The sequence below is a fragment of the Sphingobacterium sp. 2149 genome (assembly GCF_031455655.1).
Classification (GTDB): domain Bacteria; phylum Bacteroidota; class Bacteroidia; order Sphingobacteriales; family Sphingobacteriaceae; genus Sphingobacterium.
The window spans coordinates 1-57,671 of the sequence record NZ_JAVDTD010000010.1 but is presented as its reverse complement, the minus strand read 5'-3'; the positions used below and the strand labels follow the sequence as shown (position 1 = coordinate 57,671).

The 57,671-nt window shown below is 40.7% G+C and carries 46 protein-coding genes (1 of these 46 running past the window's edge); 26 read left to right on the top strand and 20 right to left on the bottom strand.

The annotated features are described in order from the left end of the window. Positions 1-2,253, bottom strand: the 5' portion of a protein-coding gene (locus J2X77_RS15365; protein ID WP_310081446.1) for an outer membrane beta-barrel family protein. The gene continues 117 nt to the left of window position 1, outside the view; 2,253 of the gene's 2,370 nt are visible here — the first part of the coding sequence; the start codon lies at positions 2,251-2,253; the stop codon falls past the left edge of the window. 230 nt (positions 2,254-2,483) lie between these two features. Here J2X77_RS15365 and J2X77_RS15360 point away from each other — a divergent pair, with 230 nt between their 5' ends. Then, positions 2,484-3,818, top strand: a complete 1,335-nt coding sequence (locus tag J2X77_RS15360) for a HAMP domain-containing sensor histidine kinase (RefSeq protein WP_310081444.1) — start codon at positions 2,484-2,486, stop codon at positions 3,816-3,818. Positions 3,819-3,923: 105 nt separating this feature from the next. Then, on the top strand, positions 3,924-4,598 hold the full coding sequence (locus tag J2X77_RS15355) for a response regulator transcription factor (protein WP_310081442.1): 675 nt from the start codon (positions 3,924-3,926) through the stop codon (positions 4,596-4,598). A gap of 3 nt (positions 4,599-4,601) precedes the next feature. Here the strand turns inward: J2X77_RS15355 and J2X77_RS15350 are convergent, their stop codons facing one another. Next, positions 4,602-5,657, bottom strand: coding sequence for a DUF2157 domain-containing protein (locus J2X77_RS15350; RefSeq protein WP_310081440.1), 1,056 nt, complete (start codon positions 5,655-5,657; stop codon positions 4,602-4,604). 157 nt (positions 5,658-5,814) lie between these two features. Between J2X77_RS15350 and uvrA the strand changes: the two genes are divergently transcribed. The 5 genes from uvrA to J2X77_RS15325 all read left to right on the top strand — a co-directional run bounded on the left by uvrA (position 5,815) and on the right by J2X77_RS15325 (position 13,540). Continuing rightward, positions 5,815-8,655: an excinuclease ABC subunit UvrA gene (gene uvrA / locus J2X77_RS15345; RefSeq protein WP_310081437.1), complete on the top strand. Its 2,841-nt coding sequence runs from the start codon at positions 5,815-5,817 to the stop codon at positions 8,653-8,655. A gap of 301 nt (positions 8,656-8,956) precedes the next feature. Continuing rightward, entirely contained in the window at positions 8,957-10,843 is a 1,887-nt protein-coding gene (gene mutL, locus J2X77_RS15340) for a DNA mismatch repair endonuclease MutL (RefSeq protein WP_307184712.1), read from the top strand. A gap of 12 nt (positions 10,844-10,855) precedes the next feature. Continuing rightward, positions 10,856-11,542 carry a rhomboid family intramembrane serine protease gene (locus J2X77_RS15335; RefSeq protein WP_294185316.1) on the top strand — a complete coding sequence of 229 codons (687 nt, stop codon included), beginning with the start codon at positions 10,856-10,858 and terminating at the stop codon, positions 11,540-11,542. Between the two features lie 11 nt (positions 11,543-11,553). After that, positions 11,554-12,432, top strand: a complete 879-nt coding sequence (locus tag J2X77_RS15330) for a rhomboid family intramembrane serine protease (RefSeq protein ID WP_310081434.1) — start codon at positions 11,554-11,556, stop codon at positions 12,430-12,432. 43 nt (positions 12,433-12,475) lie between these two features. Then, the gene (locus J2X77_RS15325; protein ID WP_293884017.1) at positions 12,476-13,540 is read left to right on the top strand and encodes an endonuclease/exonuclease/phosphatase family protein; all 1,065 of its coding nucleotides are present in this window, start codon (positions 12,476-12,478) and stop codon (positions 13,538-13,540) included. On the opposite strand, the gene J2X77_RS15320 is transcribed toward J2X77_RS15325, so the two are convergent. Continuing rightward, a complete protein-coding gene (locus J2X77_RS15320) occupies positions 13,530-15,140 on the bottom strand; it encodes a S41 family peptidase (RefSeq protein ID WP_293884019.1) in 1,611 nt (536 codons plus the stop codon). The genes J2X77_RS15325 and J2X77_RS15320 overlap by 11 nt on opposite strands. A gap of 318 nt (positions 15,141-15,458) precedes the next feature. On the opposite strand from J2X77_RS15320, the gene J2X77_RS15315 reads away from it, so the two are divergent. From J2X77_RS15315 to J2X77_RS15295, 5 genes are all read left to right on the top strand, one after another. Continuing rightward, positions 15,459-16,028, top strand: coding sequence for a hypothetical protein (locus tag J2X77_RS15315; RefSeq protein ID WP_294348249.1), 570 nt, complete (start codon positions 15,459-15,461; stop codon positions 16,026-16,028). Positions 16,029-16,157: 129 nt separating this feature from the next. Further along, positions 16,158-17,555 carry a class II fumarate hydratase gene (gene fumC / locus J2X77_RS15310; RefSeq protein WP_307184710.1) on the top strand — a complete coding sequence of 466 codons (1,398 nt, stop codon included), beginning with the start codon at positions 16,158-16,160 and terminating at the stop codon, positions 17,553-17,555. A 3-nt stretch (positions 17,556-17,558) separates the two neighbouring features. After that, on the top strand, positions 17,559-18,092 hold the full coding sequence (locus tag J2X77_RS15305; protein WP_310081427.1) for a fumarate hydratase: 534 nt from the start codon (positions 17,559-17,561) through the stop codon (positions 18,090-18,092). Between the two features lie 63 nt (positions 18,093-18,155). Further along, the gene (locus J2X77_RS15300; protein ID WP_310081425.1) at positions 18,156-19,307 is read left to right on the top strand and encodes an MFS transporter; all 1,152 of its coding nucleotides are present in this window, start codon (positions 18,156-18,158) and stop codon (positions 19,305-19,307) included. A gap of 9 nt (positions 19,308-19,316) precedes the next feature. After that, entirely contained in the window at positions 19,317-20,318 is a 1,002-nt protein-coding gene (locus tag J2X77_RS15295; RefSeq protein ID WP_310081423.1) for an acyltransferase family protein, read from the top strand. Between the two features lie 21 nt (positions 20,319-20,339). Here the strand turns inward: J2X77_RS15295 and J2X77_RS15290 are convergent, their stop codons facing one another. Both J2X77_RS15290 and J2X77_RS15285 read right to left on the bottom strand, forming a co-directional pair. Then, positions 20,340-20,804 (bottom strand): copper resistance protein NlpE, encoded by a 465-nt coding sequence (locus tag J2X77_RS15290; protein ID WP_310081421.1) that lies wholly within the window; start codon positions 20,802-20,804, stop codon positions 20,340-20,342. A 197-nt stretch (positions 20,805-21,001) separates the two neighbouring features. Then, the gene (locus tag J2X77_RS15285) at positions 21,002-21,376 is read right to left on the bottom strand and encodes a DUF3127 domain-containing protein (protein ID WP_070570272.1); all 375 of its coding nucleotides are present in this window, start codon (positions 21,374-21,376) and stop codon (positions 21,002-21,004) included. A gap of 77 nt (positions 21,377-21,453) precedes the next feature. Here J2X77_RS15285 and J2X77_RS15280 point away from each other — a divergent pair, with 77 nt between their 5' ends. From J2X77_RS15280 to J2X77_RS15250, 7 genes are all read left to right on the top strand, one after another. Continuing rightward, positions 21,454-22,635 carry a class I SAM-dependent RNA methyltransferase gene (locus tag J2X77_RS15280; protein ID WP_310081587.1) on the top strand — a complete coding sequence of 394 codons (1,182 nt, stop codon included), beginning with the start codon at positions 21,454-21,456 and terminating at the stop codon, positions 22,633-22,635. Continuing rightward, positions 22,628-23,275 (top strand): HD domain-containing protein, encoded by a 648-nt coding sequence (locus tag J2X77_RS15275; protein WP_293957070.1) that lies wholly within the window; start codon positions 22,628-22,630, stop codon positions 23,273-23,275. The genes J2X77_RS15280 and J2X77_RS15275 overlap by 8 nt, the downstream gene beginning before the upstream one ends. Positions 23,276-23,526: 251 nt before the next feature. Continuing rightward, positions 23,527-24,294 (top strand): glycerophosphodiester phosphodiesterase family protein, encoded by a 768-nt coding sequence (locus tag J2X77_RS15270; protein WP_310081415.1) that lies wholly within the window; start codon positions 23,527-23,529, stop codon positions 24,292-24,294. Between the two features lie 100 nt (positions 24,295-24,394). Then, positions 24,395-25,231, top strand: coding sequence for an endonuclease/exonuclease/phosphatase family protein (locus J2X77_RS15265; RefSeq protein ID WP_209578113.1), 837 nt, complete (start codon positions 24,395-24,397; stop codon positions 25,229-25,231). A 234-nt stretch (positions 25,232-25,465) separates the two neighbouring features. Further along, complete coding sequence (locus J2X77_RS15260) at positions 25,466-26,290, top strand: DUF4197 domain-containing protein (protein WP_209578112.1); 825 nt, start codon at positions 25,466-25,468, stop codon at positions 26,288-26,290. Positions 26,291-26,404: 114 nt separating this feature from the next. Next, positions 26,405-27,667, top strand: coding sequence for a peptidase T (gene pepT, locus J2X77_RS15255; protein WP_209578111.1), 1,263 nt, complete (start codon positions 26,405-26,407; stop codon positions 27,665-27,667). Between the two features lie 122 nt (positions 27,668-27,789). Next, positions 27,790-28,353 (top strand): nitroreductase, encoded by a 564-nt coding sequence (locus tag J2X77_RS15250; protein ID WP_209578110.1) that lies wholly within the window; start codon positions 27,790-27,792, stop codon positions 28,351-28,353. Between the two features lie 70 nt (positions 28,354-28,423). Here the strand turns inward: J2X77_RS15250 and J2X77_RS15245 are convergent, their stop codons facing one another. The 8 genes from J2X77_RS15245 to J2X77_RS15210 form a co-directional block, all read right to left on the bottom strand. Then, positions 28,424-29,131: a hypothetical protein gene (locus J2X77_RS15245; protein ID WP_209578109.1), complete on the bottom strand. Its 708-nt coding sequence runs from the start codon at positions 29,129-29,131 to the stop codon at positions 28,424-28,426. Further along, positions 29,121-29,669, bottom strand: a complete 549-nt coding sequence (locus tag J2X77_RS15240) for an RNA polymerase sigma factor (RefSeq protein WP_209578108.1) — start codon at positions 29,667-29,669, stop codon at positions 29,121-29,123. The genes J2X77_RS15245 and J2X77_RS15240 overlap by 11 nt, the downstream gene beginning before the upstream one ends. 144 nt (positions 29,670-29,813) lie before the next feature. Beyond that, a complete protein-coding gene (locus tag J2X77_RS15235; protein WP_209578107.1) occupies positions 29,814-32,411 on the bottom strand; it encodes a TonB-dependent receptor domain-containing protein in 2,598 nt (865 codons plus the stop codon). A gap of 773 nt (positions 32,412-33,184) precedes the next feature. Then, positions 33,185-34,441 (bottom strand): YeiH family protein, encoded by a 1,257-nt coding sequence (locus J2X77_RS15230; RefSeq protein WP_209578106.1) that lies wholly within the window; start codon positions 34,439-34,441, stop codon positions 33,185-33,187. A 121-nt stretch (positions 34,442-34,562) separates the two neighbouring features. Further along, positions 34,563-36,344 carry an acyl-CoA dehydrogenase family protein gene (locus J2X77_RS15225; protein WP_209578105.1) on the bottom strand — a complete coding sequence of 594 codons (1,782 nt, stop codon included), beginning with the start codon at positions 36,342-36,344 and terminating at the stop codon, positions 34,563-34,565. A gap of 137 nt (positions 36,345-36,481) precedes the next feature. After that, positions 36,482-37,657 (bottom strand): acetyl-CoA C-acyltransferase, encoded by a 1,176-nt coding sequence (locus tag J2X77_RS15220; RefSeq protein WP_209578104.1) that lies wholly within the window; start codon positions 37,655-37,657, stop codon positions 36,482-36,484. A gap of 30 nt (positions 37,658-37,687) precedes the next feature. After that, positions 37,688-40,117, bottom strand: a complete 2,430-nt coding sequence (locus J2X77_RS15215) for a 3-hydroxyacyl-CoA dehydrogenase/enoyl-CoA hydratase family protein (protein ID WP_209578103.1) — start codon at positions 40,115-40,117, stop codon at positions 37,688-37,690. A gap of 40 nt (positions 40,118-40,157) precedes the next feature. After that, the gene (locus J2X77_RS15210; RefSeq protein ID WP_209578102.1) at positions 40,158-40,598 is read right to left on the bottom strand and encodes a MarR family winged helix-turn-helix transcriptional regulator; all 441 of its coding nucleotides are present in this window, start codon (positions 40,596-40,598) and stop codon (positions 40,158-40,160) included. A gap of 275 nt (positions 40,599-40,873) precedes the next feature. Between J2X77_RS15210 and J2X77_RS15205 the strand changes: the two genes are divergently transcribed. Next, the gene (locus J2X77_RS15205; RefSeq protein ID WP_209578101.1) at positions 40,874-41,836 is read left to right on the top strand and encodes an isopenicillin N synthase family oxygenase; all 963 of its coding nucleotides are present in this window, start codon (positions 40,874-40,876) and stop codon (positions 41,834-41,836) included. Positions 41,837-41,944: 108 nt separating this feature from the next. Here the strand turns inward: J2X77_RS15205 and J2X77_RS15200 are convergent, their stop codons facing one another. The 4 genes from J2X77_RS15200 to J2X77_RS15185 form a co-directional block, all read right to left on the bottom strand. Then, positions 41,945-42,718 carry a porin family protein gene (locus tag J2X77_RS15200; RefSeq protein WP_209578100.1) on the bottom strand — a complete coding sequence of 258 codons (774 nt, stop codon included), beginning with the start codon at positions 42,716-42,718 and terminating at the stop codon, positions 41,945-41,947. Positions 42,719-42,819: 101 nt separating this feature from the next. After that, positions 42,820-43,962 carry a PCMD domain-containing protein gene (locus J2X77_RS15195; RefSeq protein WP_209578099.1) on the bottom strand — a complete coding sequence of 381 codons (1,143 nt, stop codon included), beginning with the start codon at positions 43,960-43,962 and terminating at the stop codon, positions 42,820-42,822. A 136-nt stretch (positions 43,963-44,098) separates the two neighbouring features. Beyond that, a complete protein-coding gene (locus tag J2X77_RS15190) occupies positions 44,099-44,461 on the bottom strand; it encodes an MmcQ/YjbR family DNA-binding protein (protein WP_209578098.1) in 363 nt (120 codons plus the stop codon). Between the two features lie 70 nt (positions 44,462-44,531). After that, on the bottom strand, positions 44,532-45,086 hold the full coding sequence (locus J2X77_RS15185; RefSeq protein ID WP_209578097.1) for a thioredoxin family protein: 555 nt from the start codon (positions 45,084-45,086) through the stop codon (positions 44,532-44,534). A 227-nt stretch (positions 45,087-45,313) separates the two neighbouring features. Between J2X77_RS15185 and J2X77_RS15180 the strand changes: the two genes are divergently transcribed. The 3 genes from J2X77_RS15180 (at position 45,314) to dnaK (ending at position 50,911) form a co-directional block, all read left to right on the top strand. Continuing rightward, on the top strand, positions 45,314-48,001 hold the full coding sequence (locus J2X77_RS15180) for a TonB-dependent receptor (protein ID WP_310081402.1): 2,688 nt from the start codon (positions 45,314-45,316) through the stop codon (positions 47,999-48,001). After that, positions 47,994-48,875, top strand: coding sequence for a GLPGLI family protein (locus J2X77_RS15175; protein WP_209578095.1), 882 nt, complete (start codon positions 47,994-47,996; stop codon positions 48,873-48,875). Before J2X77_RS15180 ends, J2X77_RS15175 begins: the two co-directional genes overlap by 8 nt. Before the next feature lie 131 nt (positions 48,876-49,006). Next, a complete protein-coding gene (dnaK, locus tag J2X77_RS15170) occupies positions 49,007-50,911 on the top strand; it encodes a molecular chaperone DnaK (RefSeq protein ID WP_209578094.1) in 1,905 nt (634 codons plus the stop codon). A gap of 118 nt (positions 50,912-51,029) precedes the next feature. On the opposite strand, the gene J2X77_RS15165 is transcribed toward dnaK, so the two are convergent. From J2X77_RS15165 to J2X77_RS15155, 3 genes are all read right to left on the bottom strand, one after another. Continuing rightward, the gene (locus J2X77_RS15165) at positions 51,030-51,713 is read right to left on the bottom strand and encodes a TIGR02117 family protein (protein WP_209578093.1); all 684 of its coding nucleotides are present in this window, start codon (positions 51,711-51,713) and stop codon (positions 51,030-51,032) included. 96 nt (positions 51,714-51,809) lie between these two features. Then, entirely contained in the window at positions 51,810-52,721 is a 912-nt protein-coding gene (locus tag J2X77_RS15160; RefSeq protein ID WP_209578092.1) for a sugar phosphate nucleotidyltransferase, read from the bottom strand. A gap of 134 nt (positions 52,722-52,855) precedes the next feature. Then, positions 52,856-54,397 carry a helicase HerA-like domain-containing protein gene (locus tag J2X77_RS15155; protein WP_209578091.1) on the bottom strand — a complete coding sequence of 514 codons (1,542 nt, stop codon included), beginning with the start codon at positions 54,395-54,397 and terminating at the stop codon, positions 52,856-52,858. Between the two features lie 234 nt (positions 54,398-54,631). Between J2X77_RS15155 and J2X77_RS15150 the strand changes: the two genes are divergently transcribed. The 3 genes from J2X77_RS15150 (at position 54,632) to J2X77_RS15140 (ending at position 57,537) form a co-directional block, all read left to right on the top strand. Further along, positions 54,632-54,904, top strand: coding sequence for a hypothetical protein (locus tag J2X77_RS15150; protein WP_209578090.1), 273 nt, complete (start codon positions 54,632-54,634; stop codon positions 54,902-54,904). Positions 54,905-55,138: 234 nt separating this feature from the next. After that, complete coding sequence (locus tag J2X77_RS15145) at positions 55,139-56,680, top strand: SulP family inorganic anion transporter (protein WP_209578089.1); 1,542 nt, start codon at positions 55,139-55,141, stop codon at positions 56,678-56,680. 209 nt (positions 56,681-56,889) lie between these two features. Next, a complete protein-coding gene (locus J2X77_RS15140) occupies positions 56,890-57,537 on the top strand; it encodes a carbonic anhydrase (RefSeq protein ID WP_209578088.1) in 648 nt (215 codons plus the stop codon). Positions 57,538-57,671 lie beyond the last annotated feature (134 nt).

Sequence of the window (57,671 nt, the reverse complement as noted above, 5' to 3'; positions counted from 1 at the left end):
AAAGTTATTTTGATCGGCATATTTGGAGGATATGGTCATTTTTTCCGTTTTAAAGATGTCCATAAACGATAGATTTACCTCAAACTTGTTTTTAAAGAATTTTCGATTTGTCATCACATAGGTACTGGAATAGCCAGTTATTTTAAATGGCCCCTGGATGGTGGGCGATGTAAAGGTATTGCCGAGCTCAAGATTCCAGCCTGCTTCTTTGCTCAAGACATAGCTGCTACTTATATTTCCGTTGCCAATATATACATCGTTCTTGTGCAGCACATCATCAGTCCCCATAAAGTAATTCTCATTGTACATCCCCTCTAGCTGCAGGTTCATTCCCCAACGTTCAGTAAACTGAAAACTCTTACCTAGGTCTATCCCTGCTCCCTGCCCCTTTTTAATGTTGGTATAATGATAAATCAGCTGGTGGTTGACATTATCCTGCAAGGCTATTTCCATATTGGGCCACTTTTCAAATCGGTAGAATAGATCAATATTCCAGTTGTTTTTGGTCCACGTCAGATTCAGGTTATGCACGATCGTAGCCCTTAAACGGGGATCTCCCTGAAAGTATGAAAAACGATTGTAGTAGGATTTTGCGGGATTGAGCCAAGAATAGGAAGGACGACTGATCCGCTTTCCATAGGAAAAACCTAACTGCTGATTTTCCGTCAAGTCATATTGCATATAAAATGTCGGGAAGAGCACAAAATAATCCTGTTTATTGATATCTTCTGGTTCTGATACAATGCCCTTTAAGTTGGTATATTCTCCTCTTAATCCTGCTTTCCAGCTCCATTTTTTCCAGGTATAGTCCAATGAACCATAAAGAGCTACATTCCGTTCTTTGTAATCAAACTCACTGCTCTTATCCGGCCTACGCTCCAACTTGCCCGATTCATCATCAGTGAACACAAGACTGTTTGTCGTTGTAACATCGCTAAATTTCCCTCCAAATTCCATCCCAAGCTGCTTTACTTTACCTGTGAAATCGACCTGTGAAGAAAAGAGCCTATTTTTATTTCCGTTGTTGCTAATAAATCGTGTATCCCTGGGTTGTTGATCCTTAAATCTCAGCGCGGTAAGCACATCCTGATTATTTGTCGAATGATGGTCCGTAAAGTAAGAGGACCAATTTATACTCCAGCTGGGGTTAAGCTTCTTGATGACCTGTAGATATATGTTCTTTGTCTCTGTAGATGACTCATGATCGTTTGTCGTGAGGTAACTCGACTGTTGAATACGGTTGCTATCGTAAATGACAGTTGGCACCACGTAGATACCATAGGTTTTGGGGCCATAATATCCATTTAGTCCTCCGCTAACAGTCCAGGTTGAATCGGGTGTGTATTCCATCGAAAGCACATAGCTGTTCTGACTGTTATTGGTATCAAATCGATCCATCACACCTTCCCACGAGGTTTGCTCATTGGGATAATACACATAATTCGTTTCGTAACGTGCATAAGTTCCCCTTCCGAAATTATAGGTGCCCCGAACGTTGATTTTTTCATTTCTATAATACTGGGTCAGCCCAAACAGTTGCTTCCAGGTACTGCTTTTCTCGGCCAACGCAACCGCCGAACCCCGATATCCATAGAGGTTCGATTTGGAAAGTTTAATATTGATAATGGTACTGCCCTCGGCTTCATATTTTGCAGGTGGGTTGGTAATGACCTCAATCGATTGGACATCGCTGCCCGCCGTATTCTCGAGATAGGTTTTCAATTCCTCCCCCGTGAGCATAACTTTTCGTTCATTAATCAATACAACAATATTTTTGCTCCCACGGACCATTAAATCTGAGCCATTTGCCATCACTAATGGCGTCCGTTTCAAAATGTCCCAACTGTTGAGCGCCGAAAGATTAGAATGCTGCACGTTAAATTCCAAGCGGTCCAACTTGCGGATCAATCTCGGCGCCCGCCCGACGACCTGTGCTTCTTCGAGTACTTTTGATTCGGGAATAAGTTCAAGTATCAGAGGGCGAGCAATGGTGTCGCTACGGAAAAAGTGCTCCTGAGGTCTAAAGTTAAGATAAGTGGACCGTAGATAATAGCTGCCAGAATGATCCAGCGACAGCATAAAGGTTCCAAGATGGTCAGTTTTCACTTCACGAATTGCTTGATAGTTACTATCCAATAGCATAACGGTTGCACCTGCTAATACAATTTTGTTTATATCCTGCACTTGTCCCCCGATCTTTGTCTGTGCTGAAAGCGCTAAAGGGAAAGCTAGAAAAAATAGGCTCGATTTCATGTACAAATAATTAGTCTTTTAATTTCATTAGCGCATACCGGGATTATTGTATCTATTAGCTGTGCTGTCAAACGCATGCCTTTTTTGTGGTTATCGTATGTGACAGTCACTGACCTTTTACACGCTTCCGATGTCCCAAAATTGTCCATCTCCGTAGTAAATAATGGTTAATGAAGGGTTAATACTGCGTTAAAGTATATTATATTGGCCTTCAGCAGTTATATTTGTGCATGGAATTGAAACCCAAAAATTATAGTGTTCTCTTTACATTATTTTTTGCTGTACTGATCGGCATTCAGGGCTATCAATTGTACAACACCTATCAGCTCAAACAGCGCGATATTTTTGCAACAGTAAAAAGCAAACTGAACAAATCTCCCAAAATTGACAGTCTTTTTGATGATGATTTAATGAGCAAGGACATCGCCAGAGACTACTACATCAAATTGGTTAAAAATCAGATAACAGCTCAACAGCTTAAAGGACTATATCATGCCAATGCGCATAAAACATCCGGGAAGCTCACACGCTATGTCGACAGTCTATTTCAACCACTGGGTATGGATGTTATCCTAAAAAAGGAGATCTTGGGTATTTATTTTAGAAACTTTAACAAGCAGATTGCTGATGGCCCCATTACGGTTTACACCACACAGGGAAATTTCCGACGACCTGTTGAACTTTCTTCCAGTGAATGGATAACGGAAAAAACCGAAACACAGAAAATTGAAGAGAGCATCCAAAGCAAGGAAATCTTATACACCTTTTTAGTCCACAGGAAAAGTTCTTTTGAGGTAACCAATCTCCACTGGATATTATTCAAAGAACTCACATCCCTCCTGTTGAGCACCTTATTTATATTGGCCGCCTTTCTTTGGCTTTTTTATAGAACCATTCAAAATCTCAAAAAACAGCAGAAGCAGATTACCGTGCTTCACGACGTGGTTGACAATGTATCGCATGAACTTAAAACCCCTATTGCGACCTTAAAAATTGCAGCTAAGACACTTCGAAAATCGACAGATGAAAATATTATAACGGTCATTGAGCGGCAAGTCAATCGCCTGGAACACACCCTTGCCCCGCTGACCGAAGACCTTAAACCATCGGATCATCCTCCTGTTACCACGATGGAACTCCAAGCGATTTTCGATGATTTCAAATTGACGAACCCGGCCATTGCATTTGAAACAAGCCCATTGCCTGAAGGGAAATTGTGCTTGGGCCTCAGCGATGCAACAACATTATTTCAGAATCTCATGAACAATGCTGTAAAGTATGGCGCAAAATGGCTTAAAGTTCATTTTGAGCAAAAGAAAAATAAGCTTTCAATTTACGTACAAGACAATGGTGATGGCATGGAGGAGTGCGAACTCCCTTATATTTTCGACAAGTTTTACCGCATCCAAAAAAACAATATACACGACACCAAGGGATTGGGAATTGGCCTTTTCCTTGTTAAAAAAATCGTGGATCGTTATCAGGGACAGCTTACAGTAATTAGTACGCTTGGTGTAGGTACTACGTTTAAAATTCAATTGCCGCTCCTTGCTATTCCATCATAAGGTAAGTGTAATCAGCGGCGGCAAAGAAATAGGAAATAAGCCCCGCGACAAAGCCAATATAGCAAGCATAGAAAAGTAGTTTAGATGAACGACTGAATATAAAAAATGAACAAATTACTCCTCGTTGAAGATGATCCTGATTTTGGTTTTATGCTCAAGCAATACCTTGAGCTATCTGCATTTGTCGTAGATTGGATGGCGCAGCCTCAGGATCTTATGGGAAATTTTCAGCAGCTAGCCGGCTACGACCTGGTTATACTGGATGTGATGCTTCCTCAAATCAGCGGTTTTAGTCTGGCCAAAGAAATTAATGCCCTGCATCCCGCATTACCGTTTATCTTTTTAACCGCCAAAGAACAAAAGATCGACAAGCTTACGGGACTAAAAATCGGTGCTGATGATTATGTTACCAAACCTTGCGACCCTGAAGAACTCTTGCTTCGCATACAGAATATATTAAAACGAAATCAGAAAAATAGTACGCCAAAATCGATTGTCCTCGGGACGTATGTATTTCACCCTGAACAGTTAGTATTAAGCCATGCACAAGGTCAGTTTAAGCTCACCGAGCGCGAAGCACAACTGCTCCTATTTCTATGGCAACACAGGGGCCAGCTTGTCACGCGCGAAGATATTCTTGAAAAGGTATGGGGAAATGCAGATTTCTTTACTGGAAGGAGCATGGACGTATTTATTACCCGGATCCGCAAATACTTAAGCCTCGATCCCAATCTGAGCATCAATTCCAATAGAGGTGTTGGATTTACCATCCATTTGTGACGATTATCCGGCTATTTCGTCTTTCCTTTTGTTCCATAATTTCTCTGCCCAACGGCCGACGAACCAGAAGGACACGGCCAAAATTAAAAAGAACACGGCTCGATTGATGTTGTCCCAGAGGTATTCCACATAACGTGTGTAGATATTGAGCACTAAAAATACAAACCCAACTTCTCTGCTCACATTGTCTTTCGCCTTTAAACCATAGACGACCAAAAATACAGATACCGCAGTTGACAATATCCCCCAATAGAACATATGGTATTGACGTACAGTAGTCCATTCATAAAAATCAGCATAATTCCCAAAAATGGAGAGTGTCCACAAGGAGACCATCAGATAGATCAATCCGACAATATAACTGATAGGCTGAAAGACCTGCAGTTGTGCAAACCGGGGTTGAGCCCAAACGGCCAGGGCAGTGATCAGTGTCCCAAAAATGGTGAACCGAAGGGGATAATTCATTCCCCAAAACTTGAATCCCCAATTGCTATGGTACGCCGTTTCGGTTGCAAACCAGACCCCTAGGGCCAAAAGCATAAATGTCCAGATGAGCTTACTATCAAGCTTAACAGCTAGGAAGCCATAAATCGCCACGGAAAGCAAAAATAAAAGCGAGTAGTGCATGGTATCTTTATCCAATACCTTACCCATGAATCCGATACAGGCTGCTGTAGCAAAAACTCCAATCAGCATCATGGTTTCGGTGGATAAGTTTTTATATGGATAACGTTTCTTATAGCGCAACCCCAAGGTATAGAACAATACGGCCACGGCAGCAAAAAAGAAACAAAATAAGATATTTGGCGCTTCGTAAAGGGTATCCACAAAGGCTAGGAATGACGCATCGGTAAACAGCGAAAAAACGGCGAACACCAAGGATGCCAGTGCAATCCAAAAGGCATACCGAGCCAGTTGTCCCCAATCAAAACTTTTCACGTCCAAACTCTCCATCAGCTCGTTCGCTTTTTGCTCATCCAATAAATTCTCTTTCTTCCAGAATTGGACAATATCATCGATCGATTGCTTTTCTTGTTTGCTGACGTCGTATTTTCGCATAAATTTAGATTTGTGGTGCAAGGTACATTATTTTTTTAAATCACTTGTATATCACATTTTGTTCCAAAAGTCAGATCGGCTCGCATAATTCCTTTAAAATCTGTAATTTTGCATGTTTTGCATTTAATCCCTCACAAAGGGACCTTAAGGAGTTTTCATGGCAATAAAAAGAAGTCCAGATTTGGGCGAACAGAGTGAAGTTCAGGTATTTGGAGCGCGTGCGCACAATTTAAAAAATATAGATGTTTCTTTTCCAAGAAATGAATTGGTTGTAATTACAGGGCTAAGTGGAAGTGGAAAGTCATCGTTGGCTTTTGACACCATTTATGCCGAGGGGCAACGCCGCTATATGGAGACATTCAGTGCGTATAGCCGACAGTTTTTGGGTGGTATGGAACGTCCGGATGTGGATAAGATATCGGGCTTAAGTCCGGTAATCTCCATTGAACAGAAAACCACCAGCAAGAACCCCAGGTCTACTGTTGGAACGATCACTGAGGTGTATGATTTTATGCGCTTACTTTTTGCCCGTGCTGGAGAAGCCTACTCTTATGTGACCGGAAAAAAGATGGAGCGCATGTCGGACGATCAGGTCATTGAACGTATTCTGACAGAATTTGAAGGACAGGCTTTAAATATCCTGGCACCTGTGGTCAAAGGACGTAAGGGGCATTATCGGGAATTGTTCGAACAAATCCGCAAGCAAGGTTATGTGAAGGTGCGTGTGGATGGGGAAATATTGGATCTTGTTCCAAAAATGCAGGTTGACCGGTATAAAATACACGATATTGAAATCGTAGTAGATCGTCTGAAAGTAGAGCGTGAAGATAAAAAGCGCTTACAGACTTCGGTCATGCAGGCGATGAAAACAGCAAAAGGAATCATCAAAGTATCTAACAAGGACAATCAGGAGCAATTTTATAGCCGGTACCTCATGGATGCGGAATCGGGTATTTCGTATGATGAGCCGCAGCCAAATACGTTTTCATTCAATTCGCCTTATGGTGCTTGTCCCACGTGTGATGGTTTAGGCTATATTTTTGAAATTGATAAGCAAGCGGTTATTCCGGACAAAAAGCTAAGCATTCAAAAAGGCGGTTTAGCGCCTCTGGGGCCCACGCGTGAAAACTGGACTTCGGAAGTCTTGAAAGCTGTCGCTAAAAAATTGGATTTTACCATTTCCACGCCGCTTGAAAAGCTCAATGAAGCACAGATTGATCAGCTTTTGTTTGGAAATAAAGAAGAACCTATCGTTGTCACGGTTTCTTATGGCAGTTATGGCACGCGTGAATATCGCGTTGAATTTGAAGGCATCTTTAAGATGCTGGAGGAATTTTCGGGCAAATCGTCCGATGAAGCCCCTTCGTTAGATGATTTCAGAACAAAAGTTACCTGTCCGACCTGTGCGGGCGCACGATTGAAAAAAGAATCTTTACATTTCAAAATTGCCGATAAGAATATTCATGAACTTGCTACGATGGATATTACTTCCATCAAAGAATGGTTTGACCAGGTAGAAAGTAAACTTGACGAACGCCAGCTTATTATTGCAACAGAGATCTTAAAGGAAATCCGTGCGCGTTTGGGTTTCTTGCTGGATGTAGGCTTAAATTACCTGACCCTGGATCGTACAGCGAAGACGCTTTCAGGTGGTGAGGCACAACGCATTCGTCTGGCCACACAGATTGGTTCGCAATTAGTCAATGTACTTTACATTCTTGATGAGCCGAGTATCGGACTGCATCAGCGGGACAATGAGCGACTGATCAATGCACTCAAAAACCTACGCGATATTGGTAATTCGGTGCTTGTGGTAGAACATGATAAAGACATGATCCTACATGCCGACCATGTTATCGACATGGGACCTGCTGCGGGAGTTCATGGTGGTACGGTGGTTGCCGAAGGCACACCTAAGGAAATTTTAAAATCAGACTCCCTCACGGCGGCTTATCTCAACGGAACAAAAGCGGTGAAAATCCCTGAAAAACGCCGTACGGGCAATGGAAAAACTTTGTCGTTACGAGGAGCAACAGGGCATAACTTGAAGAATCTTTCGGTCTCTTTTCCTTTAGGAAAGCTTATTGTGGTGTCCGGTGTTTCGGGTTCGGGCAAATCCAGCTTGATTACAGGCACGTTGTACCCGATTTTGAATAAACATTTTTTCAGGGCAAAAGCAACTCCACTTCCCTTCAAAAAAATTGAAGGGTTAGAACATATTGACAAAGTTATCGAGATCGATCAGAGCCCTATCGGTCGTACTCCGCGATCTAACCCGTCAACGTACACAGGTGTATTCTCGGATATCAGAACCTTGTTTGTCCAGTTGCCTGAAGCAAAAATCAGGGGCTATAAGCCCGGGAGATTCTCCTTCAATGTGAAAGGTGGTCGTTGTGAAACCTGTCAGGGAGCCGGACTAAAGGTCATCGAGATGAATTTCCTTCCTGATGTGCAGGTTCCTTGTGAAACCTGTCACGGAAAACGCTATAACCGAGAAACTTTGGAGGTACGCTATAAAGGAAAATCCATTTCCGATGTTCTCGATATGAGCATCAACGATGCGGTAGATTTCTTCGAAAATGTACCGAGTATCTACCGAAAGATTAAAACACTGCAGGATGTCGGTTTGGGTTACATCACCTTAGGTCAGTCGTCGACAACCTTATCGGGAGGTGAGGCTCAGCGGGTAAAATTGGCTACTGAACTTTCTAAAAAAGATACTGGAAATACATTTTATATCCTTGACGAACCGACTACCGGCCTTCACTTTGAAGATGTGAATGTACTGATGGGTGTTATCAATCGTTTAGTGGACCGTGGAAATACGGTATTGATCATCGAGCACAATCTTGATGTGGTTAAATCGGCAGACTGGGTCATTGATATTGGTCCTGAGGGTGGTAAAGAAGGGGGCCAGGTCTTATTTGAGGGAACGCCTGAAAACTTAATTAAAAATAATAAAAGCGAAACGGCACGTTTCTTAAAGCTGGAGATGTAATGTCGCTGGAGATGTCCTATCATTGAAACGGAGAACCCTTGTTTTTACTCCGAACATGGGTAATGCACGCCGTATCAGACCGCCATTAAATTGTGCATAAGCAATTCAATAGCACATATGCAATAATTATGTCGGTTTTGCAGTTTGTTTTAGTATGGAATAAGGTATCATTTGCAGCCAGTTAATTGGTATAAGTGAGCGCTTTAAAGGCTTTTATTTTAAAGGAACAAGTGGAATGTCCATTTGATTTTCATCTGTGTTTATACGCTGTAAATATGGATATTTCGTAACTTTGTATTATATGTCGGATATTATTCAATTACTTCCAGATAATGTTGCTAATCAGATTGCGGCGGGAGAAGTGGTGCAGCGACCAGCGTCTGCCATTAAAGAATTGATTGAGAATGCTATTGATGCTGGAGCTGACAAAATAAAACTTATTGTTAAAGACGCAGGCAAGTCATTGATTCAGGTCATTGACAATGGCTGTGGCATGAGTGTGACTGATGCCCGCCTTTGCTTTGAACGGCACGCAACATCAAAAATTCGTAAGGCTGAAGACTTATTTGCAATCCGCACCATGGGTTTCCGCGGTGAAGCAATGGCATCCATTGCTGCGATAGCGCAGGTCGAACTCAAAACACGCCGCGTCGAAGATGAACTAGGGACAGTTGTTGAGATAGAAGGATCAAAAGTTGTCAACCAATACCCGGAAGCTGTTGCTGCCGGAACAAATATTTTAGTAAAAAATCTTTTTTACAATATTCCTGCACGGCGGAACTTCTTAAAGAGTAACTCCGTAGAAATGCGTCATATTATTGATGAATTTCAACGTATAGCCTTATCCAATCCACAGATTTTCCTGACCTTGCACAGCGACGGAAATGAAATTTATCATTTGCCCGCGGAGACGCTCAAACAGCGTGTTGTCCATATTTTCGGAAACAATTACAATCAGCGCCTTGTTCCTGTCGAAGAGGATACATCCATCATCAAGGTAGAAGGTTTTGTAGGGAAACCTGAGTTTGCAAAGAAGACTCGTGGTGAACAGTTTTTCTTTGTCAACAAACGCTTCGTACGTGATCCTTATCTGCATCATGCTGTGATGAATGCTTATGAGGATATTTTACAGGCCGAAACATTTCCTTTCTATGTCTTATTTATCGACATAGATCCTGCACGAATCGATATCAATGTACACCCCACGAAGACCGAAATCAAGTATGAAGACGATAAGGCCATTTATGCCATTATACGGTCTGCAGTAAAAAGATCACTGGGGCGGTACAACATCATGCCATCTTTGGATTTTGAACAGGAAACAAGTTTCACCAATCTCATTACAAAAAAGGCATTGGATGAAATTATCGTTCCAACGGTAACTTTCAATCCGGACTTTAACCCGTTCGATACGGACAAGTCAAAATCCAATTCAAGCTATACCCGATCAGAAAGCTATGCGGAAGGACTTACCAAGAAAACGGGCGGGATTCCGAGCAATTGGGATTCCCTCTATCAAATCGTCGAAAAAGAGGAGTCCGTTCAGCTACCTCTGCATAGGAAATCTGAGTTGGATGCCGATGGTCCACAAGTTATTCAAGTCGAAGATAAATCCTCTTCGAAGCTCTTTTTCCAGCTGCACAATAAATATATTGTTTCGCAGATTCATTCTGGATTTATTCTGATCGATCAGCAGGCTGCGCACGAACGTATTCTTTTTGAACAGTTTCTTACACAGCTGGATCAACATAGAGGACTGAGTCAGCAAAGTTTATTTCCGCAGACGTTAGATCTGAATGCTGCAGATAATGAATTAATGAGAGATCTCCTGGAGGACATCAATGGCTTGGGCTTTCAAATTCGTGAATTTGGAAAAAATTCCTATATTATTGACGGAATCCCAGCCGATTTAGGCACAGGGTTCGATGAGATAAAGATGATTGAGAAAATATTGGAAGATTATAAAAACAATCAATCTGAGTATAAGCTCGCTAAGCGCGAAAATCTTGCCAAGAGCCTTGCCCGCAATGCAGCCATTAAACCGGGTACTGTATTGGACAACACGGCTATGGCAGAGCTGGTAGATAAGCTTTTCGCTTGTCACTCGCCCAATATCTCCATTTATGGAAATCCTGTCATTGTAACATTTACATTGCAGGAGTTAGCTGAAAAATTTGGTAAAAACTAGAAGATAAAATATATGTTTCCACAATTAACACCTGTTATCAAGAATTTATTGATCATCAATATTGTATTTTATATTGGATCGCAAATTGTACCTGTAGCATATGATTATCTTGCGGTCTATTATCCGGACTCGCCTTATTTTAAAATCTGGCAGGTCATCACGCATATGTTTATGCATGATAAAAACAATATTAGCCATATCTTCTTCAATATGTTTTCGCTGGTTATGTTTGGACCAATGATTGAGCAGGTACTTGGATCGAAACGTTTTTTAAATTTCTATATGGTATCAGGAATCGGCGCCTGGTTTCTTTATACCGCCGTGAATGGTTTACAGCTCTACAATGCGACGGGTTCTTTTGCTCCTCTCCATGGTATGAATGGGAACGAGCTTATCTCCTTGGCAAATACCGGGAATAACGAAGCTTTGACATACCTTATTCCCATGCTGGGTGCTTCAGGGGCTATCTATGGTGTGCTATTGGCATTTGCCTACCTTTTCCCAAACATCCCGCTGCAATTTTTGTTTATTCCTGTACCAGTCAAAGCGAAGTACATGATCGGTGGATTTATCCTTATCGAAATCTATATGAGCTTGTCGCGGCCCGGAGATTCTGTGGCTCACCTGGCTCACGTCGGAGGAGCGCTATTTGGCTATCTACTCCTTAAACTGTGGAAGGTTAGAAAGGGAATTTATTAATATCGTGTAAAATGAATAACATTGGGCTAAAAGATTTTTGGAGACAAACCTATAAAACTGGATCACCAGTACCATTAGTGATCAGTATTCAGGCTTGTTTGTTTGTCCTCATTTATTTTTTGGATCTGCTCTTTGAGTTAAAGATCATTTCACACAGCCTTTTGGACCCTTTAGTAAGAGAATTGAGCCTACCAAGTAGCTTTTCAAGTTTTTTTGAACAGCCATGGTCTTTGTTTACATCGAATTTTGTTTATGTAAAACTTTGGACTATACTCTTCGAAAGCTTATGGCTCTATTGGGTCGGTCAGATTTTTTTTACTTTCTTAAACAAAAGGCAATTTTTATTTATTTATATCACCTCTTGGCTATTCGGCGGAATCCTCTACGTGGGATTCGGATCGCTTCTTCCAATGTCCAGCGATCTACAGCTCATGGGCGGATCGCTCCCTCTGGCAGCGGTATTGGCCGCTATTGTTACGTTAGTTCCCAAGTACGAATTACGCTTACTGCTTATTGGTAATATTAAATTAAAATTAATAGCCATCATTTATTTTGGATTAGAATTCCTGGCCCTCACCCTGACAAACCGGCCCGCGGCCATTTCATACTTCGCCGTCATCCTATTTGGGATGGGATTCACCTATGCATTAAAATCGGGGATGGACTGGTCCACAATATTCCAGAAAAAGCAAAATAAACCTACAAAAATGAAAGTCGTTGTAGGTAATAACATACATACAAATCGGAAACATCGTTATGACTTGCCCAATCAGGCCGAAATCGATGCTATTTTAGATAAAATTTCTGTTTCTGGCTACGACAGTCTAACGAATCCCGAAAAAGAAACGCTCTTTAGGGCGAGCAATAGTGGCGATAAGGTTGATGGATAGAAGGACATTTTTAAGGAGAAAACTGGGGTTTATAAGTAAAACAATGTTCCTCGCAAATATGCTTGCGATCATTGCCTTGCTGATGAGCTATTCGGCGACTTTCATCAATCCTAAATCCTTTTGGCCTATAGCCTTTATGGGGTTAGGCTACTTTCCTATACTTATTATAAACATTTGTTTTATCTTCTATTGGCTACTGCGGAAGCGAAAAATCGCTTTTTATTCACTCGTAACGATCCTCATTGGATGGCCTTTTCTAACTAAACACTGGAATATTCGCAAAGAGAATGCACCCGTCTCGTCGGAAACACGTACACTGCGCATCATGACCTTCAATGCACATTTATTCAAAAAGGTAAACGATGAGAAAAAAAACTTTAAAGCCGATGTTGTTCGCATTATCGACAGTATATCTCCAGATGTGATCTGTTTTCAGGAATATATAAGTAAAATTAAAGGAAAGCACGTTTTCTCGGAAGAGTTTAAAGATAAGCTCGGCTACGATTACTTTTTCTTTGAACCAAGCTCTAAAAATGATTACGAGGCCTATGGAATGGCTGTCCTTTCACGATTCCCGATTTATGATTCAGGCACTATAAGAGACAACGATTACGGGATCAATCGAATCAGTTATGTCGATGTTAAAAAACAGGATACTTTGATTCGCATCTACAATATACATCTCCGTTCTTTTGCGCTTCAAAATGAAGACAAAGAGTTTATTCAGAATTTATCCAATACTAATGAGTTGGATAATTCAAGAACACGTAGACTGAGTCGCAAACTGAAGAATGCCTTCGAATTGAGGAGTGAACAGGCACATTCGTTAAAGAAGCATATGAATGAATGTCAATATCCTTATATTGCCGTAGGTGATTTCAATGATACACCAATGAGCTACTCGGTCAATCTGATTGGAGATGGTTTGTACAATGCGTTTAAGGAGAAAGGCAATGGTTGGGGTGTGACGCATCATGCCCTTTTACCGATCTTTCAGATTGATTATATTTTTGCAAGTCAGAAATTTGAGGTGATGAACTATCAGATCGTCAAAAAGAAATTATCAGATCACTACCCGGTATGGTCTGATCTTAGGCTTAAACCTTAGGCATCTGATAACCTAATGTTTTAAGTCCTATTTCAATAAATTTATCTCTTCTATTTTTGATTTTATAGTAGGCTTCACGGCCGAAATAATAGCGTCCTACTAATGCTTCGATATCGGATTGAATGATATCATGTAAATTTTTAGCTTCTCTAGACGTCACCGAAATACGCTTTTGGCTATTGAGATATGAAATAAATAGATCAAATTCTGCCGCTGGCAAATGGTAGCCGCTTATAAAATTCTCGATAGAATATGCGGGCAGCTGTTTTGTGAATCGATCATAAACAAACTCTTCGATTGCATTGGAATGAAAAATTTCGCGGTATTTGGCACTGGTCTCATTGGTATCAATCGGGATAGTCACATCGGGAAGAATACCGCCACCACCAAACACAAGCTTCCCTTTGCTGGTTGTAAACATTTCTTTTTGACTAAATTCAGTATCCATGGTCCAAAGATCGAAGCCTGTCATGTATTTTGATGCATCAAAATTGGCACGTGTATATTTTCGCTGAATACATCTTCCAAGTGGCGTATAGTAACGTGCCACGGTCAAATTGATTGCCGAACCGTCTGAAAAATCAAATTGCTCTTGTACCAAACCTTTGCCATACGACCGCCGGCCGACGATTGTTGCCCGATCGAGGTCTTGAAGAGCGCCGCTCACAATTTCACTTGCTGAGGCAGTGCTTTCGTTAATCAGCACAATGACACGGCCATCGCCAAACTCGCCAGGTTTTTCGGAATAGAAATCTTGACGTGGCTCATTGGCCCCTTCGGTATACATCAGGAGTCTTTTTTCCTGAAAAAATTGCCCCGCTAGATCAATTGCCGTGTGCACAAATCCACCACCATTATTACGTAAATCTAAAATAAGATCCTGCGCTCCACTTTTTCGTAAGTCAATGAGTGACTGCCTGAATTCGTCTGCTGTCTTATGTCCAAACCTTCGAATTTTAACATAAGCTGTTTTGGGAGCGATCATATAGGATGCATCTAAGCTTGAAACATTGACCTGATCACGGATCACTTTTATTGGATTGCTCAATACCACTCCATTACGCTGAATGGAAATCAATACCGCTGTTCCTTTCTTTCCACGGATCAGTTTTTCTATTTCATTTTCGGTCACTTTTCTTCCGACAAGGTCCTTATTTCCGATCTTTAAAATGCGGTCACCAATACGCATTCCTGCTTTCTCAGCAGGGCCTGCAGCAACCATTCCAACAACGAGGAGGGTATCTTTCAAACGAAAATATTCTACTCCAATACCGTCAAATGTTCCTTCAAGTGTCTCCTGCTTGGCCTGCACTTGATTTGGTTTCAAAAATGAGGAAAAAGGGTCTAAGCGAGAAACTACATGCTCAATGGCTTCGTCCTGAACGGTATCTATACTGACGTTATCGACATAATTTTCAGCAATTAATTGAATGAGATACTGCAGTTTATCCGAATTACCGTTGGAGCGTAAACTTGAAAAGGTTGTTTTTTGGTTACTTCCTTGCTCTTCAGCATAATTTTGTCCCAACAGCAAGCCGAGAAGCAATACCGCAGCATATGTAGCGGCTACAAAAATATTTCTTTTAATACTTTTCTGCATGGGAAATCTTCCTGAATTATCGAAGAAGAGAAAAATTATTCAACATTCATTACCTGATCAAAAATAATAAGTTTATTCGGTTAAACGAGTACGTGAACCATATTTTTACATTAAAAATAAAAAATCCACTGTGTGGTGTAGAACATCCTGTCCGTGCCATGCGTCCGTTCAATTCCATCCCCACAAACTTTCGATGGCTTGAAGAGCAAGCCGTAGGACTTTTTCCCGATATTTTGCTCAAAACAGTATTATGCCTCAATTTAACTTGCAAATCCGCGTAAATTTATCTTAGTTTGAATCGAAAAAGATTCAACTGGTATGCACGAAATCGAACCTTATTACAATTGGCGGGATTATTACATTGCTGCTGATGATGAACAATCGCCCTTTTATGGCACGATCTATAGTGAATTCGATTTTGACAAACAGGTCTATAATTTTCTTTTGCACCCACAATGGGATGAATTTGGTTCGCTTACTTTATATTTAAAAATACTGTTTGTGGACTATGAGAAACACTATTGTATTATCGAACTGATTGGTGAATGGAATGATGCCATCTACAATGATATTATGTTATTCAAGCGAGAAATTATTGATGTTTTGATCAGTCAAGGCATTAAATATTTTATTGTAATCGGCGAGAATGTGCTGAATTTTCATGCTTCAGACGACTCATACTATGAGGAATGGTTTCAGGATATTGAGGATGGCTGGATTGCAGGCATTGGTTTCCGTGAACATGTGATCGAAGAGTTCCAACAACAGAATATAGATTATTACATTAATTTTGGTGGTGGTTTAAATACGCTTGCTTGGCGGACATTAAAACCGAAACAGGTATTCTACCATGTGAATGAATCCTTGACAAAACGTCTTGGTTTTTAAGATCTGCTTATTGGGTGTTTTATTCTTAATCCTTGTTCTTTACTGTATTATCCTGTAACTTTGTGATTGATGTATGATGTGCTTTGCGCATGTACTTTTAATTTTACGTTTTACTTATACTTACATACTATGTCATTCAGAATTGAAAAAGACACGATGGGTGAAGTTCAAGTACCTGCAGACAAATACTGGGGTGCACAGACAGAGCGTTCACGCAACAACTTTAAAATTGGACCAGCAGCGTCCATGCCACACGAAATCGTCGCAGGCTTTGCCTATTTAAAGAAAGCAGCCGCTTATGCTAACCACGAGCTGGGTGTATTATCTGTGGAGAAACGGGATGCAATCGCTGCAGTATGTGATGAGATCTTAGCGGGCAAATTGGATGATCAATTTCCATTGGTTATCTGGCAGACAGGTTCGGGCACGCAATCCAATATGAACGTGAATGAAGTTGTGGCAAACCGTGCGCAAGTGCTGGCTGGACATAAAATTGGTGAGGGCGAGCCTGTGTTAAAAGCAAACGATGACGTAAACAAATCACAATCATCGAATGACACTTTCCCTACTGGAATGCATATCGCGGCTTACAAAGCTGTGGCAGAAGTGACCATTCCAGGCGTAGAAAAATTGCGTGACACCTTGGCTAAAAAAGCGGAGGAGTTTAAAAATGTCGTTAAAATTGGCCGTACACACTTAATGGATGCTACTCCGTTAACTTTAGGTCAGGAGATTTCAGGTTATGTTGCTCAATTGAACCACGGTTTGAAAGCTTTGAGAAATACACTTTCACATTTATCTGAACTTGCACTGGGAGGTACTGCTGTAGGTACAGGATTGAATACGCCAAACGGTTATGATGTACTGGTTGCAAAATATATTGCTGAATTTACAGGACTTCCTTTCGTCACCGCTGAAAACAAATTCGAGGCATTGGCTGCTCATGACGCAATCGTTGAAACACACGGCGCATTAAAGCAATTGGCTGTAGCCTTAAATAAAATAGCAAACGATATCCGTATGTTGGCTTCTGGCCCACGTTCAGGTATCGGTGAAATCTTGATCCCTGAGAACGAACCAGGATCGTCAATTATGCCAGGTAAAGTTAATCCGACACAATGTGAAGCCTTGACGATGGTTGCGGCACAAGTAATGGGTAATGACGTTGCGATCACCATTGGTGGAACACAGGGCCATTATGAGCTGAACGTATTTAAACCATTGATGGCGGCAAACTTCTTGCAGTCTGCTCGCCTTTTGGGGGATGCTTGTGTTTCATTTGAAGAACACTGTGCTGCAGGTATTGAACCGAATTACAAACGCATCAAAGAATTGGTAGACAACTCATTGATGTTAGTAACAGCGCTAAACACAAAAATTGGTTACTACAAATCAGCAGAAATCGCGCAAACAGCACATAAAAATGGGACTACGCTTAAAGAAGAAGCCGTACGCTTGGGTTATGTGACTCCTGAAGACTTCGATGCTTGGGTAAAACCAGAAGATATGGTTGGAAGTTTAAAATAAGCTGTGACTTTTACTTCAATAAAAAATATACGAACGAAGACATACCTATTGGCACTTGCCATAGGTATGTTTTCCTTTTTTACAGCCTGCAAATTCAATTCGGATATGCAGAGCGAAGGCGCACCCTTTTTGCAGGGAGAATGGGTCCAAGACAGTATTCCAGGACAGCAACAGATGATGCAATATACGTTGACCGATTTCAAGTTCACTTGCGACTCTGTCTATGCCACCATGCACGTCAACAATAAAGTACAAACCATTCCGGATAGCTGTTACAAAAATGGTTCCTGGACAGAACATGCGAAAGGAATTTATGTTTTGCGTGGCGACTCTATCCTTGTTGATGGTATTTACACAAAAGAAAACGGCAAGCAGAAGATTTCTGGCTGCTATCTTTCCGGCCAGTATATCCCCCGGTTTAAAGTCGTATACCATGCTGCTGATTCGGTCGTACTGGAAAGCAGGTTAGATCAACGTCAGATCATCTTAAGAAAAACTAAAAATATTACCTGTATCCCTCAAAAAAGGTATCAGTAGTTTTTAGTACAATCTATTTATTATCTTCGTACCATTATCGTACAACCTCAACCTTAAAACACAATGAACAAAGGAATTATTTCTTTGGCATTTGGCGGGCTCGCCATCGGAATGACCGAATTCACGATGATGGGGATTTTGCCGGATATTGCCCAAGATCTTCGTATCGAGATCCCTACAGCCGCGCATCTGATTGCACTCTATGCCCTAGGAGTCGTTGTCGGTGCGCCCACATTAGTCCTATTTACGGGGAAATATCCTCCAAAGAAGGTATTGCTGTTCTTAATGCTGTTGTTTTTTATTTTCAATGGCCTTTTTAGTATCGCACCGGGACAGTTTTTGATCAGTCTTTCCCGATTTATGGCGGGGCTTCCGCATGGTGCATTTTTCGGTGTTGGTTCTGTTGTTGCAGCTCGGCTGGCTCCAAAAGGAAAGGAAGCACAGGCTATTTCCATCATGTTTACGGGAATGACGATTGCCAATCTAGCCGGAGTTCCATTGGGCACATACCTCGGTCATCATTATTCCTGGCGTTTGACGTATGGTATCATCAGCATACTGGGATTAATTACTTTTGCCGCAATTTATGCCTGGATGCCAAAAATTGAAGCCTCCAAAGGGAATAATATCTTTAGCCAACTCAACTTCTTTAATAAAAAAATCGCCTGGCTGTTAATGGCGATCATCGCCATCGGCACCGGAGGTCTTTTCGCCTGGATCAGTTACATTGCACCATTAGTGACCAATGTATCGGGCATCGCTGCTGATCGGGTACCGCTAATTATGATCCTGATCGGTGTTGGTATGTTTTTCGGGAATCTTATCGGCGGAAAATTGGCGGATACAATCTCCCCGACCAAAGCTGCAATCGCGAGTTTTTCCGCCATGGCGCTATGCCTTGTAATGGTTTACTTTATTTCGCCATTGGGCTGGACAGCGTACCCTTTAGCCTTTATTACCGGACTGGTGTCCTTCACGATTGGTTCGCCGACACAACTGATGTTGATCCGTGCTTCCAAAGAGGCCGCAACGTTAGCAGCGGCAGGGGGTCAGGCTGCATTCAACCTGGGGAATACCTTGGGGGCATTCCTAGGTGGAATTCCGATAACCTTGGGCTTGGCGTATAATGCGCCTTCACTTGTCGGCGTAGGCATGGCTACCATTGGAGCACTTTTAACCTTCCTATATCTAAAAGTTTACGACAATAAAAGTTAACAAAATCGAATGACCAAGACCAATTATATCAGTGTACTACGTATTGTGGCGATTGCGCTCGTCCTCTTGATCCATTCTTCTTCAGGTTATCTGAATAGCAATGAATTGGAGTCATTCGATTGGAATTATGCCAATTGGCTCAATGGCTTTGCGCGCTTTTCAGTACCCCTATTTGTCATCATCTCAGGCGCACTGCTGCTACAGAAAGACGAAAGCACGGGACAGTTTTACCGAAAGCGTCTGTTAAAAATTGTCCCGCCTTTTCTTTTTTGGACTGTCGTCTATCTTGTCTATTATTTCATTCGTTACATTGATTTTGACTACATCGGTTTTCCACAAGTTATTAACATTGTGTTAATTCGCTTAAAGTCAGGAACGAATGCACACCTTTGGTATCTATATATGATACTTGGGCTTTACCTCGCAGTTCCATTTATCCGTAAAATTGTGGGCAACTGCAGTAAAAGAGAGCTTGAGATCTTTTTGGGATTGTGGTTTGCAGCGTTGTTTTTCATGAATAAATGGTTTAATAGTGTCCTACCTAATTTTGATCTGACTTTTTTCTCGGGCTATACGGGGTATTTAGTCTTGGGCCATTATCTGCGCAATTACCCGATTCGGATGGCAAAATTGTCGAGTTTTACATTTTTTCTGATGTGCTGTCTGACGACTACTGTAGGAACATATTATCTGAGTGTGTCACGAGGGGAATTTGATCCGACACTCTACAATTATCTTTCGCCGAATATCGCCTTAAGCGCCGGCTTTTTATTTATCTTCGTTCAAGGTCTTAAACTCCCAGAACAGCTCAACGCTTTCTGGGAATTTATCGACATTCACAGCTTTGGCATTTACTTATGCCATATTTTATTGCTGAATTATATTCATCCTTTGCTTCCATTATCCATTCTGTGGAAAATCCCGGCAGCAACGGTTCTCACCCTGTTGGCGAGTGCCTTACTGACGTATCTTCTCCGAAAAGTTCCGTATGGCAAATATGTCAGTGGCTAATTCGGTTATCGCCGCTTTACTTTATAATTTTTCTCCTTCAACCTTATTGTAAACATAAAGATGTGCGTTGGGACCATCGATTTCATGACCTTCCTGATCCAGTCCAATCAACTTATTTTCCCCTACCTTTAATTTTATATCGGTTTCTTTCCCTGTCAGATGAACGACAGACCCGTTGTTGTGCCACATGATTTTGCCACTGTCCTCGACTTTGGAATTTTTATTTATATATTCACTCACAATAGTGAATGTGTTGTTACTTTTTAAGGTAATGTTGGTTTTTATTCCTTCACAATCGGCACAGGGAATAGTAGCTTCGTAGGTACCGGGCCAATCCAGCGAATTTTGCGATGTATGGGCATTATCTGCTGCCGCAGTCTCATATGCAGTAGAATCTGCAGCTGTATGCTGGCTATTTTTTGAAGTTTGATTGCAAGCACTTAGCGAAATCGCTGCTAAGCAAAAATAGAATACGGGTAATTTCATAGCTGTTATTTTTTGATTTAAAAACATCCAACAGCAAGCAATTTCAGCGCCAAGAAAAGTAGCGGTTGGTATTAGGCTATCTGTATTATAAAAAAGGCTTCTTGAAGAAGCCTTTTTTATTGTAGATAACTATATTGCTTACAGTTTAAACAATCTATTTTACCGCTAACGCGGGTGTTGCATAAGTTCTATTCCGATTAGAATGGTAGATCATCATCATCTGATGAACCCGCCAAATCTACAGGAGCAGGCATATCTGCGTAACCTGGAGAAGATGGTGCCGGAGCAGCATTACCTAATTTTGTTACACGCCATGCAACCAATGAGTTAAAATAAGTTGTTACGCCATCTTTATTCGTCCAGGGACGACCACGAAGATTAAAAGATACTTCTACCTCTTCACCAATCGCTAAGTTATCAAAAATTGACGTTCTGTCTTGTGTAGCTTCAAAACGGATATATTCAACAAATTGTGGGTTTTCGGCATAAGCTACAATCATATCGCGTTTTTTGAATGATTCTGTCACTTGTTGTGTCGCTCCTATCTCGTGTACTTTTCCTCTAATTTCCATAATCAAAAAAATAAATATTAAAACGTAAAATTAAGCAATTTTTGAGGAAGAGTTTAATTAACTTTGTACAAAATATGATGGAAGTTTTCAACACCCCCAATAAAGTTATTATAACGTGCAATAAGCGCTTATCTCCTTATTTGCAGCAGGAAGTTAAAGAGTTAGGTTTTGACATTGTCAGAGCATTTCCCACAGGAGTAGAATTAAAGGTCAGTATAAATGATACGATCAAGCTGAATCTGAACCTACGTACAGCATCTCAGATTTTGTATTCGTTAAAAGAGTTTAAAGCCAATAATCCCACGGAGCTTTATGAACAATTAAGTCAAATTGCCTGGGAAGAACTCATTCAATTTGACGGATACTTCTCGGTCAGTTCCAATGTGGATAATGAAACAATCAGCACGCCTTTATTTGCAAACGTAAAGGTTAAAGATGCCATCGTGGATCGCATTAAGGAAAAAAAGGGTATGCGCCCTAATTCAGGTCCAGACAACAATAAAGCTGTTGTACACCTGTATTGGAAAGATGACCGCGCAGAAATTTTCATCGATACTTCCGGTGAGACCCTAGCAAAACATGGTTATCGCAAGATCCCTGGAAAAGCGCCGATGCTGGAAGCTCTTGCTGCCTCAACAATTATGGCCTCCAAATGGGATGGCAATGCGCCATTTGTAAATCCGATGTGCGGTTCCGGAACGTTAGCGATTGAAGCCGCTCTGATTGCAACAAACAGGAAACCGGGTTTGCTGCGCATGAATTACTCTTTTATGCATTTCATCGGTTATGATGAAACTATTTTCTTCCAGGAGCGCAGACTACTGAAAGATCAGATCAATAAAAAAGCGGCCCCACAAATTATTGCAAGTGATATTTCGGAAGAAGCGATCAATGTTTCCAAGATGAATGCCAGAACTGCTGGTGTGGAACAATTAATTTCATTTGAAGTATGCGATTTTGCCGAAACGCACGTTCCTAAAGAGGAAGGTGGCGTTATTTTATTCAATCCTGAATACGGTGAACGTCTAGGCACGCACAGCAAACTGGAAATTACCTACAAGCGTATGGGGGATTTCATGAAGCAGGAGTGCAAGGGGTATAGAGGCTATATATTTACAGGGAACCCAGATTTGGCAAAGAAAATTGGGCTGCGTGCATCCCGAAGGATAGAGTTTTATAATGGTAAATTAGATTGTAGATTATTAGAATACGAATTATACGAGGGTACTCGCGAAAAAACAAAAGTATTGTATGAATAACATTATTGAGCGCACAGTAGCATTTGTGCAAGACCGATTGAAATTTGCAGAAGCAGGCCACGATTGGTCGCATATTCAACGCGTATGGAACAATACGAAGTTAATTTTAGAAAATGAAACGGCGGATGTCATGGTCTGCGAATTGGCCGCGCTATTACATGACATTGCTGACAGTAAGTTTCATGATGGCGACGAAACTGTAGGCCCTCGTGTTGCCGGAGAATTTTTGGCAAGTCTAGAAATTTCGCCTGAGATCATTGACCATGTTAAAAAAATTATCTTCAACATGTCTTTCAAAGCCAGCCTAGGCGAAGTGTCATTCCATTCGAAAGAGATGGAGATCGTACAAGATGCTGATCGCCTGGATGCCATCGGAGCCATTGGTATTGCCCGCGCATTCAGCTTTGGCGGAAATAAGGGACGTGAGATGTATAACCCTAACATTCCTGTGCAGGAATATAAGGATAAAGAGGCATACAAACATTCGGAAGCTCCTACAATCAATCACTTCTACGAAAAACTCTTATTGCTAAAGGATAAGATGAATACAGAGGCTGCGAAGAAAATAGCAGCACATCGCCACGATTATATGCTCAGCTTCCTAGATGAGTTTATAGCCGAATGGAATGGTAAAAAATAAATTACACTTAACAATTACTAAATATAAAAGTGGTACTTTAGATCTTGTACATGGAGATAAAAAGTGCCACTTTTTTGCTTTCTATAACGTCAGCTTTAAAAATTATTCGCAAGATGATGATATGATCAGTGGTGCTCTTATGCGGTTTACAACATAATCTTTAAGATTATGTGTTCAAAAACAGGAATAAATCAACGGGTGAAACGCAGACTTTATGGCGTTTAAAACAAACACTCATACATAATTATAGCATGAAAAAACATATTTTTAGCTGCCTTACGCTAGCCATGGTGATCTCATCCTCGGCATTATTTGCACAAACTAAAGCCATTGCACATCGTGGCGTATGGAAAAACAGCCACCTTCCCCAAAATTCAATTGCATCGTTAACTGCTGCCCACGATCTCAAGCTTTTTGGCTCCGAGTTTGATGTGCATCTGACCAAAGACAACATATTGGTTGTCAACCATGACAATGATTTCTATGGTATTGATATTGCTACAGCAACGTATAAGGAACTTCTAGAAAAGAAGCATCCCAACGGCGAATCCATTCCCACCTTGGAAGAATACCTTATCGCTGGAAAAAAACTAAAAGGCTTGCGTCTTATCCTCGAATTGAAAATTAATAAACTCGGCGTCGAGCGTACGCTTGAAGCGACCACAAAGACGGTAGAAATGGTCAAAAACTTAAAGGCAGAGAAAGTCACCGACTATATTTCTTTTAGTTTTGAGGCTTGTCAGAAGATTCACGAGATGGCTCCAAAGGCCAATATCCAATACCTTACGGGTGACAAATCTCCGGCTGAGGTAAAGGCTGCCGGAATAAATGGATTGGATTATCATTTTTCAGTTTTCAAAAAGAATGGCACATGGTTGAAAGATGCACATCAACTTGGTATGAAAGTGAACGCATGGACAGTGAATACTGCTGAGGAGATGACCAATTTAATCAATCAGAATATTGATTTTATTACAACGGACGAGCCTGAACTGTTGCTCCGTGTATTAAAGAAATAAGAATGCTTTAACATAGTCATGGCCCACAATCAGCCGATTAACCAGAAGGCCGACTTCGTGGTCATAACCAAATCAACATCATTTAAAAACGAAACTACTCATGAAAAAAAGTCTTTTTCTATTTTTAGCGCTCTGCCTTTCCTTTCTGTCTCATGCCCAAGAATTTATTGCGGGCAGCTATAATATCCGCCAAAGAAACACTGTCGATGTTGACAACATGTGGAACGACCGTAAAGTTCCGTTAACCAATCTGATCAAATACCACGGCTTCGCTATTTTTGGTATTCAGGAGGGATTCTTTGATCAGGTTCAAGATCTTAAAAAGCTGCTTCCTGGATTTGATTACGTGGGAGTTGGACGCGACGATGGCGCTCAGGAAGGTGAGCATTCAGCTATTTTCTACAATTCAAATCGCTTTAAAGCTATAAAGAGTGGTACTTTTTGGCTTTCAGCAACCGATACCGAACACCCGAATAAAGGCTGGGATGCAGCATTACCGCGGATCTGCACCTGGGGTATTTTTGAAGACAAGGCCAACAAAAAGCGCTTTATCTTTATGAACACGCACTTTGATCATATCGGCCGTACGGCACGTACCGAAAGTGCCAAATTGATTTTGGCAAAAGCAAAAGAGTTTGCCAAAGATTTACCGTTGATTTTAACTGGAGACTTCAATGTCGATGAAAAGGATGAGGCGTATTTCACCTTGGCGAACAGTAAAGTCGTCACTGACGTACACGAATTGGCACCATTCAAATACGAACCCAATTCCTCCTTCAATGGCTGGGGCAAAAGCACCACACCAACAGGTCGCATTGACCATATCTTTATCACCAAACCTTTTCAGGTCAAAAAATACGGTATCCTCACCGATACTTACATGAATAAATTTCCTTCAGATCACTTCCCAGTGGCAACGACACTCTCCTGGAAATAATATTGTGTGAACAACAACCGATCGCTGAAACAGCAGGTTCGATGAGGACCTGCTGTTTTCGTTTGGATTGTATCAATTAAAGTGATTTGGAGTTATGGCATCCGTACGATCTCTCCACATCGCTGTAGCCTATCTGCTACGATTCTAGACAATCTGCGGAGTTGGCTGAAATTGGCTTAAACTTTCACACATATTAACAGTCGATATACCTAATTTTGGCAGCAAAACAATAACATGATGAAATTTCCACTATTATATTGTACACTACTTGTCTCAGCATTACTTTATTCCAATACCAGCGAAGGACAGATTTTTAAGAAAATCACGGAGGCTTTGGCAAAAGCAAATCAGGGTCAAACCGACAGTGCTAAAACGACGTCTGCTTCAGGCACTACAGCAACATCATCAAAAAACAACACCTTAGCGTCTTTATCCAATAGCGATGCTTCATTAGGAATTAAACAGGCTCTAAGCAATGGTTTAAATATGAGCATCGAATCTTTGGCCAAGAAAGATGGTTTTTTAGGGGATGCAACGGTAAAAATTCTAATGCCTGCAGAAGCACAAAAGGTAGAAAAAACGTTGCGTGCAGTTGGTATGGGAAAATTATGCGATCAATTTATACAAAGTATGAACAGAGCGGCGGAGGGAGCTGTTAAAGAAGCTGCCCCCGTATTTGTGAACGCTCTTTCAAAGATGACGATTACAGATGCGACGAATATCCTGTTGGGCAGCAAAGAAGATGCTGCGACAACGTTCTTTAAAACAAATACATCGACTGAATTAACAGACAAGTTTCGTCCTGTCATTAAATCTGCCATGGGTACAAACAATGTGGATCAGTACTGGACGCAATTGACAACAGCTTATAATAACCTCCCTTTAGGCAATAAAGTGGAAACAAATCTTACGGCATACGTTACCCAAAAGGCTATAGATGGTTTATTTATCAAAGTCGCTGACCAAGAATCAAAAATTAGACATAATATCGGTGGCAGCAGAAATACCAATATTTTACAGCAGGTATTCGGTTATGCCGACGAGAAAAAATTTAAATAGCGTCATATGTGTTTAATAAAGGACAATTTGTTTGTAATGCAACACAATTAAATTGCAAATAAAAAGCAATTTATCTAAGTTTGACCACCCTTATCACATTAAGGCTATTAGAAAATGAGCACATTTGAGATCAATAACATACATGATTTTTCGGTGTCCGAAAGATTTCAACGCTATGTACAGATTGACACCCAGTCTGATGCAAATTCACCAACATGCCCTTCTACGGAAAAGCAAAAAAACCTTGGCGAGTTACTGGTAACGGAGTTGTTAGCATTAGGCATTTCAGACGCTGCTATGGACGAAAATGGCTACATCTATGCAACCATTCCAGCGAATAGTTCCAAGAAAGTTCCTGTTATCTGCTTTTGTTCTCATATGGATACTTCTCCGGACTCTTCGGGGAAAGATGTTAAACCTTTGTTACACAAGAACTATCAGGGGCAAAACTTGGTACTTCCTGACGACAGTAGTGTTATCATCAAATATGCGGAGCATCCAGACTTGGCCAATCAAATTGGCAATGATATCATTACTGCAAGCGGCACCACTTTGCTGGGAGCTGATGACAAAGCTGGTGTGGCCGAAATCATGGATGCTGCCCGTTTGTTGATGAAACATCCTGAAATTAAACATGGCGATATCAAAATACTTTTTACGCCAGACGAAGAGATTGGCAGAGGCGTAGATAAAGCTGATCTAAAACGTTTAGCAGCGGATTTTGCCTATACAATGGATGGTGAGCGAGCGGGAACCATTGAGGATGAGACATTTTCAGCTGATGGAGCTACCTTGACCATTCATGGTGTATCTGTACACCCGGGTTTTGCTAAAGGGAAGATGCAAAGTGCTATCAAAATCGCCAGTGCTGTAATTGATGCGTTACCGAAAGATAGACTTTCCCCTGAAAGTACCAGTAAAAAAGACGGCTTTGTACATCCCGTTCATATCAGCGGTTCGGTAGAAAAAGCAGAAATTCAATTTATCATACGCGATCATGTGACCGCCAATCTCAAGAAGCACGAAGACGAACTGGAGGAAATTGCAAAATCGATCGTGGAGAAATATCCAAATTGTACGTATACTTTCGCTGTAAAAGAACAATACCGTAATATGAAAGAAGTGCTGGATCAGCATCCACAAATTATGGAAATCGGCATGGAGGCGATCAACCGCGCAGGAATGGTAGCCGAAAGGAGAAGTATCCGTGGCGGAACAGATGGCTCGCGCCTTTCATTTATGAGCTTACCTTGTCCGAATATTTTTGCCGGAGGCCATGCTTTCCATGGAAAACAAGAATGGGTATCGGTACAGGATATGGAAAAAGCGGTCAAAACAATTTTACATGTCGTATCTTTATGGGAAGAGAAAGCATAGTTGGACTTCATCCTACCAAAGGCATTGCGATGCCTAAAAGCAATACCAATTCATGAGCAAATAGCCGAGTGCAACGGGTTCATTTATACAGTTAAAAAGTAGACACGCATAAATAATTAACAATGAAAAACGACGTATTACAAGCGATACATTACAGAAGATCCGTATTTCAAGCTTCTTTTACAGAAGAAGAAGTGAGTAAAGAAGATATCTTGAATATTTTGGAAGCAGCTAACGCAGCTCCAACTCATAAAAGAACACAACCTTGGCGTTTTGTGATCTTCCGTAAAGAAGGGTTAGAACGTTTAGGCGCCGAATTGTCACGTATTTACAAATCGGTAACACCAGCGGAGAAATATACGGAGGCAACAGAAATAACCATGGGTAAAAAAGCAACCCAGTCAAACGTTGCAATTGCGATTGTTGTCAACTATACGGGAGAAGTTCCTGAATGGGAAGAGCTGGCATGTACCGCTGCTGCAGTTGAAAACATGTGGTTAGCTGCGCACTCGCTAAATATCGGCGGATACTGGGCAACCCCAGGTTTAATCAATCACTTGGGTAGATTCTTAAATCTCGAAGAAAATCAAAAATGTATCGGTCTATTCTATTTAGGGCATCATCAATCTGAGCCACGTGAACCGAACCGTACACCAATTGAGGAAAAGATTCGCTGGGAAGAATAAACTGTATTCCTCTCCTATAGAATAACAGCCCATTTCTTACAAAATGGGCTGTTATTTAAAACATCGATCTCTATTTCTTTTCAATTCCAAAACAATGGGGTGGTTTAATCACATTTGCTTGCGCTTGATTTTTTTCATCTTTGACAGGGAAAACGATCTTCAGCCGACCTTTTGTTCCCTGCCATTTTGGTCCCTTCTGCAGCAGTCGAATCGCTTCATTGAGGAGTGACGACTCCGGTTGTCCCTCGGCACGAATATCGGTTGGAACACCATTCTTGTCGATTATAAAATTGACAGTAATTTCTCCGCCTGTTGCCGGAGCTCCTGATTTCTGATTGAGGTACTGTTCAAACATTTTCCAGCCTTCGCGCGGTGTTGCGTCCCCCCCGTCAAGCAAAGGTTGAACAGACACCTTGTTCTCTGGTTCACTTAATTCCACATCCGTTGTACGCTCCGCTTTACCATTAAAATGTTTAAAATATAGCAGGGCCAATAAAGTCACAAACAGTACGCCTGCGGTAGCACCTATGGCCAAACGCTGCCACGTGAAATATTGGGCGTGCCGTGTCGCAACGGTATCTTCCACTCTACGAGTGAGACGTTGTTGCAGCAGGCTCAATTGCCGCGTATCTACTCCATTTTGCAATCGGTAACCGTCGATAGCATCCTGTAAAAAAGGATCCTCCAATGCTTCTCGTTCCAATTGAAACATTTCCTCCTTACTCATCAAACCATGGATGTAATTGTGGATCCGTGATAATTGATAATTATTTTCCATTTTCTTTCCTTTCCATACAGATTTTCAGATTGCGCTTTCCGTTTTGAATAGCACTTTTGACCTTATTCAAATCATATCCAGTCACATCCGCGATGTCTTTATAACATTTTTGCTCGAGATAAAACAAGCGTACACACTCTTGTTGTTCGCGATTTAAAGTTCGCATACAGCCTTCCAGTTTCTCAAAATCCTTTTCTTCCCATTTGGTTTCACTGGTATCATTTAGCTTTTGTTCGCTTTCAAACAAATTGTCTTCAATATCAACCTGCGTTGTCCGCTTATCTTTACGCAACTGCATCAAGCAATAATTTTTACTGTAAACGTGCAGCCAGCTCTTAAAATTATCGACTTCATAGTGGCGAAGCTTCTGGATAAGCTCTTCAAATATCTGCATCACAGCATCCTGACTGCGATCAGGATCTTGCAGGTATTTAAAGCATACACCATAAAGCAAAGACATATAGGGTGAATATAATTTCCCCAATGTAGACAAGTCACCGCTTGTTTTATAGTGTTGTAAAAGCTCTTTTTCGTTCATACGCAAATCATTCCCCTTAATGATGATTTAATATACAAATTTCCATATATAAAAAAAGAAGCTATTGAAAATTACCGAAAAAACAAAAACCGTCCCCATGATGAAATGGAGACGGTCGATAAGAATATCATATGATTTACGGATTTAATTCCCCTGCTTCCAATTGTATCGCAGTGTAACGCCATAAGTCCTTGGATCCGCAACTACACCTGCGTATTGCCCATAACTTCCAGGTGCCGCCAGCAACTGCTCGTAGTAATCTTTATTTGTTAGATTTCTACTCCACACAAACACCGAAATACCATTCGATCCCCTGAATCCTAGCCTGGCGTTCAAGACCGAATAGGCATCAATATTTAGGTATTGGGATGGTGAAGAACTGGACGAAAATTTAGAACGGTGAAATAGGTCTGCACCCACAAAGTAAGATCCATTAATCCCGATCAGCTTACCGCTTTTATTCGCTTCGCCACCCAGCGACCAAGACCATTTGGAAACACCAGGAAGAACGCCGCCAGAGATATCTTTAAAAGCCTGAGCTCCACCAACCTCTTCTAAAGGGACAGGTGCATTGGTAAATTTGACATATTTGGCATCTGTATAGGCTAGCGCTCCATTCAATCGGAGAAAATGTCCGATGTTGATGTTTCCATCCAATTCAACACCCTTTACACGCACCTTTTCGGCATTGGCCAGATAACCACGGTTCACACCTGGTTCAGGAGTCTGCACTTGGGTCTGATAGTCTTTGATATCCGTTTGGTAGACGGTCAGATTCAGCAGTGAATTGCGCGTCGGATTTGTTTTCACACCAATCTCCTTATGACGGACAGCTTCAGGTTTTACTTCGGCGAGATCCAGCAACACTGCTCCATTGGCTGTCGGCAATCCACCGACGTTGATACCGACAGGTTTATAGCTGATGGAATACGTTGCGTAAGCATTTATCTTCGGATTGAAACGATATCTTGCGGAGAGCTGACCAGAGAAATTGTCTGCATCCGCATTGACATCAAAAGTCTGATTGGTATATACACCGTTCTTTAAAGCAAGCAGTGCGGGGTCTGACGTCTGCAAACCACCATAGGTCTGCCTATCGTAGTTAGCCACCTTTTTATCATAATTGTAGCGCAATCCTGGGAGGATATGTAATTTTGGGGTCACAGCCCAATCGATCTGTGTGTAGGCAGCTAAGCTTGTGCTTTTAATACCATAAACGGTCTTAATTCCAAAATTATCAAATAATCCCGGTGTTTGCCATAAAGCACTCGTCGAGCTTTTTTGAAAACGCCAAAAGGCAGATCCTGTTTCTTCGGTATGTACGGGATCTGTGCCAAGATCCTGCCAAAGACCAAATAGCCCAACAACGCCGCTAACCTTTTCACTAATCTTTCCTGAATATCTGAATTCCTGTGACCATTGGTTATGGACCGAATTACCTGCTGAAACTGTATATACAGGGAGCCCTAAGTAATCGCGGTCATTCAGCGGCACCCATGTCCATGTCCGCCAGGCAGAAGTTGAGGTTAGTGTTCCCCCGCCAATCTTGATATCGGCGTTCAATGCGACCCCGCCCAATTTATTATCCGCTTTGGATTGAGTATCCAGGTCTATCTTACGCTCGAAGGCACTTTTATAAGGCAACTCGTAGCCAAGATCTTTAATAATTGCATCAAATTGTCTGTAGTCCGCACGCTGTGTCTTTACGACTCCTGCAACAGCCCAGCCGTAACCGTCAGGTCTTTGCGAGGACACATCACCGGAAATCACCAGTTTGATATTTTCAGATGGAGTAAAGAGCAATTGTCCTCTAAAACCCAGGTTGTTGATATCGTTAATCTTTCTATTGGTGTGTACATTAAAAAGATTGCCATCACGCTGTGTTCCAGAAAAGGAAACTCTCGCAGCTAAGTTTTTGGCCAGAGGTCCGGATATGGAAGTTTTCGCCTGAATAAAACCCTGATTTCCGTAACTCACTTCCACATTGGCTTCTGGTGTAAATTGTGGTAAACGTGAAGTGATATTGAATGCTCCTGCTGTTGTATTTTTTCCAAACAATGTACCCTGGGGGCCCCGCAGTACTTCGATTTGGTCAATGTCAATAAAGTCCAACCAAGTCGCTGCGGGACGTGCAATATAAACACCATCAAGATAAAACCCTACTCCCGGATCAATCCCATCATTGGTGAGACCATAAGTTGAGCCCATTCCTCGGATATTAAGCGTCGTATTACGTGCGTTCGATGCATACAACTGAACTGTAGGTACAAGCTCTTTTAGTCTATTGACATTAAAGGCACCTGCATCTTCGAGTGCTGCTCCACGAATAATAGAAATGGGAATAGGCACATCCTGTAGCTGCTCTTTACGACGGCGTGCTGTGACCACCACCTGATCCAAGGCTTCCAACCGCGGCGTAAGCTCGATTATTGCAGGAGATTGATCAATAACAATATGACGGGTTTGATACCCAACAATAGATACAATTAATGAAAAAGGTAATTTTTGTCCAGTTACAAACTGAAAAACTCCTTTACTGTCCGTTTTCACCTGGTGTGTAACAGCCTCAAGTTGCACCGTAACACCTTGCAATGGTTCTTTTGTGACGGCATCAATTACAGTACCTGTTAAAGAGGCATTTATAATAGGTTTTGGATTTTCCACTTGCGCGTAGACTTGGTAAGAGCCTGTCAAAAGCAAGCTAAAAATGACGCTAATTCGGAAAATAGCATTTTTTTTCATAAATTTATTCAGTTTAATGGTGAATCTAAACAAGTGCCAACGCCAATCGATACTTGCTTCATTGTTAAAACTTGGTAAAAGGGAAGCCTCGGCTTCCCTTTTCTAATATAAGAGAGTGTAAGAGAGAAATTTTAACAACACATTCGTTCCTTAGCGCTTTTTAAGGTCATTATACATGCTTCAACTGGAAAAAGCAATACACTTGTTTTTGCGGAGTAATCTTGTTTCATTCGTTTTATTTGTTATTTTCTTTTATTTACCTTGCCATTCACGCATCAGTTGCATGTGCATATTTATGTTGTAATTTTAAAAAGCTATGAACACATATTCTCTTTTATAAGATCAAATGCTATTGCTAGTTCGATTCATAATCAAGTTAGTTCATTTCGCCCCCTGCTCTACTTGCCTGTAAGTCAGATGACGATACAAATATATAAATATTTTTTAAAAGACTACTAATTTGATAGATTTTATAATATTTTTTTTCAAAAACACATTACCCATTAATTAACAGTCATTTATAGAAAACAAAAGGTTATTCATCGTCCACTCAGCATAAAAAATCAGGGTGGCAACAATCCTATACGCTAACAATCCAGCGAAAATCGAGAAGCAAAGCGTTTTTATAAAAAACAATGATCTGTACTATGAGCCAGAAAAAAATGCCACGCATAGCCTCGTTATGAAAACGCATAAAAAAGGCCATCCTATTTGGACGACCATCTTTACAGTCATATTATAACGATCTGTTTCACTTTGAAACACTTTCCTTCTTAGCGAAATAACACCAGTGCAATCAATAAAGTAATAATAACATTAAAAGTCTGAGCAATCAGAAAAGCATACAACGGCTTCTTATTATCTTGTACAAAAAGGTCCTTAAAATTCGTTTCCAAACCGATTGATGTAAATGCTAAGGTAAACCAAAGCCCCTGTAAGTTTTTCAAACTTCCTTTGACCGCATCTATCTTCTCAGGAGATACAATAAAAGAGAATAACAGGGAGGCTAATACAAAGCCCAATACAAATTTTGGGAAGCGTTCCCAGATAATTTTCAATGTCGGTTTATCGCGTTTGGTCTCATCATCAACAGATTTAGCATAAGTCCAATAAATACTGATCGCAAAAGCTGCTAGTCCAAGCAATACATTTTGTGAAAATTTCACAATAGTACTAATCTCCAAAGCTCTTTCACCTACGAGCGACCCGGAAGCCACTACAGCTCCCGTTGTATCAATACTACCACCAAGCCAAGCACCTGTAACCTCTTGCGACAAGCCCATCCACTCTGCCATGTAAGGCATGAAGATCATCATTGGAATAGCCGTAATCAGGACCAACGAAATCACATAGGAAAGTTTTTTACTATCGCCTTTGATCGCGCCTGAAGTTGCTATTGCAGCAGAGACACCACAAATAGATACTGCACTCGACAACATCAACGCCATCTCTTTATCAATCTTTAACTTTTTGCAGATCCAGAAAGCGAAGTACCAAACCGACAGTACGACAGCCAGCGCTTGAATAAGCCCCAAGGATCCGGCTTTGAGAATATCTCCGAAGATAACGGTGGTTCCAAGTAGAATTAGACCGATCTTGACATAAAGCTCCGTACTGAGCGCTTCTTTAAACCACTTAGGCAGTTTAAAGCAATTGCTGATAATTAACCCAATAATCAAACTAAAAATTACAGCTTCGAGATTATATTCTTTAACCGTTGCATTGCCTGCCAAAACCAAGGCAAATACCGTAAGGAAAAATACAACAGGAAATACAACTAATAAATATTTTATAGATTTTCCCAAAAGAAATGCGCCCAATAGTGCGGTTACGAATACGTAAATAAATTGCTCAAATAGCTTCATTAAATTTGCCGGGTCCAATACAGTTGATACGAGTTCGGCCGAATTATTCCACGAAAAACTAGGTACTGGTGCCACGACTCCTGATAATGCAAGAAGGATGGTAGCAATTCCCAAGATGACGACTACCCAGTCTTCTGTAAATGTAAATGATCTTGAAGATGTCATATAATGGTTAGGGTTTAAAAGGTTAAATTTAATATAATTACAGTTACTTCTGGAATTGTAACACAAAAATGGCCGAAGAGAAATCTTCGGCCATCAACCAAAACCAATAATTTATTTTCAATCAAAAACAATACTTATTCTCGTCTATCAATTTTTTTGCAATTCGCTGACGGGCATCTTTCACATTGAACGGTTGGGCTTTAGTGAATCTGCGCAAACCAACCAACATCATGTTCAGCTCGTCGCCCTCACCAAATGAATACAATGCTTCTTTGCCAGCAGCGCTGACTTTATCTATCGCACCATACAGGTAGATTTTAGCCATATCTGTTGCGTAATCAGCTTTATCAGATCCTGTATGTACCAATTTTTCCGCACGTAACAAAACAGATTCGGTGATATAAACATATCCAATAATATCGGCTATGTTCATTAGAATCTCCTCTTCTTTGGAAAGCGACATCATCAATTTCTGTACAGCAGCTCCTGCAATTAATAATCCCGCCTTTTTAAGATTTGCCACAATTTTCTTTTCTGCTGCAAAAGGTGCGTCATCCTCATCTGCAAAGTCGGGAATAGCTAAAAGCTCACCGGCTACAGCTTGCGCAGGCCCCATCAGGTCTAATTCCCCTTTCATGGCGCGTTTTAACAACATGTCTACGACGAGCAAACGATTCACTTCGTTGGTGCCTTCAAAAATCCTGTTGATCCGTGAATCCCGATAAGCACGTTCCATAGGTGCATCCGCCGAATAGCCCATTCCACCATAAATCTGTACGCCCTCATCCACCACATAATCCAACATTTCTGAACACCACACTTTGATAATAGCGCACTCGATCGCAAACTGCTCCACAGACTTCAATTTTGCTTTTGCTTCATCCATACCACCCGCAATCAGCGCATCGTAGGCGTCGTCAATATTCTGACCTGCGCGATAGGATGCCGACTCGACGGCAAATAAACGTGTTGCCATTTCGGCCAGCTTATATCGGATAGCACCGAATTTGGAAATCGGCAAATTAAATTGCACACGTTCATTGGCATACTGTACGGCATGGTTGATGACCATCCGTGCCGAACCGATCGTAGCGGCTCCAAGTTTTATACGACCAATATTTAGGATGTTTACAGCAATCTTAAATCCGTTCTCACGATCAGAAAGCATATTTTCTACCGGAACAGCACAATCATTAAAAAAGATCTGGCGTGTTGAAGATCCTTTAATACCCAATTTATGTTCTTCCGGATTCATCGTAATACCGCCAAAATCTTTCTCGACAATAAATGCCGTCAAGTTTTTATCATTATCGATTTTTGCAAATACGATAAAAATATCTGCAAAACCACCATTCGTAATCCACATTTTTTGACCATTGATCAAATAATGGGTTCCCTCAGCATTTAATTTTGCCGAGGTACGTCCCGAGTTTGCGTCCGATCCAGCGTTGGGTTCTGTCAAACAATACGACGCTTTCCATTCACCAGTAGCAAGTTTAGGAATATATTTTGCCTTTTGACTATCATTGCCATAATACAAAATAGGCAGGGTACCTATTCCTGTATGGGCTGACAGCGCGACCGCAAAGGAAAACCCACCACCTACTGCATCGGCAACGAGCATTGAAGTGTTGAAACTCTTGCCAAAACCGCCATATTCTTCGGGAATAGAAACGCCCAGCATGCCAAGTTCACCGGCCTTATCCATCAAACTGGGCATCAGACCTTCCTCTTGCGCATCGATACGGTCAAGCTTATTCAATACTTCTGTATCCAAGAAATCTAAGCAGGTCTGACGAATCATTTTAGCTTCTTCATCAAACTCTTCTGGAATAAAAACTGCGGTGTAGGGAGTCTCTCTAATCACGAACTCTCCGCCTTTAATTGCTTTATTTTCGCTCATTGTCTTTTTAGATTTATATGGACGCGCAAATTGCAGCTAAGTGATGTTGCTGTCCACCATGTTTTTTAAAATACTTCTATTAGCTATGAGATCAGAAATCCATATGCTGTTTACAGTGCTATTCTATGCGGCTAATTTTAGTCCAATAACTCAAAAATACCTGCTGCTCCCTGACCAGTTCCCACGCACATCGTCACCATCCCGTACTTTTTGCCTCTGCGTTTCAACTCGTTTAAAATTTGGACTGTTAATTTAGCTCCCGTACAGCCAAGTGGGTGACCTAAAGCGATAGCACCGCCATTGACATTCACCTTTTCTTCGTCTAACCCAAGTTCACGGATAACGGCTAGCGACTGAGACGCAAAAGCTTCATTCAGCTCAAAGAGATCAATATCTTCTTTTTTAAGCCCCGCTCTATGCAAAGCCTTAGGTATTGCATAAATGGGTCCAATCCCCATAATGCGAGGTGGAACGCCTGCCACAGCAAAACTAATGAGCTTTGCAATAGGCTTCACGCCAAGCTCTTTCACTTTAGCTTCGGACATCACTAAGACAAATGCCGCGCCGTCAGATGTTTGTGAGGAATTACCTGCAGTCACCGAACCATTTGCAGCAAAAACTGGTTTTAACTTTCCCAGAGCCTCCAAGGAGGTATCAGCGCGAGGGCCTTCATCGGTATCGACCACATATTCACGTGTTGCAATTTTGCCGTCCTTTAAATAATTTTCTTTTACAGTGATAGGCACGATACCATCTTTCAAATGGCCGTTTTGAATAGCCGCAACTGCCTTTTGGTTTGATTTAAGTGCGAATGCATCCTGGTCTTCACGGGAAACCTTGTAGTCTTTAGCGACCGCTTCAGCTGTCAACCCCATACCCCAGTACCAGTCGGGATGATCTTTGGCGACCACAGGATTGGGCACAATTTTCCAGCCGCCAAAAGGCATTCCGGACATGACTTCTACCCCGCCGGCAATAATGACATCTGCCATACCTGTCTTAATTTTCGCTACCGCTGTGGCAATAGTTTCCAACCCAGATGCGCAGTATCGATTGACAGTCACTCCGGGCACCTTATCGGTATCCAATCCCATTAAGGAAATAAAACGTGCCATATTGAGCCCCTGTTCAGCCTCTGGCATTGCATTTCCAACGATAACATCATCTATATCTTCTTTATTTAAATTCGGCACAGTAGATACGAGATGCTTAATCACATCCGATGCTAAATCATCCGCCCGCATAAAGCGAAATACTCCTCGCGGCGCTTTACCTACTGCTGTACGAAATCCTGCTACTATATATGCTTCCATTATTTTTATTTTTTTCGTGAGTAGTGAGTTTTAGTTCCGTAAAGGCTTACCTTTTGTCAACATAAATTGAATCCTTTCAAGTGTTTTGCGTTCTGCACAAAGCTCGAGAAACGTTCTACGTTCAAGATCCAGTAAATATTGTTCGGACACTTCGGTCGGTGATGATAAGTTTCCTCCACACATCACCCAGCCTAGCTTTTCTGAGATCTTACGATCATAATCTGATATATAGTTACCCTCTCGCATAGACGAAGCTCCCACATACACAATTCCCAATCCCTGATTGCCTAAAACCTTGATATCATTGCGCGGAGCCGGCTGAACATATCCCTTATCGGCCAACTCTATGGCCTTTGCTTTGGCATCTGCCAAGAGGCGGGCACGATTCATTGTTATTGCAAATTTATCTTTCTGCAAATAGCCAAGTTCATAAGCTTCATAAGCAGAAGTGGATACTTTTGCCTGCCCAATAGTGAGGAATTTATCTTTCAACGTGTTTTGAACAATTTGATCCTCTTTAAATTCTTCAGAGGCCCTTAGTGTAAATTCTTTGGTACCGCCGCCGCCGGGGATAACACCAACTCCTAATTCGACCAAACCCATATATGTTTCGGCATGAGCCTGCACAAAATCCGCATGCATTGAAAATTCACAGCCACCGCCGAGGGTCATTTGAAAGGGAGCAACGACGACCGGAATTGATGAGTACCGCAACCGCATCGATGTATTTTGAAATGCACGGACTGCCATATTCAATTCGTCAAAATCCTGTTCTACTGCCATCATGAAAATCATTCCGATGTTAGCTCCAGCAGAGAAATTTTTTCCATCATTAGAAACTACCAATCCGCGGTATTCTTTTTCAGCAAGATCGATCGCTTTATTCAAACCTTGAATCACATCGCCACCAATGGTATTCATCTTGGTGTGGAATTCACAATTGATAATACCATCACCTAGATCTATAATAGAGACACCTGTGTTTTTCCAGATCGTTTTACTTTCACGGATATGATCCAACACAATAAGTTCCTCTGTTCCGGGAATAGGTTTATACGACTTTGAAGCAATGTCATAATAATGGCGCACGCCATTCTCAATTTTATAGAAGGATTCATGTCCTGCATCTAGCATTTCATGTACCCAGGTTGCAACTTCACCATTTTGGCCTGGAAGTCGTTTTTCTTCCGCCTTAATTTTAGCTAAAGTCTCGCGAACACCTAAGGCATCCCATACTTCAAATGGTCCTAACTCCCATCCAAATCCGGCTCGCATAGCATCATCTATTCGGAAGAAGTCATCGGTGATTTCTGGGACACGGCGGGATACATATTCAAACAAGGGATAATGCATGGCACGGAAGAGTTCTGCGGCTTTATCGGTTCCCTGTTCGTATACTTTCATCCGTTTGCGGATATCATCTACAGGTTTTGTGGATTCCAAAGTCGCTGATTTCACTTTTTGCTGCGACCCAAACTCCAGCGTTTTTAGATTTAAAGACAAAATCTCTGAACTACCATCATCAGCTTTTACTTTTTCATAAAATCCTTTTTTGGTTTTCTCGCCCAACCATTTATTTTCTACCATCTTACTGATGAATGGAGGAAGTTGGAACACACCTTTAGCTTCATCTTCCGGCGCATTCTGTGCCAAACCATTAGCAACATTCACCAAAGTATCCAGTCCGACCACATCTGCCGTACGAAATGTTGCCGATTTAGGGTGTCCCATTGCCGGGCCTGTATATTTGTCGATCTCTTCAACGCTTAAACCGAGAGGTTCCACCAGATGAGTGACCGCCAACATCGAATAAACCCCGATACGATTTCCAATAAATGCCGGTGTATCTTTACATAATACAACAGATTTACCTAACATCTTATCACCGAATTGAAGAATAAAATCGACGACTTCAGGTTTGGTATGCGGTGTTGGAATAACCTCCAACAAAGGTAGGTAGCGGGGTGGATTAAAGAAGTGGGTACCGCAAAAATGATCTTTAAAATCCTCACTTCTACCTGTTGTCATCAAATGAATGGGAATACCAGAAGTATTGGAGGTAATTAATGTTCCAGGTTTTCGAAATTGTTCAACACGCTCGAAAACGGACTGTTTAACATCAAGTCGTTCAACGACAACCTCGATAATCCAATCCACGTGGGCAATATCTTGAAGATTATCATCAAAGTTTCCTGTTTTGATTCGTTTAACAAAAGACTTGCTATAAATTGGTGATGGATTTGTTTTTAAAGCCGTTTCTAAAGAACTGTTAACAATACGATCCCGGACGATCTTGCTCTCCAACGTTAGGCCCTTGGCTTCTTCCGCTGGGAGAAGCTCACGTGGAACGATATCCAACAGTAAAACTTCAACACCAATGTTAGCAAAATGACAAGCAATTCGCGAGCCCATAACACCCGAACCGAGAACTGCCACTTTTCTAATATTTCTGTTCATCATAACATATTTAGTATGCACTTCTGTACATTTGGTTTAAATTCTAGACGATTACTTCTTCCTTGTAGCTGTTTGCAAGATCATTTAGTTTCGCTAGCGAAGCAATCAATTGGTCACGCTCATTTTCTGAAAAATTATCTGCCAGGTATTGATTGAAATTACGCACGACATCTTTAGCAATTCTCCTTTTTTCGCGACCGAGTTCTGTCAAATATACTTTCACAGATCTTTTATCCGTTTCGCTAGTCTCCCGGTAAATAAATCCCAATGACTCCAAATTATTCAACACCCGAGACAAACTAGTTGTTTTAACTCCCGTCAGATTTGCAATCTGAGAAACAGGAGTGCCTTCTTTATGGATATTTATCAAAATATAACCCGCCGCCTGCGTAAATCCATACTGCGAAGCGATTTGATTGTATTTATTGGCTATGGTCTGCCAGCCTGTTTTTAAAAAATAATCGATTGTCTGATTTTGGTTCATAAGCGCACTCTCAAGCTATTTATTATGCTTGCATAACAAATATACTCGTTAGGAATTAGAATAGCAAGATCCGAACTATAAATTTTGTCATATATTCGTCAGCATGATGACCGTTTATAGGTTAAGCGAAACTAAGAGCACTATTGAAATGTGGAAAACTTTTAAACACTGAAATACAGAACGATACAGTAAAACTAAAAACTTTTATTAACAACCTTTATGTAATAATCAAAATTAATTCCGTTAACTTTGTCCTAAACAAATATCAACACTGTATGGCTTTAGTAAACATACCGCGCTTGGACTTGCAGCATTACACACAAGGAACCCAAGAACAAAGAAATCAATTTATTCAAGATATTGGCAAAGCGTTTAACGAAACGGGCTTTGTAACGATTGCAAATCATGGCTTATCAAAAGATCTGATCGAGGAGTTGTACCAAGTAGTTCCTGAATTTTTCAGCTTACCTACTGAGACGAAGGAAAAATATGAGTTTCCAGAATTGGCAGGTCAGCGTGGTTATACAGCAAAAGGAAGAGAAAAAGCTAAAGATGCGAAGACTCCGGACTTAAAAGAATTTTGGCAGCGCGGCCAAACAATTGTTGGCGAAAAATATTCCAAAGCTGATTTTCCGGACAATCCAGAAGTTGCTGAAATTCCTCGCTTTAACGGTGTCACAGCTGAGGTTTATAAAAAGCTTGAAGATACAGGCCGCGACTTACTGAAAGCGATTGCGATCTACCTTGACCTGGAAGAGAATTACTTCGAAAAATTTGTTATCAATGGTAATTCTATTCTACGTGCGATCCATTATTTCCCAATCAATGACCCTGATGCCTTAGCGCCTGACGCTGTTCGTGCCGGTGCACACGAAGATATCAACCTCATTACCTTATTAATTGGTGCCAGTGCGGATGGTCTAGAAGTGTTGACAAAAGATGGCGAATGGTTCCCTATTAAAGCCAAAGGCGAAGATATTGTTATTAATGTGGGCGATATGTTGCAACGATTGACAAACAATAAGCTGAAATCAACTACGCACCGTGTTGTCAATCCTCCACGGGAAAAGATGGGAACTTCGCGTTTTTCTATCCCTTTCTTTTTGCATCCAAAATCTTCCATGAGCTTGGCTTCACTAGAATCATGCATCGATGCAGAACACCCGAAAGTTTACGAAGATTATACCGCGGGTCAATACCTGGATGAGCGGTTGAGAGAAATCGGATTAAAAATGTAATCTGTAAAAGGAAGATAAAACTCCAAAAATATATCAAAAAGGATTCCATTAGCCATTAAACTAATGGTATCCTTTTCATTTTAGGTCGCCGAAACACCTAATTTATGCTTAAAAAGTGTAGCCAAATCCAACATTTAGATAGATATTATGCATACTAAAGTCTATAGAATTAAAATCTTTCTCGAGGATATTGTTAAATCCGTAGGTCAGATCGGTTAAAAATTTAAAGTGTTGGTTCAGGAGCCATTCTGCTCCAACTTGCGTTCCCCATTGAAATTTCCGAACGTTCTCAGAGAAATCATAGAAAGCCTGACTTCCCTCTTCAAATGTAATTTTTGTTCCGGTTGGTGTATTTTGACGCAAATAACCATCAGACACATTTCCATCAAAACTATTATCCAATAATGTAGCGAAATAAAGTCCTCCATAGAGATTCCACCGGTTAGATAACTTATAGACCGCTAACACCGGCAGTGTTAGATAGGTATTTTGAACGTTAGTTTCCACTTTACCCGTATAATACCCTTTCACTTTAGCATTATCTTTTACAATCTCCGTTAAATAGTTTTTCACCCGCGCCTTAGTTTTCATCCCTTTTGTTTCGAAGCGAAGCCCGGTACGAACCCCCAAGATTTTCTTTTCACCTAACCATTTTGTCGCATTTGCTTCTAGTCCGACCTGCAAACCTGGATTGAAACTTTCAATCTTCCGTATGGTTTGAGGGAGACCCAACGGGCTACTGCCACCAATACTGAACTGAGCCTGCAATGCGTAATCGATATCGGTATTGAAAAAATTTGGATGATTTGACGTGCCGCTTTGAGCCTGCACACCACCAGTCGCTATCATGAAGACAGCAATTATATAGAGAAACTTATTCATTAGATAGTCTTTAATTTAAAAATGATCACACCAATTGGGAATATATTCAGTGATATGCTCCTCCATTGAAGTATTTATATTTATTGATAATAGAAGGGATACTATTTTAAGTTATTTACAACTAGCTCTACTTCATCAATAAGTAATGTACTGCCTACAGCACCGTTAAACTTATCCCCCTCTTTACTTGAACTAAATACAATTGTATACATATATTCTTTAGTGGGATCGAATGATTTACCATTGACAAAAGAGAAAGGAAGGTTAAATGGCGTCCATACATTTGTCTCAATCTGCTCTTTTGCTCCCACGCGTGCAACGGCAACTATACGTGGATCAGTGAAGCTATGTGCTCCAGTTAGAAAATTATCTTTCGGCGGTGAGACCTTTTCAAACAATAACGCATACCCATCCCAAGTATCTTTCTTTAGCTGTGAAGGCGCATTGTTTACAATAAACAACTCACCAGCTTTATATTTAAAAAATCCCCTCAATGCCAAAGGGGCAGTTTTATTGTCATAAGGAAGTCCAAAACGTGTGGAGTTAATTGTTGGAAATGTTGTTTTAAATTCCCCTAAGAATAAATTACCTGCAGCGAGGGGTGAGCCAAATAGTCCACCTAATGCTCCTGTACTTTTGGTCGTAAGTTTCGCAGCTTTACCGATATAACCATCTGTTATCTGTGTCGTGGGATAAAAGCCAGGGACCAATTGTTCTCCTTGTTCTAAAAGAGTAGCAGCTAAAATATTATATCCATCATTTGCTGTTGCCCAATTATATTTTTTTTGCCCTAGTGTTGTCAAATCAAAAAACTTATGATAATGTCCTTCTGGACTATCCGTATCTACCACTTCAGCATTCTCAAAAGGAGCATATAAATCTGCCCCTTCATCAATCACAAATGAAACCGTATATGTCTTAGTCCAAGCTCCATCCTGGGAAGTAACAGTATATTTTTGTGGTTCGAAAAAATTAAGTTCTGTACCACTTTTCGGCTCGATTGATGCCCCAGGCGTCAACACAAATTCAGGAGATTGCATATAATTCCCCGTAAAACGTTTTAATGGGAAAACAACAGTATTGTTATCTATGGAGGGGTTACCCTTTAAAACCTGATCCCCTTGAGGGATACTAGCCGCTTCGATGTCCGCCTCAGCATTCAGAGCTTCTTCCTTGATACAACTTCCCAAGCTGAGAAGGAACGTAAAACCGATTACCCACAAGTAATTTCGTGTTCGCTTCATAAAAATAATATTTAGTGTAAATTTATTAATCGATGTGATTTCACAATTTTGGCAAATCCAGCATACCAAGTGTCAGAAAAAGTCATTGAAATGCTTTTCCTTAACAGTAAACCGATTCGTCAAATATATGGGCTGGCTATAACCCCTTGATCTCCTGCTTGAGTTTAGTCGGCAAGCTTTCAACAATTAGACTATAACTATGGACAATGAGTTCTTCAAGAATTTTGTCTTCCAGTTCTCGATTGGCAATAATGGTATTCCAATGCTTTTTATTCATATGATAGCCCGGTAGCACTGTATGTTCGTACTTTTCACGCAATTCTATTGCCCTTTCGGGATTACACTTTACATTAAACCGAAGTTCATCGATCTGATCCAGCCCAACCAATAAAAAAATCTTGCCGCCAATCTTAAACACAAGTGTATCTGGACCAAATGGGGTTTCTTCCACAACTGGCCCGATAGATAAACAATAATCCCTCAGATCTTCAATGTTCATATTTCTTTGGTTTTAGCTTAACATTCCTTTTCCAAAACATGGCCAGAAAAGGAAAAAAATGTACTTTCCCTTATTTTTCCAGCAGGGACTGGATTTCCTTTTGGATGGCTACTCCTTTATCGGCATTATACCATTTTTGAATTTCTTCTTTAATTTCGGAGAAATCCACTCCCTGCTCTTTCAGCTTCAAGAACAAATCTTGGCAAGCTGTAGGACGTGGCCCCCAGACAGCTAAATCTCGTCCGTTTTCATCACGTATGACAAGAATCGGAATAGATTTCCCTCCGTTGGTCAGGTAAGAATCGATCAGAAAAGGCGCGCTGTCACGAAGTTGTATGTCCAACGTGATGTTGGAGTTTTGTGAGGCCATTTTAGCGAGCATCGGTACAGAATGCGCCGCATCCCCGCACCAAGGTTCAGTAATAATAATCCATTGTTGTTTCTCAGCAATTGACTTTACAAAATGATCAAAATCCGAGTTTGGCTCAAATCGTTTTAACCACCGGCCCATTCTAGCCCAGTTCATTTTGGTGTACTGATAATATTCTTCGTCCTGATAGGCCGGGTAATTCTCAGGATGATTTAAGATATCTTCGAATTGCTGCAAGTAATTTTCAAAAGTCATAACATCAATTTTGTGCAAAGGTAAATTTTACTTCCAACTTTCTCAACATACCTATCGGCAACTATCTGTATTGAATGCAATAAAAATAAAGATTTTCTAAAAACTTCCATTAAAATAACAAAAAGCTGCTACCCTCCGGGGGATATACCAAAGATTTTACATTCAGAAAAGATATTTTACATTTATTAACGATTAAGTAAATTATATTTGAAGGATAACACCCGTACATGAAAAGATTAGTTGAATTATTATTTTTGCTATTTATCCTCATCAACAGTGCTTACTCGCAAATAAACATCAAGGGGAGGATTCTAGACAAGGCAGATGATAAACCCCTGACCAATGCTTCTATTATTTTATTGAACCGCGATTCAGTTCTCCGTTATTTTAACCGCGCCAATGAAGAGGGGAGATTCCAGGTTAAAAATATTAAACCGGGGAGCTACATCATGCTGGCCTCCTACCCTAAATTTGAACTCTATAGCGATACGATCCAAATTGCAGACAAAGATCTGGACTTACACGATATCAAAATAAATTCCCAAAGAAACGTTTTACAGGAGGTGATTGTGACCCGTCGTCTTCCAATTACACTCAAAGGTGACACCATAGAATATGACGCCGCGAGTTTCGCGACGGAAAAAAATGCCAAACTGGAAGATTTACTGCGTCGTCTACCCGGTTTCACCGTGACGGGAGACGGAACTATCACGGCTCAGGGAAAATCAGTACAAAAAGTATTTATTGATGGGGAGGAATTTTTTGGTTATGATCCTAAAATAGCCATTAGAAATGTACGAGCAGATGCTGTCGACAAGGTACAGCTTTATGAGAAAAAATCTGAGGAGGCCGAGCTTTCGGGCATCGACGATGGCGTAAGGATCCAAACGGTTAATGTTGTGCTTAAGGAGAAAGCTCGAAAAGGCCTATTTGGGAACATGGAGGCATTAGCGGGATCCCAAGGACTATATGCTGGAAATCTGTTCGCTGCCAAATTTAACAAGACCGAGCGTATTGGAATTACTGCCAGCCACAATAATATGGGAAGTTCAAGTGGTCGTGAGGGCTCTTTACGGATGAACAATCAAATTACGGGCGAACCACTGAACACAAACCTTGGCGCCAACTATGATAATCAGTTCTTCAAAAAAGCCCTAAAAGTAAATGCCAACTATGGTTACGACGACAATAGCAATAAGAACCGTTCAGAAACTTACAATAAAAACGTGCTGCCAGACGAGTCTATTCAAGAAAAAAACACGAGTACTAATAATGAAAGGCACAGCCAAAGTCATGATTTCCGTTCAAACATCAGCATGCGACTGGATTCCACGCAAAGTATCGAACTCCAATCCAATGCCAGTTGGGAAAATACTTCGCAATTTAACAATACAAACAGCAACACAAGCGATGGATTGGCTAATCCAATCAGTGACTTTAGGGAGAATAATCAGTCGAATTCTTCAAACTCGAACAACAATTTTCGCTTAAACTATAGAAAGCGGCTAAAACCGGGACGCTCTTTAAATGTGATGATCGGCAACAATCACAAAGAATCATCTTCAGAAAGTAAAGTCAATTCACGAACCTATTTTTATAAAACAGCAGATAGCACCATTATCGACCAAAATCGACAGGGCTGGAATAAGGGCAATAATTTCACTTCGTCCATCAACTTGAATAACCGAATCAATGCGTATATCAATGTTGCCTTGGGCTATAGTTTTAATCATTCAAAAAACACCAATACGCAAAATTCAATAAACAATATCACGCAGCAGTTTGATTCACTTTACTCTCAAAATCAGGTGGACAATAACACTAATCAAGGAGTTAATGTCAACTTTTCTTACCGCAAAGAAAAACTGGAAATCAATTTTTCAAACCGAACTTTCTACAAGAATCAACAGCTGAATGATAGCTACAGGGCCATTGATCTTGCCCGTAACTTTTGGGATAACAATTTAAATATTGACGCCAATTATCGAATTTCAAACAGTAGAAATATACGATTAGCTTATCAGAGTTCAAATATTATACCGTCGTTTGATCAATTACAGCCACTTCAACCCCAAACCAATCCTTTGTTCCAGCAAATTGGTAATCCCGATCTTAAGCGCGCAGTTAGTAATAATATTTCGGCCAATTATAATGCTTTCAGTTTATTGAAAGGAACAAATATTAATATCAACGGGAGCTTTTCTTTTGTCAACAATCCTATTGTTAACAAAACCACCATATTGGACAATTCGGCTCAAATCAGCACTTACGAAAACCTGTCCGGCAAATCCAGCTGGAATAGCACTCTGAATATCAACCACATGCAACCTTTAGCCAATCGTCGTATCAACTTTAACAAGAGTGCAAGCGTCATATTTAATAATAGCTATAGCTACACCAAATTTGAAGGTGGTCAATCCAGCGGCGAATTTCTGCTGAACAATGCAAAGAACACCAATTTTAGCGTAGGTTCAAGCTTAAATGAACAAGACTCAGAGGGATTTGACTTTGACGTTTCTGTAAATACCGGATTTAATATACAGCAAAATTCGATCAACACGCAATATAATGTGACAAGTTTTTTGGGGGGAACGTCAGCCTATATTAAGTACTTTTTACCGAAGAAATTTAATATCATGACCAATATTTTCTATAGCTATACAGGCCCGACTAAGCTTTATAAAAAATCAATCAATCAATTTTATGCCAATATTGAATTGGAGAAAAAAGTGCTAAAAGATGAGAGCATGACGCTTAGTGTAAAGGCTTTTGACATTTTCAACACATTTAATAATACACGCCGTAGTGCAAGTGACACCAACTATTCCGAATCCGTTCAACAGGTATTAACACAATACTTTCTGATCGGCGTGAAGTGGGATTTTAACAAATATCTAGGGAAAGGAAATGATTAAAAAATTATATTTAACTGTAATTATCTGCTGCTTGTTTGGGCTGTCCATTCAGGCACAATATGCTTATTTTGGAAGCAGGGGCACGATCAGTTTTGATAAAGTCACGTATACAAAAGCGCGCCTGCGACAGATGTCCAACGACATAAATTCGAAAGGAATGGACAGAGGCGCAGGAATAATGGAATATTTGGATAAGGTACCTGATTCGCATACAGAAAAATTGAAATTCTACTTTGATGAGAATTCAACCGTACTGATGCCCGAGGAAAGCGCGGAAAGTGACAAGAAAAATGCTGAAGTGAAAATGACCGCACCTAAGACTATTTCTGCCAATGGTCGGGGCGGTAGATTTCAAGGGGCGGCTCGATCTGGCGCAAGCCCGAGAGGACAATTTAGAGGTGGAGCTAAAAATGGCAAAGTGCTTTATCAGGATCTGAAAGCTGGCACCGCAGATATTCAGCTCGACATTGACGAGAAATACATTCTTTCGGAAACATTGGACAGCATTACTTGGCGGTTCACAGAAGAATACCGAAATATTGCTGGTGTAAACTGCCGCCGGGTGAATGGTGCCACCAAAGACTCACTTTATCTTATTGCCTACTATTCGGAAGAAATTCCTGTTTCAGCAGGACCAGCCTTAAGCCATGGTCTCCCGGGGATGATAATAGGTCTCGTGATTCCTGAAATGCATATTCAATACTGGGCTACAACTATTGAATATACCAATAAACTTGTGCCTGCTGACTGGCGAGATAAGAAATCGAAAAAAATGGAACTTAATGAATTCTCGGAAATTTTTGGCAGATATATGCCACTCAATCGACAAAACGAGTCAGCAAAAAAAAGGATTTTAGAGCAATTGGTGTATTGAAAATGTCAGTTTGGCAGTACCTAAAGACAAATAGATGACAAATAGTGATTTTTTTTAAAAAAATTTGGATTGGCATAAGGGTTGATAATAGAGTGATAGATTTGTTTAAGTAAAAAATTAAAACACAAGATATGTCTAAAATTATAGGAATTGACTTAGGTACTACAAACTCATGTGTTGCCGTAATGGAAGGTAACGAGCCTGTAGTAATTACGAACAACGAAGGTAAACGTACAACTCCTTCGATCGTAGCTTTCGTAGAGGGTGGCGAGCGCAAAGTTGGGGACCCAGCAAAGCGTCAAGCAATTACTAACCCACATAAAACTATTTATTCCATCAAACGTTTTATGGGACTTTCATACGATGAAGCTGTGAAAGAAGCAGAACACGTACCTTATAATATCGTTAAAGGTGACAATAATACACCGCGCGTAGAAATTGACGACCGCAAATATACACCACAGGAGATTTCTGCAATGATTCTTCAAAAAATGAAGAAAACAGCTGAGGATTTCTTAGGTCAAGAAGTAACTGAAGCTGTTATTACAGTTCCTGCATACTTCAATGATGCACAACGTCAAGCAACAAAAGAGGCTGGAGAAATTGCTGGTTTATCAGTAAAACGTATCATCAACGAGCCAACAGCTGCAGCTTTAGCTTATGGCTTGGACAAAGCACACAAGGACATGAAAATCGTTGTTTTTGACTGTGGTGGTGGTACTCATGACGTTTCTGTACTCGAGTTAGGTGACGGTGTATTTGAGGTTAAATCTACTGACGGTGATACACACTTAGGTGGTGATGACTTTGATAACGTAATCATCAACTGGTTGAACGAAGAATTCAAAAGTGAAAATAATGGCTTTGACTTGAAAAAAGACCCAATGGCATTGCAACGTTTGAAAGAAGCTGCTGAGAAAGCGAAAATTGAATTGTCAAGCTCAACTTCTACTGAAATCAACCTGCCATATATCACTGCTGATGCAACTGGACCAAAACACTTAGTTCGTTCATTATCACGCGCTAAATTTGAGGCTTTGGCTGCTGACTTGATCAAGAGAACAATTGCTCCTTGTGAATCAGCATTGAAAAATGCAGGTTTCAGCAAATCCGATATTGATGAAATTATCTTAGTAGGTGGTTCTACTCGTATCCCGGCAATCGTTGATGCGGTAAAAGCATTCTTCGGAAAAGAGCCTTCTAAAGGTGTAAACCCGGATGAAGTGGTAGCTTTAGGTGCTGCTATCCAAGGTGGTGTATTGACCGGTGAAGTGAAAGACGTTTTATTATTGGATGTAACTCCACTTTCACTGGGTATTGAAACAATGGGTGGTGTGATGACTAAATTGATCGAAGCAAATACGACAATTCCAACTAAAAAATCGGAAACATTCTCTACTGCTTCGGATAATCAACCATCAGTAGAAATTCACATTCTACAAGGTGAGCGTCCTATGGCGAACCAAAACCGTACAATCGGCCGTTTCCATTTGAACGATATTCCACCTGCTCCTCGTGGCGTTCCGCAAATCGAAGTTACTTTTGACATTGATGCGAACGGTATCATCAAAGTGTCTGCGAAAGATAAGGCTACTGGAAAAGAACAAAATATCCGCATTGAAGCATCTTCAGGTTTGTCTGACGAAGAAATCAAACGCATGAAAGAAGAAGCTGAAGCCAATGCTGATGCCGACAAAAAAATGAAAGAAGAAGCTGATAAGGTAAACGCAGCCGATGCTTTAATCTTCTCAACTGAAAAACAATTGAAAGAATATGGCGACAAAATTTCAGCAGATAAAAAAGCACCAATTGAAGCTGGCTTAGCGAAATTAAAAGCTGCATACGAAGCGAAAAACTTCGCTGATATTGACGCTGCTTCTGAAGAATTGCAAAATGCTTGGAATGCTGCTTCTGAAGAGATGTATGCTGCTTCTCAAGGCGGTGCTCAACAGCCTCAAGGTGATGCAGGACAAGCTCAAGGTGGAAACCAAGGTGGTGATGATGTAACTGACGTCGATTACGAAGAAGTGAAGTAATCACTCCTCCTCATAAAAAAAGCTCCGGGAACATTAATCCTGGAGCTTTTTTTTATTTTAACCCTTTCGCTTTTCTATTTCTTAACATTCAACGACTACTTTTTTTATCCGCTTCGAGCTATTGCTTGTTCTTATAGTGACTTAATATTCCTTTGTCGAATGTAGCCCATATTCCTGCCGGCATATCCGCCTTCTTTAAAGCATTATTTGTCCAGGTATTGCAGGAATAAAACATACTATACGCACCTTTCGCTTCATAAAACGCATCTGAATCTCCATATTGTGCATTTGTATTCACTAAAATAGCTTGATTTTGCTTTCCATCTAACGATTGTTTGATATACTGTACCAAATCATGGTATTGCGATCTACTGATCTGATAAGAAAAACATAATTCATCTTCCTGAATGGTATTGTAATAGGTCACATGAATGGCGGACTGGCCTAATCCGAAAGCAGCGATGAATGCTGTGGAGGCTTTTAGATCCTTCCATTCCGGCGTATCCAAATAAAACCCTTTGTCCCCCCAGCCGATCCCAACATACTGATATCCGTGATGTTTCCCGATCGTATTTTCATAAGGAAACAATTGCGACCAATCCATCTCTTCGTTGACGACCGGTAATACAATATCGGTATGAACACCATTTGATTTGACAAAGACCTGCACTGTCCTATCTACGTTGATTTCCCTTCGCTGCGCTGAAATGCGCGACAAACTGTATTCCGCCACAATATAAAGCACGCAAAAAGACAACAACCCTAAAATAAAATAACCTAACACTTTAAGAACTTTTTTCATCTAAGATCTATTTCCACTTATTAATCAAGCAAACAGGACAAAAAAAACCTGCATTGCTGGCAATACAGGTGAAAGATAAGCTATTTCTTTTAGCTCTTAAAATAACTTTTCAGGATAGACTCCATCAGCAACCAATTTTGAAATTGATTCCTGTACAATAGGTTTATCCTCTTTATATGTTACACCAAACCATTTCGATGAAGTTGGAATTACTTTGAAATCCGCCAATTTATGTTTCACCATATAATCTGGTACGGAAGGTATAAAAAATTCTGCTTTTAAATTCTCTTTGTTTTCCTCGACAAAAGCAGGGAACATCGCTTGTGCCACTTCGAAAATTTTTGGTGTAAACCCCCAAAAGTTCATTGAAACACGCGTTTTTGGATCTAGATCCGTTTCCATGCCATTTTCTTCGTACACGATTTTGCGGTTATCACCTTCGCCTTTGTAATATATATTTGTCCGTTCGGTTACACTTTGCATGTGTCCTGAAGGCGTCACCTCACATACACCACGCGAAACATAACCATAATCAGACATGGTATTTCCAACCTGAAAACCCATTAACGACATTTGTTGGTCAGAAACCTCAGTCATTAAGAATTCAGCCATTTTTTGAAAAGAATCGGATCCGTAAAAATCGTCTGCATTGATGACACAAAATGGTCCATGTACCTTGTCTTTAGCACTCATCACCGCATGCGCTGTACCCCAAGGCTTAGTTCTCTCGATCACATGATTGACACCGAATTTCGTCAGGTCAAAATCTTGAAAAGCATAATCTACTTCTATTTTACCCTTCAATTTCTCATCAAATACTGCTTTCATTTTTTCCAGAAATTCTTCCCGGATAATGAATACAACTTTTCCAAATCCTGCGCGAATGGCATCGTAAATTGAATAGTCAATAATCGTCTCGCCGTGTGGGCCAAATCCATCTACTTGTTTTAAAGAACCATACCGGCTAGCCATTCCTGCTGCCAAAATCAAAAGGGTTGGTTTACTCATATTTAAATTGCGTTAATAGAATTTTCTTTTCGTGGGTAAACTTAGCTAAATTTGCCTTTAAAAGCAAATTTCGGCAAGTTCAGCTCTACCCTCAAAGGTATAGTATTGAAACGAAAAAGATCAAAAAATTATTGTTATTTCTTTTTTAAGAATGCGTTTAATAACCCCGTTGCCAATTTGCCCAAAAACTTCACGCCCTCACGCGCTAAAGTAGTTGTAGCAGTTCGTTGCGCAGCTTCCAAAGGAGTCTGTCTTCGGGAAGTAGGCCGACTTGCCTTTTCCACTTCTTTTTGCTGCGCCGCGTGCTGTTGTTCCTGCTCCACGGCCTGCATTCGTTCTTCTATGATTTCAGTCGCAGAACGATTTTCTTGCCGCTTTTGGTATTTAGCTTTTAAATCAGACTGATTGATAATTTGTAGGATTGTTGGGTCACTTGCAGGCCCCATCACGGCACGGGCAGGTATCAAATGCGTAGCAACAACCTCCGTGGGGATACCTTTATCATTCAATACGGTAATAAATGCCTGCCCCGTTCCCAAGGAGGTTAAGACCTGATCAATTTCATAAAAGTCGGATTTCGGATAAGTTTTAACAATCTTCTTTAAGTTTTCAGCATCGTTTGGTGTAAAAGCACGCAAGGCATGTTGCACACGATTTCCCAACTGCGCCAAAACAGATTCTGGCACATCGGTTGGGGACTGCGTACAAAAGAAAACCCCGATCCCTTTCGATCGAATCAGGCGAATGATCTGATCAACCTGTGCCAGAAAGGCTTTAGGAGCTCCGTTGAACAGTAGATGGGCTTCGTCAAAGAAAAAGACAAGCTTAGGTTTGTCCAAATCACCTACCTCGGGCATATTTTTAAACAGCTGTGCCAGTAAGCTTAACAAAAATGTAGAATAAAGTATGGGCTGATCTTGTACATCGGAGATATTTAATAAGCTAATCACGCCCTTACCATCCACCTTTTGAAACAAATCGTTGATATCAAACTCTTTCTCACCGAAAATATGCGCTAGGCCTTGCTGTTCCAATGCAACGATCTTACGTAAGATGGTTCCCGAGCTTGCTGTGCTAATCTTACCATAATCATTTTTTATTTCTTCGCTACCCGGTCCTTCCGAAAGGTAGGTAAGCAATTTCTTGGTATCTGAAAAATCGATCAAGGGCATTTGTTGATCCTGCGCATACTTAAAAATAGCCGCTAATACGCCCGTTTGCGTTTCATTGAGCTCCAGTATCCTGCCTAGCAAGACCGGCCCAAAGTCCTCTACAGTAATCCGCATAGGAATTCCCTTGTTGCCAGAAAGTGAATACAATTCAACGGGAAACGATGATGGCTCAAATGGTATGCCCACAGCACTTCCCCGATCAATAAGTGCCTGATTGATCAGTCCTGGCTCTGCTAAACCTGACAAGTCGCCTTTGACATCCAGCATAAATACGGGTACAGCGGCATCCGACAACTGTTCGGCGATTAATTGTAACGTACGGGTTTTACCTGTGCCCGTGGCGCCGGCAATAAGTCCGTGACGGTTCATCATTTTCAAAGCTAAATTCACTTTTGCTTCAGTTTGAATTTCCCCATTGAGAATTCCTGCCCCCAAATAAATGAATGCTCCTTTTGGGTTATAGGATACCTTTACCTTCTCAATAAATTGTTCTTTATTTGCCATACCTAAGGCTTTAAGTTTATAAATCAATAAAAATTGAAAAACGTTTCATAAAAATAATCTCTTCGTCACAATTTAGTGCCAAAATATATTTTTTAGTGCACTATTAATTTGAATTTAACATGGAATTACTATTTTTACGATGTAAAACAGTAAGACTAAAGGTAATAAAAAATGTTAAATAAGCGGTTTAGATTTGTGGCAGCGTTCATTTGCGCGATCATCTTTTTCACAAAGATGGCTATATCTATTTCACCTATTTTTTCCAATAGTTTAGATCAAAGTACAATCTTACAGGTTGTTTTACAACTGGAAATCGAGAACAATAATGGCGCGAGTAATGATACACTCGAAACAGCCTCAAAATTTTTCAATACGAAGTCAGAAGAACCTATTGTATTCGAAACTATACTCGTTGAGAACCAAGGAAAACAAAAGAATTATCTTAAAAATGAGAAAAGCATTTTAGCTTTTCACCCTACGGTTCCAACACCCCCTCCTAACTTATAACGACATCCTATCGGGATGTTTTTCTCTCGACCTGCACGCGAAAGAAAAAGCGTGTACGGTATTCTTGATTTTTCTTAAGCAATCTTTGCTCTGGCATTATCGGTCTATTGTTGGCCTTTTGTTGAGTGCAACGCATACGTCGATGCTCCCAGCCAATAAGCCCTGTATCCGTTATTGCTGCCGCTATTATAGGTTGCTTGATGAAAACTTTATTTACAGATAAACACAAATTTTATGTTTGGAACTCGTACGTCGGCTTTTCTGAAATTATCGAAAAGAGACTTAAAATATGACTTCCCTGCTAGTGTTGTGGTGTTTTTAGTGGCACTTCCATTATGTTTGGGAATTGCAATGGCCTCAGGTGCGCCATTGTTTGCAGGATTATTGACAGGTGTAATTGGTGGAATCGTGGTCGCTTCCATCAGTAAATCACCACTCAGTGTAAGTGGACCAGCTGCTGGTCTAACTGTTATTGTCTTAGGTGCTATTCAAAGCCTAGGCGCATATGAAACCTTTTTACTTGCCGTCGTCATTGCTGGCATAATACAAGTCATTCTTGGAATATTAAAAGCTGGAATGATCGGCAATTATTTTCCCTCAGCAGTCATTGTAGGGATGCTTGCGGCAATCGGTATTACGATTATCATGAAACAAATTCCTTTAGCATTGGGTTTGGTGGAATCACACGCCTTTGAAATGGACAATGGACATGGTATTGGTGCTTATTTTGATACAATTGCCTCTGCAATCAACTTTGGTGCATTTATCATCTGTGCGCTTTCTTTGGCGATTCTTATCTTTTGGCCATCGATTCCAAAGCTCAATAAAATTCCAGCCCCATTGGTGGTTGTAATTTTAGGTGTCAGCTTAGCTTACCTTTTCAACGGATCAGCATTCCAATTGCATGAAAAGCAATTTGTTTTGGTTCCGGTTGTAGGTTCCTTCTCCGAGTTCACGGGTTTATTTACACTTCCAGATTTTACACAGGTAGTGAACAAAGAGGTGTGGATTGCTGCGTTTACCATTTCGATTATCGCTAGCCTTGAAACCCTATTGAGCATCGAGGCAGTTGATAAAATAGATCCATACAAAAGGAATACGCCAACCAACCGTGAACTTGTTGCACAAGGGATCGGAAATATGACCAGCGGGCTTCTAGGTGGTCTGCCATTGACATCCGTTATTGTACGCTCATCGGCAAACGTCAATGCTGGAGGAAAAACCAGACAATCGGCTATCATGCATGGTATTTGGCTATTGGTCGCTATGCTCGCTATCCCGACAATGCTGAATATGATTCCTTTGGCCTGTCTTGCCGCCATCCTCCTCCATACCGGATATAAATTGGCCAAACCCAGTTTATTTAGTTCGATGTACAGAAAAGGTTTGGATCAATTTATCCCATTTTTTGTCACCATTGTAGCGATCGTATTTACCGACCTTCTTATGGGGGTAGGAATAGGTATTGTCGTAGCAACATGCTATATCTTGAGAGCAAATATGAAAAATGCTTTTAAATATAATGTTGAAAAAGACAATGAAGAAGATAAAGTTGTTATTACACTAGCTGAGGAAGTATCATTTTTGAATAAGGTTCCTATCCAACAGAAATTGTACAGCTTACCAAAATCGATCAGCAAGATCCGCATCGATGGAACGTTCAGTAAATTTATAGACAAGGATGTCATCGAAGTCATAAAAGATTTTGAACAGAATGCAAGAAGCAAGGGAAAAGACATCGAACTTTTGCAGGTTGTCTATAAAAAACCATCCTAGGACAAAGACATTCTTTATAGATTACTGTACTTGGTTGGGCATCATATTGCATGAAAAGACTCGATTGGGACGGCAGGGACAATCATTGGGATCAGGAACGGATTTTCAATGAAAATAAGTTGTTTGAAGTAAACAATGAATTTAGACATTTGTATTCATTATCATAAAATAGAAACTACGCCTGCGGGCACGATTGAAATAAGAAAAATATGGAAAATAAAGATTTAATAACAGGATTTGACAATATCATTAAGGGAAATAAAGAGTGGATGGAATTTGTGAAAAATGACGTAACAGGACGGTTCCAGCAGCTTGCCAAAGGTCAGAATCCGGAAATTCTTTGGATCGGTTGTGCAGATAGCCGAGTACCCGCAAACGAATTGACTGGCACAAAGCCAGGAGAGGTATTCGTACACCGCAATATTGCCAACATGGTCATTCACTCTGATATGAGCATGCTTTCAGTATTAGACTATGCAGTCAATGTTTTGAAAGTAAAACATGTCATTATCGCAGGTCACTATGGCTGTGGAGGTGTAGCGGCTTCTCTAAGCCGCAAGCAGTACGGCATTATTGACAACTGGCTTGGCCATATCAAAGATGTATATCGTTTACATAGCGCAGAGATTGATGCGATCGAAGAACACGATAAAAAGGTAAATCGCTTAATCGAGCTTAATGTAAAAGAGCAAGTTTTTAATCTTTGTGCAACGTCCATCATTCAAAACGCGTGGAAAGAACGTAATGATCTTGCAGTACATGGTATGATTATCAATATCGGTACTGGAGAATTGATCGACCAACATTGTACGTTTACGAATAATGATGAACTGGGAGAAGTCTTCTCGTATAAATAGCGTAGTAATAAAAATCGGTAAAAGGGGCATTGCATAATAGAGGGCACTGAAAAAGTCTCAAGTTTTTAATGAGTCCTAAAGAAATGACTGAGTATCGGGTTTACCTTACTCGGTCATTTTTGTTTAAAGGATTT

Excerpts from the sequence above, each read along its gene's own strand:
- J2X77_RS15360 (WP_310081444.1), top strand. The coding sequence starts at position 2,484 with ATGGAATTGAAACCCAAAAATTATAGTGTTCTCTTTACATTATTTTTT.
- J2X77_RS15355 (WP_310081442.1), top strand. The coding sequence starts at position 3,924 with ATGAACAAATTACTCCTCGTTGAAGATGATCCTGATTTTGGTTTTATG.
- J2X77_RS15350 (WP_310081440.1), bottom strand. The coding sequence starts at position 5,657 with ATGCGAAAATACGACGTCAGCAAACAAGAAAAGCAATCGATCGATGAT.
- uvrA (WP_310081437.1), top strand. The coding sequence starts at position 5,815 with ATGGCAATAAAAAGAAGTCCAGATTTGGGCGAACAGAGTGAAGTTCAG.
- mutL (WP_307184712.1), top strand. The coding sequence starts at position 8,957 with ATGTCGGATATTATTCAATTACTTCCAGATAATGTTGCTAATCAGATT.
- J2X77_RS15335 (WP_294185316.1), top strand. The coding sequence starts at position 10,856 with ATGTTTCCACAATTAACACCTGTTATCAAGAATTTATTGATCATCAAT.
- J2X77_RS15330 (WP_310081434.1), top strand. The coding sequence starts at position 11,554 with ATGAATAACATTGGGCTAAAAGATTTTTGGAGACAAACCTATAAAACT.
- J2X77_RS15325 (WP_293884017.1), top strand. The coding sequence starts at position 12,476 with ATGTTCCTCGCAAATATGCTTGCGATCATTGCCTTGCTGATGAGCTAT.
- J2X77_RS15320 (WP_293884019.1), bottom strand. The coding sequence starts at position 15,140 with ATGCAGAAAAGTATTAAAAGAAATATTTTTGTAGCCGCTACATATGCT.
- J2X77_RS15315 (WP_294348249.1), top strand. The coding sequence starts at position 15,459 with ATGCACGAAATCGAACCTTATTACAATTGGCGGGATTATTACATTGCT.
- fumC (WP_307184710.1), top strand. The coding sequence starts at position 16,158 with ATGTCATTCAGAATTGAAAAAGACACGATGGGTGAAGTTCAAGTACCT.
- J2X77_RS15300 (WP_310081425.1), top strand. The coding sequence starts at position 18,156 with ATGAACAAAGGAATTATTTCTTTGGCATTTGGCGGGCTCGCCATCGGA.
- J2X77_RS15295 (WP_310081423.1), top strand. The coding sequence starts at position 19,317 with ATGACCAAGACCAATTATATCAGTGTACTACGTATTGTGGCGATTGCG.
- J2X77_RS15290 (WP_310081421.1), bottom strand. The coding sequence starts at position 20,804 with ATGAAATTACCCGTATTCTATTTTTGCTTAGCAGCGATTTCGCTAAGT.
- J2X77_RS15285 (WP_070570272.1), bottom strand. The coding sequence starts at position 21,376 with ATGGAAATTAGAGGAAAAGTACACGAGATAGGAGCGACACAACAAGTG.
- J2X77_RS15280 (WP_310081587.1), top strand. The coding sequence starts at position 21,454 with ATGGAAGTTTTCAACACCCCCAATAAAGTTATTATAACGTGCAATAAG.
- J2X77_RS15275 (WP_293957070.1), top strand. The coding sequence starts at position 22,628 with ATGAATAACATTATTGAGCGCACAGTAGCATTTGTGCAAGACCGATTG.
- J2X77_RS15270 (WP_310081415.1), top strand. The coding sequence starts at position 23,527 with ATGAAAAAACATATTTTTAGCTGCCTTACGCTAGCCATGGTGATCTCA.
- J2X77_RS15265 (WP_209578113.1), top strand. The coding sequence starts at position 24,395 with ATGAAAAAAAGTCTTTTTCTATTTTTAGCGCTCTGCCTTTCCTTTCTG.
- J2X77_RS15260 (WP_209578112.1), top strand. The coding sequence starts at position 25,466 with ATGATGAAATTTCCACTATTATATTGTACACTACTTGTCTCAGCATTA.
- pepT (WP_209578111.1), top strand. The coding sequence starts at position 26,405 with ATGAGCACATTTGAGATCAATAACATACATGATTTTTCGGTGTCCGAA.
- J2X77_RS15250 (WP_209578110.1), top strand. The coding sequence starts at position 27,790 with ATGAAAAACGACGTATTACAAGCGATACATTACAGAAGATCCGTATTT.
- J2X77_RS15245 (WP_209578109.1), bottom strand. The coding sequence starts at position 29,131 with ATGGAAAATAATTATCAATTATCACGGATCCACAATTACATCCATGGT.
- J2X77_RS15240 (WP_209578108.1), bottom strand. The coding sequence starts at position 29,669 with ATGAACGAAAAAGAGCTTTTACAACACTATAAAACAAGCGGTGACTTG.
- J2X77_RS15235 (WP_209578107.1), bottom strand. The coding sequence starts at position 32,411 with ATGAAAAAAAATGCTATTTTCCGAATTAGCGTCATTTTTAGCTTGCTT.
- J2X77_RS15230 (WP_209578106.1), bottom strand. The coding sequence starts at position 34,441 with ATGACATCTTCAAGATCATTTACATTTACAGAAGACTGGGTAGTCGTC.
- J2X77_RS15225 (WP_209578105.1), bottom strand. The coding sequence starts at position 36,344 with ATGAGCGAAAATAAAGCAATTAAAGGCGGAGAGTTCGTGATTAGAGAG.
- J2X77_RS15220 (WP_209578104.1), bottom strand. The coding sequence starts at position 37,657 with ATGGAAGCATATATAGTAGCAGGATTTCGTACAGCAGTAGGTAAAGCG.
- J2X77_RS15215 (WP_209578103.1), bottom strand. The coding sequence starts at position 40,117 with ATGATGAACAGAAATATTAGAAAAGTGGCAGTTCTCGGTTCGGGTGTT.
- J2X77_RS15210 (WP_209578102.1), bottom strand. The coding sequence starts at position 40,598 with ATGAACCAAAATCAGACAATCGATTATTTTTTAAAAACAGGCTGGCAG.
- J2X77_RS15205 (WP_209578101.1), top strand. The coding sequence starts at position 40,874 with ATGGCTTTAGTAAACATACCGCGCTTGGACTTGCAGCATTACACACAA.
- J2X77_RS15200 (WP_209578100.1), bottom strand. The coding sequence starts at position 42,718 with ATGAATAAGTTTCTCTATATAATTGCTGTCTTCATGATAGCGACTGGT.
- J2X77_RS15195 (WP_209578099.1), bottom strand. The coding sequence starts at position 43,962 with ATGAAGCGAACACGAAATTACTTGTGGGTAATCGGTTTTACGTTCCTT.
- J2X77_RS15190 (WP_209578098.1), bottom strand. The coding sequence starts at position 44,461 with ATGAACATTGAAGATCTGAGGGATTATTGTTTATCTATCGGGCCAGTT.
- J2X77_RS15185 (WP_209578097.1), bottom strand. The coding sequence starts at position 45,086 with ATGACTTTTGAAAATTACTTGCAGCAATTCGAAGATATCTTAAATCAT.
- J2X77_RS15180 (WP_310081402.1), top strand. The coding sequence starts at position 45,314 with ATGAAAAGATTAGTTGAATTATTATTTTTGCTATTTATCCTCATCAAC.
- J2X77_RS15175 (WP_209578095.1), top strand. The coding sequence starts at position 47,994 with ATGATTAAAAAATTATATTTAACTGTAATTATCTGCTGCTTGTTTGGG.
- dnaK (WP_209578094.1), top strand. The coding sequence starts at position 49,007 with ATGTCTAAAATTATAGGAATTGACTTAGGTACTACAAACTCATGTGTT.
- J2X77_RS15165 (WP_209578093.1), bottom strand. The coding sequence starts at position 51,713 with ATGAAAAAAGTTCTTAAAGTGTTAGGTTATTTTATTTTAGGGTTGTTG.
- J2X77_RS15160 (WP_209578092.1), bottom strand. The coding sequence starts at position 52,721 with ATGAGTAAACCAACCCTTTTGATTTTGGCAGCAGGAATGGCTAGCCGG.
- J2X77_RS15155 (WP_209578091.1), bottom strand. The coding sequence starts at position 54,397 with ATGGCAAATAAAGAACAATTTATTGAGAAGGTAAAGGTATCCTATAAC.
- J2X77_RS15150 (WP_209578090.1), top strand. The coding sequence starts at position 54,632 with ATGGCTATATCTATTTCACCTATTTTTTCCAATAGTTTAGATCAAAGT.
- J2X77_RS15145 (WP_209578089.1), top strand. The coding sequence starts at position 55,139 with ATGTTTGGAACTCGTACGTCGGCTTTTCTGAAATTATCGAAAAGAGAC.
- J2X77_RS15140 (WP_209578088.1), top strand. The coding sequence starts at position 56,890 with ATGGAAAATAAAGATTTAATAACAGGATTTGACAATATCATTAAGGGA.